Annotated in this window: 52 protein-coding genes, 1 tRNA gene, 1 riboswitch and 1 other annotated feature (1 of these 55 running past the window's edge); of the genes, 12 read left to right on the top strand and 41 right to left on the bottom strand. The window is 44.9% G+C overall.

Going from position 1 to position 56521, the window contains the following annotated elements; all coding sequences use genetic code 11:
• A partial coding sequence (locus BUA79_RS04040) for a helix-turn-helix domain-containing protein (RefSeq protein ID WP_143147868.1) occupies positions 1 to 262 on the bottom strand: 262 nt, incomplete at its 3' end.
• Positions 263 to 348: 86 nt separating this feature from the next.
• A complete protein-coding gene (locus BUA79_RS04035; protein WP_073993079.1) occupies positions 349 to 2049 on the bottom strand; it encodes an FAD-dependent oxidoreductase in 1701 nt (566 codons plus the stop codon).
• A 319-nt stretch (positions 2050 to 2368) separates the two neighbouring features.
• Here BUA79_RS04035 and BUA79_RS04030 point away from each other — a divergent pair, with 319 nt between their 5' ends.
• Entirely contained in the window at positions 2369 to 4483 is a 2115-nt protein-coding gene (locus BUA79_RS04030; protein WP_207647310.1) for a glutamine synthetase III family protein, read from the top strand.
• Positions 4484 to 4581: 98 nt separating this feature from the next.
• Positions 4582 to 4926, top strand: a complete 345-nt coding sequence (locus BUA79_RS04025) for a P-II family nitrogen regulator (protein ID WP_073993077.1) — start codon at positions 4582 to 4584, stop codon at positions 4924 to 4926.
• Positions 4927 to 5031: 105 nt separating this feature from the next.
• Here the strand turns inward: BUA79_RS04025 and BUA79_RS04020 are convergent, their stop codons facing one another.
• Positions 5032 to 5352, bottom strand: a complete 321-nt coding sequence (locus BUA79_RS04020; protein ID WP_073993076.1) for a rhodanese-like domain-containing protein — start codon at positions 5350 to 5352, stop codon at positions 5032 to 5034.
• Positions 5353 to 5539: 187 nt separating this feature from the next.
• On the opposite strand from BUA79_RS04020, the gene BUA79_RS04015 reads away from it, so the two are divergent.
• Positions 5540 to 5613: transfer RNA gene (locus BUA79_RS04015), tRNA-Pro, on the top strand.
• A 121-nt stretch (positions 5614 to 5734) separates the two neighbouring features.
• On the opposite strand, the gene BUA79_RS04010 is transcribed toward BUA79_RS04015, so the two are convergent.
• From BUA79_RS04010 to cbiQ, 22 genes are all read right to left on the bottom strand, one after another.
• On the bottom strand, positions 5735 to 5968 hold the full coding sequence (locus BUA79_RS04010) for a hypothetical protein (protein ID WP_073993075.1): 234 nt from the start codon (positions 5966 to 5968) through the stop codon (positions 5735 to 5737).
• A gap of 139 nt (positions 5969 to 6107) precedes the next feature.
• A complete protein-coding gene (locus BUA79_RS04005) occupies positions 6108 to 6770 on the bottom strand; it encodes an HAD family hydrolase (protein WP_073993074.1) in 663 nt (220 codons plus the stop codon).
• A 14-nt stretch (positions 6771 to 6784) separates the two neighbouring features.
• The gene (locus BUA79_RS04000; protein ID WP_073993073.1) at positions 6785 to 7288 is read right to left on the bottom strand and encodes a GreA/GreB family elongation factor; all 504 of its coding nucleotides are present in this window, start codon (positions 7286 to 7288) and stop codon (positions 6785 to 6787) included.
• A gap of 168 nt (positions 7289 to 7456) precedes the next feature.
• Positions 7457 to 8101: a precorrin-8X methylmutase gene (locus BUA79_RS03995; RefSeq protein ID WP_073993072.1), complete on the bottom strand. Its 645-nt coding sequence runs from the start codon at positions 8099 to 8101 to the stop codon at positions 7457 to 7459.
• A 1-nt stretch (position 8102) separates the two neighbouring features.
• Positions 8103 to 9617: a cobyric acid synthase gene (locus BUA79_RS03990; RefSeq protein WP_073993071.1), complete on the bottom strand. Its 1515-nt coding sequence runs from the start codon at positions 9615 to 9617 to the stop codon at positions 8103 to 8105.
• Positions 9618 to 9619: 2 nt separating this feature from the next.
• Positions 9620 to 10984, bottom strand: coding sequence for a cobyrinic acid a,c-diamide synthase CobB (locus BUA79_RS03985; RefSeq protein ID WP_094757290.1), 1365 nt, complete (start codon positions 10982 to 10984; stop codon positions 9620 to 9622).
• A complete protein-coding gene (gene cobK, locus BUA79_RS03980) occupies positions 10966 to 12972 on the bottom strand; it encodes a precorrin-6A reductase (protein ID WP_073993070.1) in 2007 nt (668 codons plus the stop codon). The genes BUA79_RS03985 and cobK overlap by 19 nt, the downstream gene beginning before the upstream one ends.
• The gene (gene cobJ, locus BUA79_RS03975) at positions 12965 to 13696 is read right to left on the bottom strand and encodes a precorrin-3B C(17)-methyltransferase (RefSeq protein WP_073993069.1); all 732 of its coding nucleotides are present in this window, start codon (positions 13694 to 13696) and stop codon (positions 12965 to 12967) included. The genes cobK and cobJ overlap by 8 nt, the downstream gene beginning before the upstream one ends.
• Positions 13689 to 14729: a cobalt-precorrin 5A hydrolase gene (locus BUA79_RS03970; RefSeq protein WP_073993068.1), complete on the bottom strand. Its 1041-nt coding sequence runs from the start codon at positions 14727 to 14729 to the stop codon at positions 13689 to 13691. Before BUA79_RS03970 ends, cobJ begins: the two co-directional genes overlap by 8 nt.
• A 9-nt stretch (positions 14730 to 14738) precedes the next feature.
• Complete coding sequence (gene cobM / locus BUA79_RS03965; protein ID WP_073993067.1) at positions 14739 to 15497, bottom strand: precorrin-4 C(11)-methyltransferase; 759 nt, start codon at positions 15495 to 15497, stop codon at positions 14739 to 14741.
• 5 nt (positions 15498 to 15502) lie between these two features.
• Positions 15503 to 16198, bottom strand: coding sequence for a precorrin-2 C(20)-methyltransferase (cobI, locus tag BUA79_RS03960; protein WP_073993066.1), 696 nt, complete (start codon positions 16196 to 16198; stop codon positions 15503 to 15505).
• Positions 16138 to 17349 carry a cobalt-precorrin-5B (C(1))-methyltransferase CbiD gene (cbiD, locus tag BUA79_RS03955; RefSeq protein WP_073993065.1) on the bottom strand — a complete coding sequence of 404 codons (1212 nt, stop codon included), beginning with the start codon at positions 17347 to 17349 and terminating at the stop codon, positions 16138 to 16140. Before cbiD ends, cobI begins: the two co-directional genes overlap by 61 nt.
• A gap of 39 nt (positions 17350 to 17388) precedes the next feature.
• Positions 17389 to 18684 (bottom strand): glutamate-1-semialdehyde 2,1-aminomutase, encoded by a 1296-nt coding sequence (gene hemL / locus BUA79_RS03950; RefSeq protein WP_073993064.1) that lies wholly within the window; start codon positions 18682 to 18684, stop codon positions 17389 to 17391.
• A complete protein-coding gene (gene hemB, locus BUA79_RS03945; RefSeq protein WP_073993063.1) occupies positions 18684 to 19661 on the bottom strand; it encodes a porphobilinogen synthase in 978 nt (325 codons plus the stop codon). The genes hemL and hemB overlap by 1 nt, the downstream gene beginning before the upstream one ends.
• Positions 19658 to 21184, bottom strand: coding sequence for a uroporphyrinogen-III C-methyltransferase (gene cobA / locus BUA79_RS03940; protein WP_073993062.1), 1527 nt, complete (start codon positions 21182 to 21184; stop codon positions 19658 to 19660). The genes hemB and cobA overlap by 4 nt, the downstream gene beginning before the upstream one ends.
• A 2-nt stretch (positions 21185 to 21186) precedes the next feature.
• Positions 21187 to 22068: a hydroxymethylbilane synthase gene (hemC, locus tag BUA79_RS03935; protein WP_073993061.1), complete on the bottom strand. Its 882-nt coding sequence runs from the start codon at positions 22066 to 22068 to the stop codon at positions 21187 to 21189.
• A complete protein-coding gene (locus tag BUA79_RS03930) occupies positions 22061 to 22540 on the bottom strand; it encodes a precorrin-2 dehydrogenase/sirohydrochlorin ferrochelatase family protein (RefSeq protein WP_073993060.1) in 480 nt (159 codons plus the stop codon). Before BUA79_RS03930 ends, hemC begins: the two co-directional genes overlap by 8 nt.
• Complete coding sequence (gene hemA, locus BUA79_RS03925) at positions 22537 to 23778, bottom strand: glutamyl-tRNA reductase (protein WP_073993059.1); 1242 nt, start codon at positions 23776 to 23778, stop codon at positions 22537 to 22539. Before hemA ends, BUA79_RS03930 begins: the two co-directional genes overlap by 4 nt.
• A gap of 30 nt (positions 23779 to 23808) precedes the next feature.
• The gene (locus BUA79_RS03920) at positions 23809 to 24126 is read right to left on the bottom strand and encodes an energy-coupling factor ABC transporter substrate-binding protein (protein WP_073993058.1); all 318 of its coding nucleotides are present in this window, start codon (positions 24124 to 24126) and stop codon (positions 23809 to 23811) included.
• Positions 24113 to 24877, bottom strand: a complete 765-nt coding sequence (locus BUA79_RS03915) for an energy-coupling factor ABC transporter permease (RefSeq protein WP_073993057.1) — start codon at positions 24875 to 24877, stop codon at positions 24113 to 24115. The genes BUA79_RS03920 and BUA79_RS03915 overlap by 14 nt, the downstream gene beginning before the upstream one ends.
• Positions 24858 to 25721, bottom strand: a complete 864-nt coding sequence (locus BUA79_RS03910) for an energy-coupling factor ABC transporter ATP-binding protein (protein WP_073993056.1) — start codon at positions 25719 to 25721, stop codon at positions 24858 to 24860. The genes BUA79_RS03915 and BUA79_RS03910 overlap by 20 nt, the downstream gene beginning before the upstream one ends.
• Before the next feature lie 11 nt (positions 25722 to 25732).
• Positions 25733 to 26563, bottom strand: coding sequence for a cobalt ECF transporter T component CbiQ (gene cbiQ / locus BUA79_RS03905; RefSeq protein WP_073993055.1), 831 nt, complete (start codon positions 26561 to 26563; stop codon positions 25733 to 25735).
• A 119-nt stretch (positions 26564 to 26682) separates the two neighbouring features.
• Positions 26683 to 26867, bottom strand: a riboswitch (cobalamin riboswitch).
• Between the two features lie 146 nt (positions 26868 to 27013).
• Here cbiQ and BUA79_RS03900 point away from each other — a divergent pair.
• Positions 27014 to 27808 (top strand): sirohydrochlorin cobaltochelatase, encoded by a 795-nt coding sequence (locus tag BUA79_RS03900; RefSeq protein ID WP_242941636.1) that lies wholly within the window; start codon positions 27014 to 27016, stop codon positions 27806 to 27808.
• Positions 27809 to 27896: 88 nt separating this feature from the next.
• On the opposite strand, the gene BUA79_RS03895 is transcribed toward BUA79_RS03900, so the two are convergent.
• Genes BUA79_RS03895 through BUA79_RS03880 form a run of 4 tightly spaced genes read right to left on the bottom strand, consistent with a single transcriptional unit; the run spans position 27897 to position 30557 of the window.
• The gene (locus tag BUA79_RS03895; RefSeq protein ID WP_073993054.1) at positions 27897 to 28085 is read right to left on the bottom strand and encodes a hypothetical protein; all 189 of its coding nucleotides are present in this window, start codon (positions 28083 to 28085) and stop codon (positions 27897 to 27899) included.
• Between the two features lie 33 nt (positions 28086 to 28118).
• Positions 28119 to 29372 (bottom strand): coproporphyrinogen-III oxidase family protein, encoded by a 1254-nt coding sequence (locus tag BUA79_RS03890; RefSeq protein ID WP_073993053.1) that lies wholly within the window; start codon positions 29370 to 29372, stop codon positions 28119 to 28121.
• A 13-nt stretch (positions 29373 to 29385) separates the two neighbouring features.
• On the bottom strand, positions 29386 to 30270 hold the full coding sequence (locus BUA79_RS03885) for a radical SAM protein (protein WP_330389177.1): 885 nt from the start codon (positions 30268 to 30270) through the stop codon (positions 29386 to 29388).
• A gap of 26 nt (positions 30271 to 30296) precedes the next feature.
• Positions 30297 to 30557, bottom strand: a complete 261-nt coding sequence (locus BUA79_RS03880) for an SHOCT domain-containing protein (protein ID WP_073993051.1) — start codon at positions 30555 to 30557, stop codon at positions 30297 to 30299.
• Between the two features lie 153 nt (positions 30558 to 30710).
• Here BUA79_RS03880 and BUA79_RS03875 point away from each other — a divergent pair, with 153 nt between their 5' ends.
• The gene (locus BUA79_RS03875; RefSeq protein ID WP_073993050.1) at positions 30711 to 31550 is read left to right on the top strand and encodes an SDR family NAD(P)-dependent oxidoreductase; all 840 of its coding nucleotides are present in this window, start codon (positions 30711 to 30713) and stop codon (positions 31548 to 31550) included.
• A gap of 42 nt (positions 31551 to 31592) precedes the next feature.
• On the opposite strand, the gene BUA79_RS03870 is transcribed toward BUA79_RS03875, so the two are convergent.
• The 4 genes from BUA79_RS03870 to BUA79_RS03855 form a co-directional block, all read right to left on the bottom strand.
• On the bottom strand, positions 31593 to 32990 hold the full coding sequence (locus BUA79_RS03870; RefSeq protein ID WP_073993049.1) for an LVIVD repeat-containing protein: 1398 nt from the start codon (positions 32988 to 32990) through the stop codon (positions 31593 to 31595).
• Between the two features lie 94 nt (positions 32991 to 33084).
• Positions 33085 to 33612: a chemotaxis protein CheW gene (locus BUA79_RS03865; protein ID WP_073993048.1), complete on the bottom strand. Its 528-nt coding sequence runs from the start codon at positions 33610 to 33612 to the stop codon at positions 33085 to 33087.
• Between the two features lie 76 nt (positions 33613 to 33688).
• Positions 33689 to 36157 (bottom strand): AAA family ATPase, encoded by a 2469-nt coding sequence (locus BUA79_RS03860; protein ID WP_073993047.1) that lies wholly within the window; start codon positions 36155 to 36157, stop codon positions 33689 to 33691.
• 138 nt (positions 36158 to 36295) lie between these two features.
• On the bottom strand, positions 36296 to 37708 hold the full coding sequence (locus BUA79_RS03855; RefSeq protein ID WP_242941635.1) for a uridine kinase family protein: 1413 nt from the start codon (positions 37706 to 37708) through the stop codon (positions 36296 to 36298).
• A gap of 107 nt (positions 37709 to 37815) precedes the next feature.
• Here BUA79_RS03855 and BUA79_RS03850 point away from each other — a divergent pair, with 107 nt between their 5' ends.
• Positions 37816 to 38331, top strand: a complete 516-nt coding sequence (locus BUA79_RS03850) for a shikimate kinase (protein WP_073993046.1) — start codon at positions 37816 to 37818, stop codon at positions 38329 to 38331.
• Here the strand turns inward: BUA79_RS03850 and BUA79_RS03845 are convergent.
• Positions 38328 to 40811 carry a Ryanodine receptor Ryr gene (locus BUA79_RS03845; RefSeq protein WP_242941634.1) on the bottom strand — a complete coding sequence of 828 codons (2484 nt, stop codon included), beginning with the start codon at positions 40809 to 40811 and terminating at the stop codon, positions 38328 to 38330. The two genes, BUA79_RS03850 and BUA79_RS03845, sit on opposite strands and share 4 nt — an antisense overlap.
• A gap of 256 nt (positions 40812 to 41067) precedes the next feature.
• Positions 41068 to 41343, top strand: a binding site (T-box leader).
• Positions 41344 to 41401: 58 nt separating this feature from the next.
• Here BUA79_RS03845 and BUA79_RS03840 point away from each other — a divergent pair.
• From BUA79_RS03840 to BUA79_RS03815, 6 genes are read left to right on the top strand one after another with little or no spacing between them, the layout of a single operon-like run.
• Positions 41402 to 42823 carry a shikimate kinase gene (locus tag BUA79_RS03840; RefSeq protein WP_073993045.1) on the top strand — a complete coding sequence of 474 codons (1422 nt, stop codon included), beginning with the start codon at positions 41402 to 41404 and terminating at the stop codon, positions 42821 to 42823.
• Positions 42824 to 42831: 8 nt separating this feature from the next.
• Complete coding sequence (gene aroF / locus BUA79_RS03835) at positions 42832 to 43851, top strand: 3-deoxy-7-phosphoheptulonate synthase (RefSeq protein WP_073993044.1); 1020 nt, start codon at positions 42832 to 42834, stop codon at positions 43849 to 43851.
• 34 nt (positions 43852 to 43885) lie between these two features.
• Positions 43886 to 46240, top strand: coding sequence for a 3-dehydroquinate synthase (aroB, locus tag BUA79_RS03830; protein ID WP_073993043.1), 2355 nt, complete (start codon positions 43886 to 43888; stop codon positions 46238 to 46240).
• Positions 46237 to 47352, top strand: a complete 1116-nt coding sequence (aroC, locus tag BUA79_RS03825) for a chorismate synthase (protein ID WP_073993042.1) — start codon at positions 46237 to 46239, stop codon at positions 47350 to 47352. The genes aroB and aroC overlap by 4 nt, the downstream gene beginning before the upstream one ends.
• Positions 47345 to 47854, top strand: a complete 510-nt coding sequence (gene aroQ, locus BUA79_RS03820) for a type II 3-dehydroquinate dehydratase (RefSeq protein WP_073993041.1) — start codon at positions 47345 to 47347, stop codon at positions 47852 to 47854. The genes aroC and aroQ overlap by 8 nt, the downstream gene beginning before the upstream one ends.
• Positions 47802 to 48977 carry a bifunctional chorismate mutase/prephenate dehydratase gene (locus BUA79_RS03815; RefSeq protein WP_073993040.1) on the top strand — a complete coding sequence of 392 codons (1176 nt, stop codon included), beginning with the start codon at positions 47802 to 47804 and terminating at the stop codon, positions 48975 to 48977. Before aroQ ends, BUA79_RS03815 begins: the two co-directional genes overlap by 53 nt.
• Positions 48978 to 49020: 43 nt before the next feature.
• Here the strand turns inward: BUA79_RS03815 and BUA79_RS03810 are convergent, their stop codons facing one another.
• The 7 genes from BUA79_RS03810 to BUA79_RS03780 all read right to left on the bottom strand — a co-directional run.
• A complete protein-coding gene (locus BUA79_RS03810; protein WP_094757292.1) occupies positions 49021 to 50082 on the bottom strand; it encodes a polysaccharide deacetylase family protein in 1062 nt (353 codons plus the stop codon).
• A 78-nt stretch (positions 50083 to 50160) separates the two neighbouring features.
• A complete protein-coding gene (locus BUA79_RS03805; RefSeq protein WP_073993038.1) occupies positions 50161 to 51615 on the bottom strand; it encodes a PucR family transcriptional regulator in 1455 nt (484 codons plus the stop codon).
• A 92-nt stretch (positions 51616 to 51707) separates the two neighbouring features.
• On the bottom strand, positions 51708 to 52064 hold the full coding sequence (locus BUA79_RS03800; protein WP_073993037.1) for a GIY-YIG nuclease family protein: 357 nt from the start codon (positions 52062 to 52064) through the stop codon (positions 51708 to 51710).
• A 17-nt stretch (positions 52065 to 52081) separates the two neighbouring features.
• Entirely contained in the window at positions 52082 to 52243 is a 162-nt protein-coding gene (locus BUA79_RS03795; RefSeq protein WP_073993036.1) for a FeoB-associated Cys-rich membrane protein, read from the bottom strand.
• Between the two features lie 22 nt (positions 52244 to 52265).
• Positions 52266 to 54272, bottom strand: coding sequence for a ferrous iron transport protein B (gene feoB, locus BUA79_RS03790; RefSeq protein WP_073993035.1), 2007 nt, complete (start codon positions 54270 to 54272; stop codon positions 52266 to 52268).
• A gap of 98 nt (positions 54273 to 54370) precedes the next feature.
• Positions 54371 to 54589: a FeoA family protein gene (locus tag BUA79_RS03785; RefSeq protein WP_073993034.1), complete on the bottom strand. Its 219-nt coding sequence runs from the start codon at positions 54587 to 54589 to the stop codon at positions 54371 to 54373.
• Between the two features lie 104 nt (positions 54590 to 54693).
• Positions 54694 to 56521, bottom strand: the 3' portion of a protein-coding gene (locus tag BUA79_RS03780) for a cation-translocating P-type ATPase (RefSeq protein ID WP_073993033.1). Its footprint extends 830 nt past the window's final position; the window shows 1828 of its 2658 coding nt (coding positions 831-2658); the start codon falls outside the window, past its right edge; its stop codon occupies positions 54694 to 54696.

The following is a 56521-nucleotide window of genomic DNA, read 5'->3' as shown; positions in this document are numbered from 1 at the left end:
CAGATAAAGCTAATTCCTGATATGAAATTTCTGTTGTTAGATATAACTCTACTACATGAAGCTTAAATTCAAAAGAGTAACTTTCATTTTTTCTAGAACGCATTAATCCTTCATCGCCAAAAGTCTGATAAGCCTTAATCCACTTTCGAACTTGTTCATTATTCTTAATATGATATTTTTCTGCTAGAAAACAGTAACCACCTTTGCCATTTTGATAATCTGTAACAATTTGCTTTTTAAATTCAAAACTATATTTTGCCATAAAAAAACTGACCTCCCATAAGTTAGATTTTTAGGTCTAACTTATGGGGGTCAGTTCATCTTCACGACGGCATCTTCTTTTTTCCTTTATCTGAAATTATAATCGGTGACGATACTTTCTCTTCCAAGTCTCACATCATTGAAATATTCAAAGAGAGACAGACCCAGGAAACTTCCCGTAATATTTACGATATTTTCAAACCCTAAATTCTGTAGAGCAAGGGTCGCATTGTAGCTTCTCTGTCCCGTTCTGCAATGCAGGTAAACCGTCCTGTCTTTCGGAATTTCGTCTGTTCTTCCCCTGAGCTCGCTAAGAGGTATATTTATGGCACCCTTTATATGGCCACGCGCAAATTCATAGGTTTCCCGTACGTCTATTATCAGGGTTCCATCCTCAACAAGTCCTCTGACTTTGTCAATATTTATCTGTTTGAACGCACCATTTAGAAGATTCGTTCCGACGTACCCTGCATAGTTCACAATATCTTTGGCCGTTGAAAACGGAGGTGCGTAACAGAGCTCCAGATCTTTCAGATCCTCTACTGTTCCCCCGGATTTTATAAGTGTCGCAATGATATCAATTCGTTTCGTCACGTCTCCTCTGCCTATGGCCTGGGCACCCAGTATTTTTCCAGTCGGGACCTCAAACAGCAGCTTGAAATGCATTGGTGCTGCGTCCGGCATAATACCGACCTTGTCTGAAAGTATTATTCTGACTATCTCATAGTTTATATTCATCTTCATAACCTTAATCATGGATTCGTTCAATCCGGTTGAAGCCCCATTGTAATCAAACACCTTGATTGAAGAAGATCCTATATATCCTTTATTTAGTGTTTCCTTATTATTAATATGATCAGCCACGGAACGGGCCTGTTTTAAAGCAGGACCGGCCAGCGACAGTTTTGTCATTGTATGCGTTAAGGCGTTGTATACCTCGATGGCATCGCCCACTGCGTAAATATCTGAATCGTTTGTCCTGTAGTTTTTATCCACCTTTATGGCTCCCGTTATACCAATTTCAAGTCCGGCTCCTTTTGCCAGACCCGTCTCTGGAGTCACTCCGATCGCCATCACAACTGCATTGGCATGAATCTTCCTGCCGGAAGACAATACGACCGTGTCCTTCTCAAACTGTACCACCGTGTCCTCTAAGATGAGCTCCACCCCATGATCCATAATGTCTTTGTGGAATATCTGAACCATGTCATAGTCGTATGGCCTTAACACCTGATCTGTACCTTCGATAAGCGTTACACTGTACCCGCCCTTCTTTAAATTCTCCGCAGCTTCCACTCCAATGAATCCACCTCCGATTACTGCAACATTTTTTTCGGGAAGCGCTTTAATAAAATGGTTTAACATATCGATGTCCACTACATTTCGTATCGTGAACATCTTTACATTTTCCACACCCGGTATCTTTGGTACGATTGGAGATGCACCCGGAGACAGAATCAGCTTATCATATGATTCCTTGTATTCCTCTCCGTTTTCCAGATTCTTTACAGTTACCCGTTTATTTTTTCTGTCGATTTCAGTCACTTCATTCTTCACTCTGGCTTCAATATTATATTGCCGCAAAAAAAGTTCGGGGTTCATCAGAACCAGATCCTCGGCCGTTTCGATTATCCCACTCAGATGATAAGGAAGGGAACAATTTGAAAAGGAGACGTGCGGTCCCTTCTCGAACATTATAATCTGGTCTTCCTCACTGTTTCTTCGTAACCTTGCCGCTGCCGACGCACCGCCTGCCACTCCGCCAACGATTAATATTTTCTGTCCCATAATTACCCTCCATAGTTTTTTTATTTTAATCCATGTGTTATGATTATAACAATTTTTCACTATGTATCTGTAACTTCATCACATCCAAAAACCGACCCGCTCTTTTGCGTCCTTTGCTTTCTGCCATATTCTTTATACCCAAACAGGAATCTGTCGATATCTGAATCGTAGCATTCACATTAATCTCTGTCAAGGCAAGGAGGGGGTATCAAATCAAAAAAACGCTTGACAAACATCCTATCTGATATTATTATCGAAGCAATAAAAGCAAAGGCGCTTGGATTTTTTTCGAGCGCTTTTTTTGTTTTTAAACATTCATATGAAAAGAGGAATCCATATGTGCAAAGATATTTCTAAAACTTTCGGTAGCATGGTCTTCAGTGACGTTGTTATGAAAGAAAAACTCCCAAAAGACATTTACAAATCGTTGCAGCAGACAATGAAGACAGGTTCTGATCTGGACATAAACGTAGCCAACATGGTGGCTATCGCAATGAAAGACTGGGCACTCGAAAAAGGTGCCACGCACTACACGCATTGGTTTCAGCCCTTAACCGGTATTACAGCAGAAAAACATGACAGCTTCATTTCCCCTCAGGGAGATGGACGCGTCATTATGGAATTTTCCGGAAAAGAATTGATTAAAGGTGAACCGGATGCCTCCAGCTTTCCTTCGGGCGGCCTGCGCGCCACCTTTGAGGCAAGAGGCTATACAGCATGGGACCCTACATCCTATGCATTTGTTAAGGAAGGGACGCTTTGCATCCCGACAGCATTCTGTTCCTATAACGGTGAAGCACTTGATAACAAAACACCTCTGCTCCACTCCATGGAAACCATCAACGACCAGGCGCTTCGTATTCTCCGTCTGTTCGGAAACACAACAGCTAACAGAGTTTTGAGCACCGTGGGTCCGGAGCAGGAATATTTCCTGATTGATAAAAAACTTTATGATCAGAGAAAAGATCTCATGTTCACGGGCAGAACCCTGTTCGGTGCAAAACCTCCTAAAGGCCAGGAGTTGGAAGACCATTACTTTGGCGCTCTTAAGACCAGAGTATCCGCTTTCATGAAAGAGCTTAATGAGGAATTATGGAAACTGGGCGTACTTGCGAAAACCGAGCATAACGAGGTAGCTCCTGCTCAGCACGAGCTGGCACCAATATTCACAACAACGAATATTGCTACAGATCATAATCAGCTTACTATGGAAATGATGAAAAAGGTGGCTGACCGCCATGGTCTGGCATGTCTTCTTCACGAAAAGCCTTTTGATGGGGTTAACGGTTCCGGCAAACATAATAACTGGTCCCTGAGCACAGACACTGGAATCAATCTTCTGGAGCCCGGTCTTTCCCCTCATGAAAATTCACAGTTCCTGCTTTTCTTCGCTGCCGTCATCAAAGCTATCGATGAATATCAGGATCTTATGAGAATTACCGTTGCATCTGCTGGAAACGACCACAGACTGGGAGCAAATGAAGCTCCTCCAGCCATTGTATCCATCTTCGTCGGCGATGATTTAGATTGCATTTTTAAATCCATTGACGAAGGCACCAAATACGATGGCATGAAACAGGGTACCATAGAGATTGGTGTTCATGTTCTCCCGAACTTTATCAAGGACACCACAGACAGAAACCGTACTTCACCCTTTGCCTTTACCGGAAACAAGTTTGAATTCCGTATGCCTGGTTCTTCCCAGTCTATATCCGGACCAAATGTGGTTATAAATGCTATCGTTGCGGAAGAATTAAAGAAATTCGCAGATATTCTGGAAAACGCGGAAGATTTTACTGCAGCAACCAATACTCTCATCTGCAAAACCCTGCAGGACCACAGGAGAATCGTATTCAACGGAGACGGTTACTCAGAAGAATGGCAGATAGAAGCGAAACGACGCGGACTCAGCAATCTCCGCTCCACAGTAGATGCACTTCCACATTTCATCGATGAGAAAAACATAAAATTGTTTACAGAGCATAATATATTCACTGAGTCTGAAATGCATTCCCGTTATGAAATCATGCTGGAATCCTACAGCAAGATTCTTAGAATTGAAGCATTGACAATGATTGAAATTGCAAAAAAAGAAATCATTCCGGCGGTAAGCAGATATGTTGCAAAATTATGTTCCACAGCTGTTTCCGTTAAAGATCTTGGTCTGGATTTACAATGTGCTGCAGAGGTATCATTTATCAACAAGCTTTCAAAGCTTAACGATGAGGCTTATGAGTATGTCAATGACCTGAAAGAGACCATCGACAAAACTGCACAATTCCATGACGATGCACTGGCTTTAGCAGTTTATTACAAGGAATCTGTAATTCCGGCCATGGACAGACTGCGGGCTGTTGCCGATCTCATGGAAGAAAATACATGTACCGAATATTGGCCGCATCCGACTTACGGCGATCTTCTTTTTAAAATTTAATCAACCAAAGACAATGGGGTCTGAAATGTAATTTACATTTTCAGACCCTTTTTATTTTATGGATTTAAATATTATATTGGAGAGAGGAATCGGAAAATATGTGGAAAATAGATGCCATTGTAAGAGAACAAAAATATGAGGAAATAAAAGATGTCCTGAGTGAAATTAATGTTCACGGAATCACCGTGTCACAAGTAATGGGATGTGGCATACAGAAGGGCTACGAAAGTATCGTTAGGGGCACAAAAGTGGATATCAACATGCTGCCCAAAATCAAATTCGAAATTGTCGTATCCAGCAAGGAATGGGCTGATAAAACAATGGATGCCATTTCCAGGATCGCATATACTGGAAATGGCGGGGATGGTAAAATATTCCTGTATGAGATTCAAGATGCCATGCGAATCAGCACTGGCCAGCGCGGGCCTGAAGCTATCTACTAAAAGCCTGACAAAGCTTTGTACATACAATATTCAGCAAAACAGCCGTCCGAAAATGAACGGCTGTTTTCTGTGTTTCCCGAAAAACCAATTGATATCAGCTCATCTTTACGATAGGTTGGTTCCCCTATAGGAACTCATGCCACCGGCTACATTCAGAACATTGAAGCCTTGGCTGGTGAGCTCTCTGCAGGCACTTCCGCTTCTCCCGCCTGATTGGCACATGATATAATACGTCTTGTCTTTCGAAAGATATTTCTCAGGAGCATTCAGCAAATTACCCATAGGAATATTTTTTGCCGTCTTTATGCTTCCGCTTTGGTATTCATATGACTCCCTTATGTCTATCAATTCTACTTTTCCTATAAGATTATCCATTTCATTTACGTGAATCGCTTTACCATTATCTCTTGTTAAAAAATCAAACATTTTACTTCCTCCTTGTTGGTTGGCTCAATTTAAAATCTATCTTTATTATAAAGATTCTATTTTATTTATCTGTGACTCTATCACAAATATATTGGTTGATAAATTGGTTGAAAGAAGGATATCATTTTGAAAAACAATGGCCGTAATCATTGACAAATCGACGTTCTGGATTTACAATAATGAGCATCGGGATATAGCACAGCTTGGTAGTGCGCTGCGTTCGGGACGCAGAGGCCGCAGGTTCGAATCCTGTTATCCCGACATTAAAAAAGCAGGTAAACTTTTACGTTTACCTGCTTTAAAATAATTACAATTTTATTTACTTGACGCTCAACATAACATTTGAAATAGAGCCGCTTATCATTTACCAATCAGATACTTCCTAAACGGAAAATGCTAACAGAATAACCTCTTTTCCGGTATTTTTCGACAAATCTTTCTCTAGCGAGGTAATTTTCTCAACCAAATTATTATCCTCATGCAAATCTGCAATTTTTGTTCCGCTATATGCAACTAAAGTAACTTCCTTGCCAATCTTTTCAGATAATTCCTTCTCTAAAACTGCGATAGTCTCAATTGCTGTTTTGTCCTTATTCAAATCTGCAAATTTATCCATACCAACACTTCCTTTCAAGTACTTTGTTAGTTTTTGCTCATGACAAGCGGCCCATGGCACTTTACACCAATCACTACCTTAAATATCCGACTTCTTTTAGTATAATTTACCACAAGAGGATTGTCAACAGACGAGTGGGCTATTGGATATTTCCAAACAGGAATTGATCCATGTCTTCGACAGAAGAAAAATAGAAATCGCTGTTCTTTTTCATATAATCATCTATTTCCGGCACACTGTGCGCCCAACCGGCGGCCGCGAAATCCACCCCGCAGTTTCTGGCCATTTCGTGCCCTGGCTTCAAATCATCTACCACCAGAAGTTCGGATTTTGACAGCCCGTAATTCTGCATAATTTCCTCCAAGGGATATACAGAAGGTTTTCTCTGATGGGGAAGCATCTCCCACCCAAATACCATGTCCGGATCGGGCAGTCCGTTTTCCTTATAATCCCTGAGAATGCTCGTTTTATAAGAGTGGGAGACGACACAGATTATTCCCCCTTTTCGCCGGAATTTCGCAATTATATCTTCCATGCCATCAAAAGTTTTCGGAACGTGACGTTCCACATAGTTTTGCCAGCAATCTTTTTCATAAATCATTTCTTCATCGGTAAAACCAAGTATATCCTTGCAAAGTCCCAAAATCCCCGGTTCAAAATTCTTCCTGTAAAATTCTTCAAGTCCCAGCGTCGTATCCGGTCTGATTTCTGATAAGACCTTCACAAACGAAGGGTAATGCACATGGGCGGTGCTGTTTACGACTGTATCATCGTGATCCAGCACCAGGCATTTATAACGCATAACTACCTCCTAAATTAAAACTTCCTGAGTTCATCTGATCCATCATCTTCCAGTTTTTCAATATTACGGATGATGACTTCATACTCATAGTTCTCGCTGATTCTGACAAGTACATTGTCCCCGACCTTATGGTGCAATAACGCTTTGCCCATGGGAGAATCAATACTTATCAATCCCTGGGTTGAATTTGATCTGACTGTGGTCACAATCTTGAATATGATCTCTTCATTATCCTCAGGAACAAATACCGTGACCAGATTATTCAGTCCAACTTCATCCGAAACGGAATCTTCCGAGATTATTATTGCCGTCCGTATCATTTTCTCCAGATACCTGATCCGGCTCTCATTCTGGTTTTTGTACTGCTTTGCAGCCTTGTACTCGAAATTTTCACTCAGGTCGCCATGTGCCCTGGCTTCCTGGACCTTTAAAAGTGCCTCTTTCCGGACCACCAGTATCCGGTGTCTGACTTCTTCTTTCATTCTGCGGATATCTTTTTCCGTCACTTTATCATGCATTCTGATTATCTCCATTTAAATTTCAATAGTATAAGAATATCACAGTACACTTTTTGTGTAAATGGAGCAATGGTTTTCAATCTGCGTATCGATTCCAACACCTGGGACTTCAACTTCTTGATGGTGTCCTCCGCAGTAAATTTTGTTTACAATATCTGTCGTATAAAACTATTCTGTCATGTATATCAGGGCATTGCAGATTGCTGCGGCGACGTTGCTTCCGCCTTTTCTTCCTTGCGCTACTATAAATGGGACACCGGCTTCCATAATGAGTTCTTTGGAAGACACGACATTTACGAAACCGACAGGTACCCCAATAATCAGTTTTGGATTAAGCTTTCCGTCTTTAATGAGCTCATAAAGCCGGATCAGGGCAGTTGGTGCATTCCCTATGGCAAAAATCAGATCTTTATCCAGTTCTGCTGCCTTATCCATGCATGCTTTTGCCCTTGTCGTGCCGTTTTCTTTTGCGATTTGAGCTACATCCTCATCAGACATGAAATTAAATACTTCACCGCCGAACTTTGCAAGCTTCTTTTTATTGATTCCCGCCTTTGCCATCTGCGTATCTGTCACAATGGAGGCACCGTTTCTGATTGCCTCCATTGCTGTCTCGACGGCATTATCCGAAAATTTGAGATTTTTAACATATTCGAAATCGGCAGTCGTATGGATGACCCGCTTAATAATGCTTTCTTTTTCCTTATCCAGTACTATGTCTCCCAGTTCTTCTGTTATGATTTCAAAGCTTTTCTTTTCGATTTCCTGTGGAAGGATATCCATTATTCTGCTGTATTCACTTTTATTTTCCATATTATACTCCTGCCTCCAGAATTTTATAGATTTCATCTATGTCCAGATATTGCCTAAGGGTATCCGCAAGTATGTCATACTGCTGTTCTTTGTAATTCTTATAATCGACCGTCCCGATGTTTTTCGCATCGATCCCTTTGTTTTTTGCCAGAGAAGTGATAATGGCTTTCGAGACTTCTTCCTTATCGAATACACCGTGAACATAGGTCCCATATACATTGTTCAGGAATGCTCCGTCCGTTTTATCTTCATTTTCAACCATATCATTGACAAAAGACATTGTCTGGACATCTTCATCTTCGGACACTCTGCTTCGTCCCATGTGGATTTCATATCCTTCCAACTCAAGTCCGGACAGATTGCTCAGGACTCCTTCGACCTTGCCAAACCTGCCCTTGATCCTGGTTCTTACTTTTCCGCCCTCAAACACTGTCGTTAGCGGGAGCAGTCCCATTCCTCTGATGAATCCACCTTCCTCCACGGTATCGGGATCCTCTATGCTTTCTCCCAGCATCTGGAACCCTCCGCATATGCCGAAAATCACCTTACCAGAGCGGGCTTCCTTTAAAACGGCTGCCTCGAGTCCGTTCTGACGCATCCAGAGCAGGTCTTTCATGGTGTTTTTTGTTCCCGGGATTATGATCATGTCCGGATTTTTCAAGTCGCTGACTTTATCAACATATCGAAGCGATACTCCGCTGATGCTTTCGAACACATAAAAATCCGTAAAATTCGATATCCTCGGAATCCGAATCACTGCTATATCTATCAGGTCCGGTCCGGTGCAATTTGAAAACCTTTCCGAGAGGCTGTCCTCATCCTCTATATCAATCTTCATAAATGGAGCAACACCTACACAGGATATGCCAACCTTGTTTTCCAGCATTTCCACGCCCGGATCAAGTATCGTCTTGTCTCCCCTGAATTTATTGACAATAAATCCCTTGATCATGTTCTGTTCTTCTTCTTCCAAGAGCATCACGGTTCCATAAATCTGCGCAAAAACTCCTCCACGGTCAATATCGCCTACCAGAAGGACCGGAGCTTTTGCTCTCTTTGCCATACCCATGTTCACGATATCATCAGCCTTCAGGTTTATTTCCGCAGGGCTTCCCGCCCCTTCAATTACGATAATATCGTTGTCCTCTGCCAGAGTGTTATATGCTTCCATTACCTTGCCAAAGAGACTGCTTTTATACGCAAAATAATCTCTGGCACTCATATTTCCAATGACTTCTCCGTTTACAATAACCTGGGAACCTGTATCGTTTGTCGGTTTCAAAAGTATCGGATTCATAAGGACTGAAGGTTTTACACCTGCAGCCTCCGCCTGCATTACCTGGGCGCGGCCCATTTCAAGGCCTTCTTCGGTAATATAGGAATTCAGTGCCATGTTCTGTGATTTGAACGGAACTGTTTTATAGCCATCCTGCATGAATATCCGGCAAAGTCCCGCCGTAATCAGACTTTTTCCAGCATTTGACATCGTTCCCTGAACCATAATCGATTTCGCCATATTTACTGCCTTTCTTTTTGCTCTGCAACTTTTTCAAGAAAATTATAAGGAACATTGATATTCGAATAATAGTACAGATGCGGAAAGCCTGCTGCCATGTTTGTGCTTCCATGTATGCATTCCCATCTTTTTTTGCCATTTGGCTTTTCTGCCAGGAAAGAGGTACCGCAATTTGTGCTGTCAAAATAATGAAACTCATGGCCCTTGATTGCATCTCCTTTGTTCCCAAGAAACTGGTTTTCCAATGCTGTGAGCTTAATATAGCCAAACCTGCCCAGCTTCGAGGTTTTGTATGCTTTTCCTTTTATCACACCGGCCATTTTATGTACATTTCCCTCCATGTCTTCCATGGCTTCGTGGAGATACATAAAGCCCCCGCATTCAGCCATACACGGCAATCCGCCATCTGTGGCAGCTTTGATGCTGTCCAGCATACTGCTGTTTTCACTTAAGATTTTTGCATGAACCTCCGGGTAACCGCCTCCCAGCATCAGGGCATCTGCTTCGTCCGGAACTTTTTTATCCCGCATTGGTGAAAAGTAGATGATCTTTGCACCCATTTTTTGCAGCAGCTTTAGATTATCCTCATAATAAAAGCAGAACGCTTCATCCCTGGCTACTGCAATCACCGGTTCTCCTGACACATGGGGAATCCTTACATCCTCATATTCTATCACAGGAGCATCGGCTGCCATTGCTATGATTCCATCAATATCCAGGGCTTCTTCCATGATTGCCGCAAGTTTTCCCAGCTTTTCGTCCAGCCCGTCTATTTCATCCGGAGTAACTAGTCCGAGATGCCGGCTTTCAATTATCAGCTCGGGGACCGAAGGCAGATATCCCATCACCTTCACTCCAGTTCGATCTTCAATAATCTGTTTCATCTCGTTGTACAGAGATTTGGGCATCCGGTTTAATATGACCCCTTTTATCCCGCTGTCTTCAAAGAAGTTTACGAACCCTTCGATTTCGGCCACAACGGAAAGGCTCATTCCTTTGCAGTCCACAACAAGGATAACCGGCGTCCTGGTCAGTTTTGCCAGAGCATAAGAAGATCCGTTTGCGGAAGATGCCTCCATCCCATCATAGTACCCCATAACACCTTCTATAACGGAGATATCTGCTTCCCGTGCACTTTCACACAACAGATATTTTGTAATATTATCATCCGTAAAAAAAGTGTCCAGGTTCTTCGATTTTGCGCCTATGATTCTGGAATGGAACATAGGATCGATATAATCCGGTCCGCATTTAAAAGATGCTGTTTTCATTTTCCTTGTTATAAGTGTTTTCAGCAATCCGCATGTAACGAGCGTCTTCCCGCTTCCACTGGAAGATGCACTGATCATTATTCTTGGAATCCGCAAGATGTACCTCCCTGTCCGGCTCCGGTAAATGATATGATACTGACCGGATTGACTCCTTCCATCATATGATAATTTCCAATTTTTTTTGCCCTTGATACATTGACCTGAACAATATTCAGGTCTTTCAAAGGAATTTCTCCGATAATCCCCACAATCTCGCCCATTGTTTCCAGGGTGGAAGCATTGATGACAATGCGTATCTGAGGATTTTTCTCCAGCAGGTTTTTCAGAATTTCTTTCATATTGCCGGAACTTCCTCCAATGAAAGCATGGGTCGGGGCAGGGAGATCCGCAAGGCCGTCCGGAGCCAGAGCCTGAATGATTCTGAGATTTCCAGTTCTGAATTTTATCCGGTTTAATTCAATCAATTGGACTGCTTCTTCATTCTTCTCTATCGCATATACCATTCCGTCCGGAGACTGCAGAGACATTTCAATCGAAACCGATCCGGTGCCGGCACCAATATCATAGATGATCGAATTCTTTTTCAGACGAAGCTTTGACAGAGATACAGATCGTACCTCCTCCTTCGTCATCGGTACTCTGGCCCGAAGAAATTCTTCATCCGGGATGCCGTGGGTTACGATATTATGTAACACATTCTCATTTACGATGAGGACTGCACTCAGGGATGCAAAATTCTTTCCCAGGATTTCTTCCGGTTTTCCCGAGGTAATCTTCTCATCCGGATAGGACAGACTTTCGCCTACGTGGATTGTGACATCTTTCAGGTTGAAATATATCAGTTCTCTGCATAAACCATCCACTGTTTTGTTTCCGCCCAGCAGAGCAAAAACTTTTCTGTACTTCGTAATCCTGTCCAGGATATTTTCCTCTCTTCCATGGATACTGGCCAGATATGCGTCTTCCCAGGATTCTCCCAGTTTTGAGCACAGATAGGATACAGTGGGTATTCCGCACAGGATTTCAGGTTTGTATTCATCCAGAACATTCAGAAGACGTTTTGCTCCACTGTAAAAGCCTGCATCGCCCGAAAGTGCAACTACGATATTCCGGTATTCCGGGTGTTCTTCGATATATTTTTTGATTTCGCTGTCCTTGTAAGAATTGTAGACCGCCTTGCCTGCAAACCCTGCCGCATCGGTAAGACGTTTTGCTCCTATAATCAGATCGGCTGAATCCAGTGCCTGGCATGTCTCAACGGTCATGTTGCCGCGGCTTCCCATCCCAATTCCGGACAAAATGATTTTTCTGGATGCAACAGTCTCAGGAAAGAACCTGGTTCTTAATAAAAGGATGCAGTCAGACAATGACATGCCGGATTCAACTGCCGGCCTTCCGATTACGAGCACCGAAGCACCAGCTTTATGGGCAGCCTCTAATTTTTCGGCAAATCCTCCACTTCCGCCAGATTCTTTTGTCACAAGATATTTCGCATCGACATGCCTTAGCATGGAATAATTCAGCTCCAGTGAAAATGGACCCTGCATGCAGATCAGATTTCTTCCTTCAAACCCAAGCCTGCTGCATTCCTGTGCCACGTCACCGGTTGAAAGAACCCTTGCGAAAACACGGTCCCTGTAGTTGTCGATGGCTGTATATTTCGAAAGCTCCTTGCTCCCTGTTGCTACAAGTATATTGCCCTCCGTTTTCTTAAGATACTCCACCGCCCCGTCAATATCGGAAAAACTCAGATAAGATGCATCCGGGTTCTCGCTGGAATTCCTGACCAGTCTGATATATTCCGCCCCTGCGAGGATACAGGCATTTTTTATATTTTCCGTCACTATGGCCGCATGCGGATGGGTGGCATCGATGACGAGAGGTCTTTCCAGTTCACAGATCAGCTCCTTCATTTGAGCCACGTCCAGACGTCCTATAGATACAGACACATTTTCGCTGGCTGGAAGAAGGGTGCCTGCGTAATCCGTAGCCACACACGTATGTACTTTCACTTTATTCTCACTTAGATATTCTGCAATCTTTCTGCCCTCGGCTGTCCCGCCAAATAACAGCACATCACTCATATTTATATCCCCTTGGAGTCACCATCTTATTGCCAATAACCTTTGTCTGGGAATTCCCGACAAAAACCGTAGTGAACATATCCACTCGTGTATCCTTTAATTCTTCCAGCGTCATAATACTATACTGTTCTTCATCTCTGCCGATATTTTTTGCAATTCCGCAGACCGTATCCTTTGCAGCATGCTTAAGAATCAGACTGCACGCCTTTTCAAGGTAATCATTCCTCTTAATGCTGGAGGGGTTGTAGAAACAGAGCACAAAGTCCGCCTCAGCCGCACTTTCGATTCGTTTTTCGATTTTTTCCCATGGTGTCAGAAGGTCGCTTAGGCTGATTACCGCAAAATCATGTATCAGGGGAGCTCCAAGAATCCCGGCTCCGCTGATGACGGCAGATACACCAGAAATATTCTCTACCGTGACTCCCGGATATCTTTCACCTATTTCAAGCATCAGACCTGTCATTCCGTAAACACCCGCATCACCACTGCAGATCATGGCAACCGTCTTTCCTTTTGACGCCTCTTCAAAGGCCATTTCACATCTTTGGACCTCTTTGCGCATAGGCGTGGTAAGAAAATCCTTGGATGGAAAATGTTCCTTCACCAGATCCACGTATACCGTGTATCCAACAATCACATCGCAGTCTTCAAGGGCTTTTCCAGCCTTGAAAGTCATCTGTTCAAATTCACCGGGGCCTATCCCCACTACATATATTTTACTCAAATCTGACACTTCTCTTTCCAACGGCTGCCGCAAGTGTGACGCCGTTAATAATAGTTTTTCTAACCATCAGGGTACAGTTGCCGCCTGCCAGTACAGCTGCCCTTTCACAGACGCCGGAAACGCCGGTTACTGATTCGACAAATTCCGATTCACTGAAAGCGCCCCGGACACTGCCCAGTTCTTCTGCCGAGTGGAAGCTGAGGGGTATCTTATATTTGTGGGCAAAATCCAAAATGCCTTTTTCATCTTTTTTCAAATCAATGCTGGCGATTCTTTCTACAGCGTGCATTGGAATTCCCTGAGAATCCAGAAAACTCAGCAGAGCCTTTTCGATATCCGAAGGGTCCTTGTCTTTTCTGCACCCGATGCCGATCGTCACGATCTTCGGAGTCAGTTGCAAGGTCTTTTCAGACAGCACGGGCAATTCGTTCAGGGCAATCCGGATTCCATATTCCGTATGTTCAGACATATTCAGTTCCGGTGGAATCCTGCCTTCGACCGGGAGTTCACTGGCAAAGCCAACAACTTCCCCGTTCAGTATCGCCGCTGATATTTCTTTGGCACACATCATATCTGAGATGTGGAGTCTGTTCTTTGCCGCAAACACATCCACCGCAAATTTACCGTTCAAGTCCGTTGCAGTTGTGATTACGGGTATTGCACCCAATACAGATGCCGTTTCCATGGCAAGTTCGTTGGCACCGCCGATATGTCCGGACAATATGGGTATGACATAGTTTCCCTTTTCATCGATAACCAGAACGGCCGGATCTTTCGATTTGTTGACCAGATAGGGTGCAATGCTTCGGACGGCGATGGCGCAGGCACCAATAAATATAATCGCATCCTGGGATTCAAACATTTCCCCTGTCCATTCGGTTACGCTTTCTATTACGGGTATTATGCCAGGTTCGCAGCTGTTTTTCCCTTTGCTGTAGGAAACTATCTGTTTTCCTTCCGCAGTCATCCGGTCCCGGATTTTTTTATTAAGTCTGGCAGCTGTTTTCGTGAAACTGATTATGCTGATCTTCATCTAATGCTCCTATAGGGACGCTCTCCTGAATTCGGTTTCAAATCCGGGGTTGTATAGTTCCGACCTGTCGTAGCTTGCGTGGGTGACAACATCTCCCACAATGATCAGGGCTGTCTTTGTAATATTGTTGGCCTTGGCCGTTTCCGCCAGTGTTCCTATGGTGCAGATGAATTTCTTCTCATCATCCCAAGTGGCTTTATAGACGATGGCAGCCGGGGTATCCATTTCATATCCTCCGCTGACCAGTCTCCTGGCGAGCTCATCCAGCATTCCGGTACTCAGGAATATGACCATCGTGGCGTGGTGGGCGGCAAAAGATTCAATGCTCTCTTTCGACGGGACCGGAGTCCTTCCTTCCATCCTCGTTATGATGACGCTCTGGGAAACAGAGGGGAGAGTATATTCAAGATTCAGGCTCGAAGCGGCCCCGCAGAAAGAACTGACTCCCGGACAGGTATCATACATTATTCCCTTCTTATCCAGAATATCGATCTGTTCCCTCGTCGCTCCATATATACTGGAGTCGCCGGTATGAAGCCTAACTGTTGTCCTTCCTTCTTTCTCGGCCTTCTCCATTACATCTGTCACTTCCTCCAGTGTCATGTATGCACTGTTATGGACCTCGCATCCTTCTTTCCTGTAATCCAGAAGTTCCGGATTCACGAGGGATCCGGCGTAAATTATCACATCGGCCGCTTCAAGCATATTCTTTCCTCGAATCGTTATCAGATCTGCCGCTCCGCTGCCTGCTCCCACGAAATGTATCATTTTATCTACCCTAACCTTTCTGCTTCTTTTATTATTATTAAAGAATAATAGCCCGCTCTTTCATCTATTTCCTCTGGACTTAAGTAGACCTTCTCGTTTTCCATTCCGCAGTTTTCGACCATAGCTATTTTCCCGTTCGTTTCTTTAAGCATCTGTTTTATCTGAGGCATTTTGCTGCCTGCCTTCATCAGTACTCTTGTTCCGGGAAGACGCAGGGCGTCTTCGATACCATAAGAGGAGGGCACCACATGGAGCATCTGCTCTTTTTCCACCAGTCCTTCATTCAACCTGGCCGAAGCGGCGCAGAATGATGTGATTCCGCTGATGATCTCCGTATTGTATCCATCTTTCTCCACCAATTTGTGGACATAGATATATGTGGAGTAGATTGTCGGGTCTCCAAGTGTCAGGAAGGCCACGGTCTTATCCTCATCCAGGTATTCCTCCACTTCATTGGCGGCATTGCGGTGGTTTGCCTCCAGGACCTTACTGTCTTTGGTCATAGGCATGGAGACCGCAGCTATCTTTCTCAAATGAGGATCCCTTATGTGATCCTTGACTATTTTGTATGCCAGGCTCTCTTCCACTTCTTCCCCTGGTACCATTATGACATCTGCTTCATTTATTAATCTGAGTGCCTTTAAGGTGAGCAGTTCCGGGTCTCCTGGCCCAACTCCGACACCGTACAATTTTCCAGCCATCCGTTTTTCTCCTTTATTTTTTCGAGTAGTCCCTCTACGTTTTCCGTGCAGCCGAGTTTTCCATATTCATTTGAAAACAGGATGACTGCGGTTTCAAGCCTGCCACAGGATCTTTTATCCAGGTAAAACCTGATTTTGTCTAATATTATTTTCACTGCCGGTTCCAACAGTCCACTTTCATCCAGTACCGACACCGCATCTTCCGTATTGATGCATTCCAGTATCCTTGCTGCTGTCTCTACATCGGCGCCGGCTCGCAGCGCGTTTGCGGCCATCAGCTCCATCCTGGAGTCTGCGAAGGCCGAATGGGTATTCATGATTCCCCCCGACAGCTTGATGAATTTTCCGATATGGCTGACAAACAGGATTCCCCGGATTCCAAGCTCCAGAGCAATATCGACAGTCTCCCCGACGTAATTGCTGCACTTGAGCATGAAATCGTCCGGCAGGTTCAGGTTGTCAATGGAAAAATATGTTCCATAATTTCCAGGAGTTACTATCAGGTAATCACTGTCGTTACTCTCCTTCTTGACCCTCATTTCCACCCGAATGCTGTCAATCAGGGCGGCCTCGCTCATGGGCATTACGATTCCACTGGTTCCCAGCACAGATATCCCCCCGATGATCCCAAGCATGGGATTAAAGGTTTTTTTCGCAACCGCTTCTCCCTCGGGTACAAAGACTTCAATATCCAATCCGCCATTATAGTCAAAGTCCTCACAGACCTTTTTGACATTCTCCCGAATCATCTTCCTGGGAACCTTGTTAATGGCCGCGCTTCCAATCTCCTGCTCCAGCCCCTTTTTTGTAACCCTTCCGACACCGATTCCGCCATCAATCCTGATTTCATCGTATGCGTTTTTTTTGACACGGGTGTAGATAAGTATCCCGTGCGTGGCGTCCGGATCATCCCCTCCGTTCTTTCTGACGGCACATATGACTTCATCTTTCTCTATCCTGATTTCCACTATTTCCAGATGCAGGAGGATTCCCTTCGGTGTCATGAGGTCAATTCTTTCCTGTGGGATTCCGGTAAACAGCATGAGTGCGCCCGCTTTTGCCGAGGCAGCCGCACAGCTTCCCGTGGTATAGCCGAAATACAGCTTTTTATTGTTTTTCAGAATATATTTATCTTCAAGGCCGGTTTTCATTTTTGAGAATTTCCTTTGTCCATTTTTTGTTGACGGTTTTTATTTCAAAGAATGAATGAATTTTTCAAACGCATTGAGGGTGTCCCTTATAATGCTGTCATCATGGGCGTAAGAAACGAACATCGCCTCAAACTGGGACGGTGCCAGGCATATCCCCTGGCTGAGCATAAATCGAAAAAATTGCGCATACATCTTTGTATCTGACTTCGATGCACTGCCATACTCCGTAACATCTGTGTCCGTAAAAAATACATTTCCCAACGAGCCGATATAATTGACTCTGTACGGAAGACCTGCTTCACGGATAATCTGCTTCATTCCTTCAAATAGGGTTTCAGCATTATGATTGATTCCCGCATAATATTCTGGGTGGTTCTTAAGAATGGACAGCAGTGTGTACCCTGCATTCATGGCAATCGGATTCCCGCTGAGAGTTCCCGCCTGGTATACGGGCCCGGAGGGTGATATGCACTCCATAATTTCCCTGCTGCCTCCATATGCACCTACCGGCATGCCTGCCCCGATTATTTTTCCGAAAGTAATCAGGTCTGGTCTGATGCCGAAGTATTCACCTGCTCCGCCGGCTGACAGTCTGAATCCGGTTATTACCTCATCAAAAATCAGAACGGCACCATTGCTGTCACAGAGGGATCGTAATCTCTCGAGAAATCCTTTGCCCGGGAGTACAACACCCATGTTGGCTGCAACTGGTTCAACGATTACCGCCGCAATCTCATCTCCGGACGTTTGAAATATCTTTTCAATGCCTTCCAGGTCATTATAGGCCGCCAGCAGCGTGTCCTGCGTGCATCCCTGAGGCACGCCTGCACTTGTCGGTATTCCCGAGGTCATAAGGCCGGATCCCGCCTTCACAAGCATGGAGTCCGTGTGCCCGTGGTAACAGCCCTCGAATTTCAGTATCTTGTTTCTTCCTGTAAAGCCGCGAGCAGCCCGGATTGCGCTCATGACTGCCTCCGTACCAGAATTTACCATTCTTACCATCTGCACAGACGGAACCATTTCACAGATCAGTTTGGCCATTTTGACTTCAATTTCTGTCGCATAACCGAAACTCAATCCATTTTTTGCTGCCTCAACTACTGCATCATATACTTCACTGTTATTGTGTCCAAGTATCATTGGACCCCATGAACATACATAATCAATGTACCGGTTTCCGTCCGCATCGATAATATGGGGACCTTCGGATTTCTTTATGAACAGCGGCGACATGCCGACTGAACTGAAGGCCCGGACCGGACTGTTAACTCCTCCGGGTATGTATGAAACCGCTTCCCCAAACAGCCTTTCTGAGTTTGCATGTCTGTTTTCCATCACCCGATTCTCCCTTCATCAATAAATCTGGCAAGTTCCTTCGCATAGTACGTTATGTACATATCACTTCCTGCCCGGAATGCGCTGACCGCCATTTCGCAGACAATGCTGTCTTCGTCGATGAAGCCGGCATTTGCAGCAGATTTCACCATGGCGTATTCCCCACTCACACTGTATGTGGCAAGTGGAACATTGGAGATTTTTGAGATTTCACTTACAAGATCCAGGTAGGACATCGCAGGCTTTACCATGATGATATCTGCGCCTTCTTCGATATCAAGGAGAGCCTCTTTCAACCCTTCCTTCCTGTTATGATAATCCATCTGGTAGGATTTCCGGTCTCCAAATGCCGGGCTGGATCCTGCCGCCTCCCGAAAAGGTCCGTAAAACGAAGAGGCATATTTCACGGAATAGGACATAATCGGGATGTCAGAATAATCATTCTCATCCAGAACTGCTCTTATTTTCGCGACACGGCCGTCCATCATGTCCGAGGGTGCAACCATGTCCGCACCTGCCTGGGCGTGGGATAATGCAATCCGGGCAAGATATTCCAGGGTCTCGTCATTATCCACATAGTCCCCATTTAGAATCCCGCAATGACCATGGGATGTGTATTCACACATACAGACGTCGGTAATCAGAAAAAGGTCAGGATATTTTTCTTTTATCTCGATCAGGCCTTTCTGCACGATACCGTCCGAAGCGTAGCCGCCGGTACCGTATTCATCCTTTTCTGAAGGGATTCCAAACAGGAGCAGATTATGTACCCCCGCATTCAGGCACTCCTCACATATTTCAGACAGCCTGTCAACGCTGTATCTGTACTGTCCCTGCATGGACTGTATCTCTTCTTTGATTCCTTCCCCTTCAACGATAAATATCGGATAAATCAGTGCCGATTTGCTTATTCTGGTTTCCCTGACCAGATTCCGTATGTGTTCATTTCTTCTTAATCTTCTCGGTCTTTTTATCATTTCTCATTCCCCTGCCTTTGCTTTTCATGCAGCTCTTCCACCAGTCGGACCAGGCTGTCCAATGTTGCCTTTTCAGCCATCTGCGTCTTCATGCCGTGGCCATCCGCCTCTTTCTTTGTCTGCGCTCCAATACATACGGCATTTACCAGTCCGTAATCCAGTCCTTCCGTTACGCTTACGAATCCCCTGACCGTGGATGCGCTTGTGAAAAGTGCATAATCTATATTGCGATTCTGGAATTCTTCTTTTTCATTGATGATCCGGCTTCCTTCATATACGGTCCTGTACGTCGGGATATCATCAATCACTACATTTTTTCTTTTCTTTATCTCTTCAACCAGCAGAATGTTTCCGATATCTGCTCTCGGGATCAGCATCCGGTCACCTTCAAAGCAGATGGCTCCCAACTCTTTCCCCAGGTTTTCCGCATCATAGCGGGAAGGGACAAGATCGGCATATAATCCTCTGCCTTCGATCATCTTCAGCGTACCCTCACCGATTACGGCTATTTTCAGACCTGCAAGGCTTCGGATGTCTGCCTTCATAGATTTCATTTCCTCAAAGAAGATGTTCACCCCGCTCGGACTGGTAAAAACGATCCATTGATATGAAGCCAGATTAGAAATGGACTGTTTTAGAGCAAGGTTTTCCTTTATGGGTTCAATTCTGATTGCCGGAAGCTCAATCACCTCTGCTCCTTTGATCCGCAGTTTTTCAGAAAGTCCTGAAATCAGCTCTTTGGGCCTGGTAACAGCGATTCTGCACCCTGCCAGCGGAAGCTTTTCGTACCAGGAAAATCCCTTGGAAAGGCTGCATACTTTTCCTACGACGATGATGGCCGGGGTGGATATATTGTTTAATCGAACCGTTTCCTCGATTGTGGACAAATCAGATATTACCTTCCGCTGCTTTGCTGTTGTTCCTCTTTCCAATACGGCAACCGGCATATTTTTGTCCATCCCTGCGTCTGAAAGACCTTTGCATATGCTGCCCAGCTCTGAAAGTCCCATCAGAAAAACGAGCGTGCCTTTTGTTTTTACAAGAGCCGAAAAATCGATATCATATTCTTCATCTTTCTTTTTGTGTCCGGTTATTATATGAACGGAAGATGTAAAATCCCTGTGCGTCACCGGAATTCCATTATAGGCAGGCACGGAAATCGCGGATGTTATCCCGGGTACAATTTCATAGGGAATCCCTTCTTTTACAAGAAGCTCGATTTCTTCCCCGCCTCTTCCAAACAGAAAGGGATCTCCTCCTTTAAGCCTTACGACCCGGTTGCCATTCTTTGCCTCTTCCAGAAGCAATTTATTGATCCCTTCCTGGGACATCATATGGTTTCCTGACGTCTTTCCGACATCGATGCATCTTGCCTTGTCAGGAATGAGCGATAATATTCCCATCCCGACGAGCCTGTCATAAACCACAACATCCGCCTCTTCAATCACTTTCATGCCTTTAATTGTCAGTAATCCAACATCTCCTGGGCCTGCGCCTACAAGCCAGACTTTTCCATTTCCCATTTTCATTCCTTCCCTGCCAGCTTTAACCTGTTGGCCAGTCTAATCCCCAATTCTTCCGCCTCAAAAACATTTCCTGTAATGGTGCCGGTTCTACTTTCAACCATGTCTTCACCGTAATATAGTCCCTTTAACGTGATGGAGCCATCGCTTACTGTAGCAAACGCCGCAATCGGGGATGAGCACCCACCGTCCAGTGTTCTGACAAAGCTTCTTTCACATATTGCCGCATAACGGGAGTCCGAATCGTCTGCCTCTTTGATCAGCTCTATATCAAAATCTCTTCTGCCCTGAATGGCAAGAATTCCCTGACCGGCTGAAGGAATCATTTCTTCCGTTGTGAAATATCTGCTGATTCTGTTTTCAAGGCCCATGCGTTTCAGACCTGCCGCCGCAAGGATTATTCCTCCATACTCGCCCTGATCCAATTTTTTGATCCTTGTGAGTATGTTGCCACGCAGCTCCTTAAACTCAGCCTCTGGGAAAATCTTCTTTATCTGCAGCATCCTTCTTTTGCTCGAACACCCCAGTGGTTTTTCCAGATCCAGTTCCTGGCAGCCTTCCGGGAGAATGAGCACATCCCTTGGATCTTCCCTCTTTGAGTATGCAATTATTGGAAGCTCATCCGGAACTTCCATAGGCATATCCTTGAGGCTGTGTACGGAAATATCTGTCTTCTTCTGTGACAATGCCATGTCCAGCTCTTTGACAAAAAGACCTTTTCCGCCAATTTTGTCAAGGCTCCTGTCGAGAATAATATCTCCCGTCGTTTTCATGGGGCAGATTTCAACTTCGACATCATGGTGATCCATGATTATCCGGGCCACCATATTCGTCTGGACAACTGCCAGTTTACTTTCCCTTGTTCCGATTATTATTTTATTCATCTGTTTTTTCCTTTAATAGTTTTCTCAGCAGATCGGCTTTTTCTCTAACTTCACTATGATTGGTTCCATTACCGCACACACCAATGGTGATTTCATCCTGAAGGAGAACGGCTGGAAAGAAAAAATCGCACAATTCCTGGTTACTGGCAACATTTACAATAATGTTTTTCCGTTTGCATTCACTCCAGACTGATTCATTGACCCGGCTGTCATCGGTTATGGCCAGGACCATGACTGCATCGTCATCCAGCTCACCCTCGCGATACGCCCTTTTTTCAAGGTGGATCATTCCAGCCTCATGCATTTGGCTGATATCGCTGCTGCATTCTTTTGCGATTACTTTTATGCAGGCTTCAAAGGAAAGCAGCGTCCTGATTCTTCTTTCTGCAATTTTTCCTCCTCCGATTACGATGACCTTTCTGTCCGCCAAATCTATGAATAGCGGAAAACGTCTCTTCTTTTCATTTTTCATATTTCATATTCCGGCTGATAGATTTTTTTGATTGCCTCAACACATTCACAAAACATTTCCGGCTTTACGCTCTCCATTAATCCGAACATCAATCTGTTCACGGCTTTATCAGCCGCATCCTCAATGCTTTTTTCGAGATGCATTTTGTCATTCCCGCTGATATCGATATTGCGTATCTTTTTTTCCAGTCTTAAATTGACATCAATCGCGGCATTTTTACATATGTGACGCACCTCGGGGATGATGTCCTTGCATCTGTACCAGTTGACAAATTCCTGTATTCTCAGGCTGAGTATATTTTCAATTTCCATAATCTGCTTCCTGAACTCTTCCGATCCCATTTCCACCTGAAAGCTGTCAATATCATAGAGTTTTATATTTCTTATCCCTGCAATCAGAGGATCAATGTCTCTGGGCACTGCCAGATCAATAAAGACTCTGTTGTCATGAAATTCAATGTTTTCCAACTGCTCATACTTCAGGGTCACGTTTGGGCTTGACGTGGCGCTCAGGACGATGTCATACCCTGCTATATTCAGGAGACGATCTGCATAATCGATCCGTTTGCACCCATCCGGTATCTCAACAACCCCGCTTTTATACTGTCTGACGGTCATCGTAACGGAAGCGCCCTCTTCTTTAAGGGATGTTGCAGCCAGTTTTCCAACCTCTCCGTTCCCTATAACTAGGCATTTCTTATCTTTCAATTCCAGACCGCTGTTCTTCATTTCTTCAATCACCCGGCTTACGATCGACGAATTTGCCTTGGAGAGATGTATTTCTGTCTTGACCTTCTTAGCCGCTGTTACTGCCATTCTGAAAAGCACTTCCAAAACATTATCTGTACAGAAGTGCTCACGTGAAAAGGCGATTGCATCCTTTACCTGGGTAAGTATCTGATCCTCTCCAATGATTTTCGACTTCATTCCGCCAGCCAGATAGAAAAGGTGCCTCACTGCTTCATAACCATCACGCTCCACAAAAAACGACCTGTAATCACTGCTGTTCAAATTGGATATCTCGCAAAACATCTCATAAACAGAGCTTTGAAGCTTTTTGTCAGAGCTTATCCATATTTCCATACGGTTGCATGTGGATATAACCACACATCCCGTAATGCCTTCCACTCCGGAGAATTCCTTTATGATTTTTTCCTTCATTCTTGTTGTCTGTGCAAATAATTCCCGATATTCTATGGTAGCCCTGCTGTGGTCTATCCCAATCATTCTGATGCTCATGGTTTTATATTTCCTTTCTCTGACGGAAAACTAACTTTCTTTTTGCTCTTTTGCTCTGCTTCTTTCATAAAACCGTCCCAGGAAGAAGAAGATTATCCCTGTTCCGATTCCGGTCTGTATGCAGAAAAACAGGGTTTCAACTTCACTCGGAAGTTCTTTGCCGGTTACGGTTTCCATGACGGGTGTGAACCAGGGTTTGTAATCCGAACCGGTGATTTCCGAAACAACCTGGCTGCCCGCATCGTCTGACCCGCCGAACTTCGCATTTTTCAACAGGAATATGGGTATCAGGGCAATCAGGATGATTATAATGGACAGAATAATCACTGTCTTTTTATTCTTTGACATTGATTTTCACCCCCACATCAAATCCAAGATAAGACAATTCATTTTTTGCATATGTTTCCAGGGCTATCATGGTTATGACAGTGAGGAGTCCTTCAATTACCGCAAGGGGTATCTGGGTTGGCGCGAATACTGCCAGAAACTTCAGAAAGGAAGCAGATACACCTCCTGTTTCAGAAGGAAAGGCGATGGCCAGCTGCATGCTGGTTACACAGTATGTGAACAGATCTCCGACCAACGCCGCCAGAAAATAGCAGACTTTCTTATTGACCTTTAATTTACGGCAGATCCGGTAAACCGCATAGGCCGCAAATGGCCCGGCTATTGCCATTGAAAAGGTATTGGCTCCCAGAGTGGTTATTCCCCCATGGGCGAGCAGTATGGCCTGGAACAGCAGAACGATAATTCCAAGAATTCCTACTGTACTCGGTCCAAACAGCAAAGCCCCCAGCCCGCTTCCGGTCATATGGGAACAGCTTCCCGTAACAGATGGGATTTTCAGGGAAGACAGCAGAAACATATAGGCGCCGGCCATTGCCAGGATGGTCAGCGTTTTCCTCTGTCGCTGCAGCGTTTTTTTCAATGAGAAATAGCCGGCTGCCAGAAACGGAATGCACAGGATTCCCCATGCAACCACATAGCGTGGGGGCAGATATCCCTCCATGATATGCATGGCGCTTACAGCCGGGGTAATCCCTGCAGATAGGGCCAGTATTGACAGCAGAATGATGATTTTAATCTGTCTGCTTTTCATGTTTTTCCTCCGTTCCTCTGTTCGACAGCAGTTTCTTCAAATCCCTGACATTCTTGGGATATATATCGTCTTGTTCAAGTATCCGGTTCTCAACAAGAGATTCATAGATTTCAAGCAGTGCAGGCTGTTTTAAGTTTGCCTGCCGGAGAATCTCCCTATTCTGGAATATTTCAATGGGAGCTCCGTCAGCGATTATCCGGCCATTTGCAAATACAATCAGCCTCTCCGCCCATCTGTATGCAAAATCGATATCATGTGTTGATATAAGAAGTGTTTTCTGTTCTGATTCGAGCTTTTCCAGTATTTCTTCCAGCATATCTGCATTATAAGGATCCAGGGAGGCCAAAGGTTCATCGAATATGATGATTTCCGGTTTCATGGCAATAATATCTGCTATGGTTACCCTTTTCTTTTCGCCACCGCTCAGGTAATGCGGCGGTCTTGCCTTGAAACTACTAAGATTCATATAGGACAGGGCTTCATCGACACGATCCATCACCTCATCCTTATGAAGTTTGAGATTCATCGGCCCAAATCCAACTTCAGCCAATACGGTCGAAGCAATAATCTGGTTGTCTGCATCCTGGAAAACAATTCCTATATTTTTTCGGAGCTCCTTGATGTTCTTTTTGTTTATCTCCTGACCATTGTATATAATTTCCCCTCTTTGGGGGGACAATACTCCATTTGTAGTAAGAAAAAAAGTGGATTTCCCTGCTCCGTTCGAACCGATTACTGCAATTTTCTCCCCTTTATAAATATCCAGGCTAACCTGTTTCAGGGCCATTTCCCCGTTCCCATAAGAATACTCCATATCCCTGATTCTTAAAATTGGTTCTATCATCTTTATTCCTTTCATTTTGTGGCAAACCAGATTATAAGAAGAAAAGCCACAAACACAGATGCACCGGCAATATGGACTCCTTCTGTCTTTTTGTTTTCCTGCAGAAACGAATATTCCCCATCGTAACACCTGGCTTCCATGGCATTGTAATATGTTTCCGCTTTCTTCAGGGACACAACCAGAATATTTCCGGCAATGCTGCCAAACGAATAGCACGCTGTCCTGAAATCACAATAACCAAGCCTGGCATGTGCGGATTTCTTCATTTTATTGTTAAGTTCCAGCAGAATAAAGATATAGCGGTATATCATGTTCATCATTTCAATCACTATCACCGGCACATGCATCTTCTTCAACACGGAGATGATCTCTGACGAGGATGTTGTCAGTGTCATCATCTGCAGAGCGCTGACCGCCGCATAGGAACGGATAAACAGCCGGAACATCTCCAGCAGACTTCTTTTGGATGTAATCAGATAGAAATACCCCAGATCCATATTGATTTCTCCTGCCGGATGTCTTGAAAAATCAAATCCGACTGCCAATGTTGCCAAAAGCAGGAAGGTAAAAGGGATGCTCATAACCGAAATATACTCACGCATGTTCAGGCCGCTTTTAACAACAATCAGGTATGTCATGGCCATGATTACAAACAATGAAACAAATAAATTATTCAGTACAAGACACATGATAATGGTCACAAGTGCCAGGAACACCTTATAGGTTGGATTCCAGTGATTCATTTTTGATTTATAGGCAAAACAATCGATTGAAAAATGTTCATCATGGGTATGTCCGAACATGTTATTGCTGCCTCTAATGCCATCTTTTACAATCTTCATCCATTCAGCTCCTCATATTTCGTATCAAAAAAAGCAGCGGCTTGTAAAAACAAGCTGCTGCTACCGTATTTTGCAGTTCCGGCACTTACGTCCGATTTTCAGACCCGTTTCCTGCGGGACTAAAAAAACATACTCAAGCAGGTCTCCTGACTTACGCGTCATCATTGTTTTCGCCTTCCCAAATCAGATCTCAGTGGCATTTGAAAACAACTCTTCGATTACAGTGGCGGGTCCGTGTGGGATTTTCACCCAGCTTCCCTATTCTCCCCGCCGGTGGCAGGGCACTCGAATATTTTCAATATAAAATTCTTTTGTCATTATATCCAATTTAACAAAAACTTACAAGCCTATTTTGTCGAACTGGCACATATTTTTTATTTTATTATATTGACATTTCATTTTTCACTGTGATAGCATTTATGACATTACATAGTAAATGAGAGGATGAATATGAAAAATACAATGTCAAAAAATGCAATCTTAATCGTCAGCTTCGGAACAAGCTTTAACGAAACACGGGAGAAGAATATTGATTCCATTGAAAAAGAAATTATGGACCTTTATCCTGGGTATTCCATTTATTCTGCTTGGACAAGCAAGATGATAATCAAAAAGGTCATGCAGCGGGATGGCCGGATAATCAACACCGTGTCGGAAGCTATGGAACAGATAGTCCGGGATGGCATAGAGGAGCTTACTGTTCAGCCCACCCATATCATTAACGGCCTGGAAAATGATTTTATGATTGCCGACGTTATGGAGCATAGTAAAAGCCTTCGGAAGATTTCCATTGGCGCTCCTTTATTGAATAATATCGAAGATGCCCGGGTCATTATAGAGGTTCTGACAGAGGAGTATTCCATGAGCGATAAAAGAAAGGCACTGGTGCTGATGGGCCATGGAAGTTCCCATCATTCAAATTTTGCCTATGCCGCTCTTGATTATTCCTTTAAGGAATCTGGTCATGAAAACGTCTTTGTTGGAACCATTGAAGCCTATCCCGGCATAGACGTCATCTTAAGGTCTGTCAATGCGTATAATCCCTCCGAAATCATCCTGATTCCTTTTATGCTGGTTGCCGGCGACCACGCCGCAAACGACATGGCCGGGGATGAGGAAGATTCATGGAAGTACATCTTCGAAAGTGCAGGCTACCCGGTCAAATGCTTCATCAAGGGCCTGGGTGAATACACAAAGATCCGTGACCTGTATTTCAAGCATCTGGAGGCGGCTCTTATCTCCTAAAGGAAAAGGGATGCCACCCGGTGAGAATGGATCCCTCTCACCGGGTGGCATCCCTGCCTTATCCATTGCAGCCTGCAGCAATGAATCCTTATCCTTCAAATTCTTCGTAATCTGTATGTATATAGTTATCGGCGAGCCATGCAATATATTCGTCCCGGTTGTAGAAGCCCTCTTCCTTCCAGTTATCTGCCAGTTGGCTGTAGTTTGTTTCGCGCTGGATATTCAGTTCCTCTTCAGTAAGTATCGTACCGTCATTAACATTCCTGAATTTTTTCATTTTCAATCCACCTCCAATTAATGTTTTTGCTGATTATTTCAAAATGATTTTGTCCGGAAAAGCCTGCAGTCTGGAAACATTCCACATTTTGTCTATATAGGCCGTTGTATAAACCTGCTCAATGTGATGATACAAAAGTATCGCCTTATCCGTCAGCTCGTAACTGTCTCCTTTTTTTCTAAGATAACCTAATCTCCTTGCGATGAAAATTTCCATGCCATACATCTTTTCCAGCTCCGTGCCTATTATTTTTTTGAATCCCTCCTTGTTTATTCTCATGGAATATGCGCCCCAGAAAAGGTAATAACTCGCTCTCTGCCTTTTTGTAAAAGAAAGCGTCAGGGATGTAGGCAGGCGGTCGGCTTCCACTCTTGATATGTATTCTTCGATTGAAAAGGTGTTGATTTTAAAAGTTGTCCTTAGAAGTGTTGTTGCAGATACTCCAAATCCCAAAAACGTGTCTCTTGTCACGGAGGAATATTTTTTTGTCCCCTGCTGTGCAAACGTCCAGACCGAGGTTCTTTCCAGATTGATAGAATGGCAGTATTGAGCAAGATTTTCGAGCATTCTCTTCTTGATTTTTTCCGGCATAGGCTTATATTTATTGTCTGCAAATGTGAAATCGATAAAAGGGTATGTGGATACCTGCGTAGCGCCATTGCTGAACGCAGCATTTATGTCGTCTGCCAGGATTTTGTCTGTCTGCCCCGGAATCGCAAAAATCAAATCCACATCTATTACTTCAAACCCATAACTTTTCACCAACTGCAGCTTTTCTATGAATCGGCTTCCGGTACGTCCCAGCTTGTTCAGGCATTCCTCGTGGAAAGACTGGATCCCCAGACTTACCATAGTCACCCCTGCCGATTGCAGCTTGCGAAGGGTTTCCTCCGTGATATCGCTTGGATGCAGCTCAACCCCTATTCCCTCCTGTATAACGAAAAATTCCTCCAGCTTTGCAATAATGTCTTTTAAATCATCGATCATCAGCGCCGGAGTTCCGCCTCCAAAATACAAACTTATGACATTTTTTTTATCCCTCAGGAAACGGCACGCCAGATCAATTTCCTTGAGCAGGGCCCTTTTATATCTGTCCGCCTTCTCTTTGTTGTAGACTTCTTTGCAATATGGACAAAAACTGCACAGTGATCTGCAGAAAGGGATATGTACATATAACCCAAGACTCTCCAGTTTTTCAAATTCCAGTTTGTTTGCATGCTTTCCCCTGAAAACAAACGGTTTGAAAGACCGGGTCAGAACGAATCTGAACAATGATGTGAGCAGCACCCGTCCACCTCCCCTAGAAATATTTTGAATATGTTTTAAACATATCCGCAGTCACTTTGATATTCCCGCTAAAAACCAGCGAGAATTCCGTTGCGAAAAAGAAGCCGCATTCTTTACAAAGCCCTTCGATATCTTTACACCGTCCGCATGTCCATCTGCTGCCGTTTTCCACCACAATGCACTGATAGCAGGGAAGTTTTGCACTGTTGTTCATTACGTAAGGCAGTGCGCTTTTCAGGTTTAATATCGGATAACCCCCTCTAATCAGCCGGGCGATGCGATCACAGCAGTCCTTCTTCTCCTTCCTGCTCAGCCCGAGGTATTCCGTCCCAGGGTAAGGGGTGTGAAAGTTGAAGGAGATGCATTTCACGTTTCTTATCTTCTTCGCAGTCTCGCAGACGGCCTCCACATCCTCCTGGTTGATATGATTGATTGCCATATAGAGACAGACGTTATCGGCTGCGGCCTCTTCTATATTCTTTATAATGCAATCATACGTATCGCCGCGGATCATATTATGTCTGTCCCTGCTGCCATCCAGGCTGACCATGATCAGGTCTGCTTCCGGCAGATCCAGCGGAAAGGTACCGTTGGTGACAACATTTACCACCAAAAATCCCATTTTCTTTGCTTCGATCACCAGTTCTCTCAGGGTGATTCCGTCGTCAGTCCATAGAAATGGCTCTCCGCCGTAAAAAAGCAGAAACCGTATTCCATCTGCGTACATTCCCTCCATGTCAGCCCGAATCCGAGTGTAGGGATACAGCTCAGACGTAATATTGTTCACAGCACAATGCAAGCAGGATAAATTGCACCTATCGGTCAGTATTATGGAGCCTATAACCGGAACTTTTCTGTGAAACAAAACCGTGGTAATTCCAAAATAGGATAATCTCATCCATTCCCTTTTTTTCATGCCGGATGCTATCCCAGTTTGGATTTCTTTTTTGCAAATTCCCTGCCGCTTATCTCTCCGCTTGCATACCTTTTCCTGAGTATTTCCGTGGCATCGTCTTCGAATATGTCCCGGCTGTGGGCTGCAGCCACATACTTGTGAAAGAGCCTTGCCGCTACAACCAGCGCTATCGCCCAGAAAAAAAGATACATCGCCATAGATACCAATCCCAGATACCAGGATTGTTTTTCTTTCATCAGTTCACTATTTGGTCCGTAAAATGGATGCATATTTTTCCTCCTTTTTCGTCCAGTTTTCTTCCTTTATTATAGCATGCCAATATCCAATATGCCATGTAAATGTGTTGTTGTAATTAACGGCCGATAGGTATATAAATAAGTTATAGGACGATACGGAAAAGCAAAGCATTGGAGGGATGAATAATGAGGAAAGAAAAGAGAAACGGTTTAATCGTCATTACAGGCTGTGATACGGGAATTGGAAAAAGCCTTGCACGGATATTGCACAAACGGGGATACACGGTTGTCCTGTCCTACATGTCGAAACCTCCGTTTGGGGCAGCCCCGGGTATCTACCAACGAAAAATGGATCTGAGGATTCCAAATGATATCGACCTTTTCTGTGCCTTTGTTAAAGAGCAATGCTCAAGTGGAATGCGTCTGGAAGCACTTGTCAGCAACGCAGGTGTCGCACTTATAGGCCCAGTCGAGAATCTGCCAATTGCCGCCTACAGGGAAAATTTTGAAATCAATTTTTTTGGTGCGGTGAAAATCATCCAGTCTCTGATTCCTGATCTGATCAAAAACAAAGGAAAAATCATTATTAACGGTTCAAATGCCGGCAGAATTGCTATGCCGTTCCTTTCCCCTTATGTATCCACAAAATATGCCATTGAAGGGTTTTCTGATTCCCTGCGCAGGGAAATGAACCCCTTTGGGGTTAAAACTGTTTTGCTGGAGCCAGCTTCCGTTGCGACTCCCATCTGGAATAATCTGAGAAAGCAGGACCTCTCCTTTATTGACAAAAAATATCTTCCCTGCATCCAGTACGGCCTGGAAAGATTTATATCAGGCGGCAATCAGGGACTCGGCAGCGAAGCTGCCGGAAGAATAATCGCTGATATTCTAGAAACGAGAAACCCGAAAGCACGTTATATCATTTCCAAGAATAAATTGAATACCATTCTGCTGCAATCAGTCCCTTCAATAATCTTAGATAAGGCCGTAAAGAAAATCTTCAAAATGGATTACGGCAATAAATAAAATAAGAGCCCGCAGGATATGTACTCTTGCGGGCTCTGGCTATTATTCTGATTTTTCTTTCATTTTCAAAATGTAGAATCCATCATCGATGGCGTCTATGATGATATTCCCCCTGTCATCAACTATACAGTCTTCTGTTGTGGCATTTCTTGGTCCGGGGAATCCCGGGAAGAAAGACTCTTCTGGTGATTTATTTGGATTCGGAGGAATAAAGTATGCGATTTCCTTGATATAATAAGGATCCGATACATCATATACCCTTAGACCGGCGTGGAAATAGCAGCAGTATACCCTGTCACCGCGTTGTTCGAGCCACGGTTTGCCTGACATAGGCTCATGCAGGTTATGTGGTCCGAACGGTCCCTGGCATCCCAGATTCATCTCATTGAAGTTCTTATAAGGGAAATCCTTTGGTACTTCCGGATATGGGAACTCAGCAATCAGTGTCGGATCACCTGGGTCACTGACATCAATCATGTGGATATTATTGAGGGCCTGTGCCTTTCCTTTCAAAGCTTCTTTTGTAAAGAACTGGAAGCGTTCGCCCTCGTTGGTCACGACAACGAGGTCTCTTCCCGGCAGCGGCAGGGCCGTGTGAGTTCTTGCTCCTGCATTGTGGCTGGAAAAAGCGGGCATCAGTTTCAATTGGCCAAGACATTTTGGACGAGTTATGTCTGCAACATCCAGGACCACCAGCCCAGCACCGCTGTATCCGCAGTACGCCTTGTCTCCCACAACAAATGGAGGTCCGTGGAGCCATCCTTTATCCATGAATTCCGGCACATGCGGAGCTGCGGGATCAAAGGTGCGTCCGGGATAACCGTCTGCGTACTGTTCCGGAAGCCACCAACGTCCGACTTCAACGGGATTCGCAGGGTCTATGATATCGATTATCCTATAAATCAGTCCTTCAAATCCTACGCAATCCGCGGACAGATGCACATAACGGCCTCCGTTGTACATAAATCGGTGCACACCCATGACATGAGATAACCCGCAATCCCAATAGCCTAAAAACTTAGGATTTTCAGGATCTTCCTTTAGACTGTATATCCGGATGCCCGCTTCTGACTTAATCTGCGCAAGCTTAGTCTGGTCCACCAGGGCTCCAGGTCCGCTTCCGCTGCTCATTGCCACTATCATCAGGTCATCGGCAATCTGCATTTTAGGGGATGTTGTGGTTGGATATTCCTTTGGATCCACCAGCTCCATGTGTTTAATAAAAACAGGATTGTATGGATCGGTCACGTCATTGATCAAAACTCCCTGTCGTTTTCCACCGAAGCTGCATCCATATAAATAATACTTTCCTTGTGGGGTTTTATAAAGCGCCATCTGGAACATGCTGCTTTTACCGTCAAGACTGCTGAAAGAACAGACTTCCAAATTCCTGATAAATCCGTTGTTTCCAGGGCCCTTTGCATATAAGGTATCAGACATAATATACCCTCCTTCAATAAATATTTGGTTCATTATATCATACATTTTCGACTTAATCCACAGGATTATATATAATATATTATGTCAATTCCCTTTAATCGGCATCTGCCTGTATTTCAGCAAACTCCGTCAGTCCTTCCAACTCATCCTTTGAAAGAAGTTTTCTGCAGTCCACAATCATTTTTATTTCACTGCCTGTTTTAGCCACCTTTTTTATATATCTGTTTTCAAAGGATTCACTCACACGAGCCAGCTCCACGACGCTTTCCTCCGGAATCGTCAGAACTTCCGTCACGCTGTCAACCACCAGCCCCATCAATATCCCATCCAGATTAAATACGATGATGCACGTCCTGTCCGTATATTCACGGGGTTCTTTCTTAAATCGCAGTCTGGCGTCCATTATCGGGATTATCCTGCCCCTGAGATTAAGGATTCCCTTGAAATATTCAGGCAGTTCGGGCATTTCCGTGATGTTCTGTCTCCCAATTATTTCGGTCACATATCGGATTTCTATGGCATAATTTTCCTTCCCAAGAAAAAATGTAAGATACCGGTCCTTCAGGGTGTCTTCCGCCTCATCCGCTTCCATTGCAATATTCCGGTCTGATAAATCAATCATGTTTCTCCTCTTTTCCATATATTTCAAAAGTTGCTTTTTTATATATATCGACACAACTTTCGGAAACATAAATCTATTAAAGAGTAGTTTTCACAGTCGGAATTTCCAGGAACTTGCTGTAATCCTGAGATTTCTTGTTTGCCAGATAAAAAACGGAATCCTGTGGATAGTTGCCATCTTCCCCCGTCTCCCCCGCTGGGACTCCGGTCAGCAGCTCGATTCCTTCCTCCACCCGGTCGATGGCATAGATGTGGAACTTTCCATTTCTGACTGCTTCCACGACTTCCTCTTTCAGCATGAGGTTATCCACATTACGGGACGGGATCATAACTGCCTGCTCTCCGGTCAGACCCTTTGCGTTGCAAATATCAAAAAAGCCTTCTATTTTTTCATTCACCCCGCCTATTGGCTGTATGTCTCCCATTTGGTCAACAGACCCGGTTACCGCAAAGCTTTGTTTGATTCCCACTCCTGAAAGACTGGACAAGATGGCATAAAGCTCGGCGCTGGAAGCACTGTCTCCCTCTACGCCTTCGTAAACCTGCTCAAATGTAACCTGCGCAGTAAAACTCAATGGCTTTATCTGGGCAAGCTTGGCACACAGGTAGCCTGTCAGCGTCAATACTCCCTTGGAATGAATATTTCCACTCATGTCCGTTTCCCGTTCAACATGAGTCACGCCTCCTCTTCCTACATGGGTTATGGCAGTTATTCGTGCGGGTACACCAAAGGAATATTCTGAAGCCTGCATGACAAACAGTCCGTTGATCTGTCCAACAGCGGTTCCTTCTGTATCAATAATGAGATTTTTATTCAATATTTCTTCCTGAATCTTGTTTTCCAGTTTGCTGAAACGGTATTTCCGTTCCCGCAAGGCGTCTTTTACGTAAGATACACTGACGCTTTCTGCTCCATCCATTTTGGCAAGGGCAACCGACTCATGGATCAGCTCTCTGATTTCATCAAATCTGGTGGAAAGCTTCGTCTGATCTTCTACCATTCTGGATCCATACTCAATGATTTCTGCCATTCCCGTTCTGTCAAAATGCATCAGGCTGTTCTCCTTACAGACAGAATCGACAAATGATACATATTTCCCAAGGTTTTCCCTATTACGCGGAATCTCATAATCAAAATCCACCTTGACTTTAAACAGTTTCTGGAAATCCTCATCTGACGAGAATATCATGTAAAACAGGGGGCTCCCCACCAGAATAACCTTAACATCCATCGGAATCGGCTCCGGCTTTAATGTTATGGTTGGAACCGTCCGATACTGCTCCCCAATGTTTTCAACCACCGCTCTTTTATATTTCAGAGCCTTTTTCAGCGCATCCCATACGAACGGATCCGTCAAAAGATCTTTTGCCTGCAGTATAAGATACCCGCCATTTGCCATTTGGACAGAACCCGGTTTTATCATCGTAAAATCTGTTGTTGTTGCCCAAATCTGGCTTTTATATTCGATTTTACCAAAAAGGTTATAGTAATAGGGGTTGGATTCCGCTATCACAGGCGCGCCTTTCTGGTTTTCATTGTTGATGAAAAGATTTACTTTATACCTTGTGAAGATTCCTCCCTGATCAGGGTTCAGCGCTGACGCAATATCCACCGTTGGGTCTTCCTCCTCATCCTGTTCCCCTTTAGGTCGAAGATTCGATACCGGGGCCGGCCCGGTATCCGGACCGGAAAAGGCGGCATTATTATCCGAGATGTCTCCATGCACACTATCCAGATACTGAATGATTAATGGGAACTTTTCATACTTCTCTTTCAGGGAAACCACAAAAGGCTGCGCTGTAAGAAAAGCCGTTTCCCTGTCCAATTTTATGATCTGCTCCGTAACTTCCTTTTCAGAATTCTGAGCATCCCTCATGACCTTGTCCAGATTCTTCCACAGCCTCTGGCGCCTTTCATTGATTTCCTGCCTTTCTTCCATGGGCAGTTTATAATATTCCTCAGGGGTAAAAGGCGTCCCGTCGTGAAGAGGTATAAAGACGAATTTCATGGAAGCTGAATTGACGGCAAACCCCTCTTCCAATGCCCGGGTTTTGATTATCTGATACAATTCTTCCATCTTGGTCTGAAATGTTTCATAAATTTTCGCTTTTTTCAACTCGTATTCGCTGCTGTCATACGCTTTTCGGACGGCATTCCTGATTTCATGGACAACCGTTTCCATGTCCTTCTGGAATTCACGCCCACGTCCCGCAGGGAGAGATACGGCAATAGGTCTGTCCATATTGGTAAAATTGTGAATATAGCACCAATCATCCGGAACTGGACGGGACGCGGCTACCCGGGTGACGACCTCTTTGGCATACTGGTATTTACCGGTTCCAACCGGTCCCACAACAAAAATGTTGTATCCGTCCATAGTCATGTTCAATCCGAACTGCATGGACTTTATAACCCTATCCTGGCCTACAATGGCATCCAGTTGGGGCACCTCCTGTGATTTTCCAAAAAAGTCCAGCTCATCCTCACATTCACATTTTCTCCTTAAATTTTCCAGTGGCACTTCAAATTGTTTTTTATCTCTCATTCGTAACCCACCTTTACCTGATATTTTGCTTCCGCGGTTAAACTTCCAGCTTCATGTCATTTCCGAGTGAATTCTATTAACGCTTCCGTGTCCACAACCCGAAATGCATATCCCATGTGCTTTCCTGCTCTATTGCTCTCATTTGCCAAAATATATGCTGTCTCCGATAAATTCCCTGATGATGGAATTGAAGGGAACTTTCACATCCTCCATTGGTTTGAAAAATGTCAGAAGATTCAACAGTCTCTCTTTTGTTTCATAATAGATGCTGTCATCCTTGATTTTTGCAAGGCATTTTTCTGCATGGGGACGCAGAACATTGAGTTCATACAACAGGCTCGAATTAAACATAACATCTGCTTCCTCCTGAAATGCAAATATGTATCTGTATTCCCCCTTCCGTACATTGGCCCAGTGTTTCAGTGTCTCTTCCGGTTCCAGTCCCCTTGTTCTGTCGTCTCTGACCATTCTTCTTATCAGTCTGATTTCCGTTGTCGGTATTCGGCTGATCAAATCGATATTCACACCGCCCAGTGCACTGACATATATCTTAAAGACGGAACTCCGGTTAATGTCCCCCAAGAGATCTGGATTCAATGCATGGATGCCTTCAATCAGGAGAATTTCCTGTTGCCCGACTTTCAGGGTTTTCGTTTCTTTTTTTCTTGTGCCGGTACTAAAATCAAATAAGGGGCTTTCCACCTGCTCGCCATTTGCCAGCTTAGCAATATGCTCATGCAGCAGTTCAAGATCGAGAGCCTCAAGACATTCGAAGTCAAAGTTCCCTTCCTCATCCAACGGGGTTTTCACCCGGTCAACATAATAATCATCCAGGGACAGATCAACCGGTTTCAGCCCGTTTACCTTGAGCTGTGTAGACAGGCGCTGGGCAAAAGAGGTCTTGCCGGAGGAGGAAGGACCGGAAACCAGCAGAACCCTCAATGACCTCCTTTCATGCAGAATCTTATCCGCGATATCGGATATCTCTTTCTCATGAAGAGCCTCGGAAATACGGAGAACCTCCTGGCTATGTCCCGCATCTATAAAATAATTTATATCCGAAATGACTTCGATATCTATGTTGTCCAGCCAGTGCTGATATTTCTGGAAGGTTTGGGAAAGAAGATATGGAGAAACATGTGCCTTTCCGCTTCTGGTCTCCGGGTCTTCGAAATCTACTATGAAGCCATAGGAAAAAGGGATAATATTGAAGGGTTCTATTTCTGAAGTACTTGTATATGCCGGATAGATGGCCTGGACAATTATGTCTCCTACCTGATAATAAAAATAACCATTCTTTTTCTCAATAAATTCAATCGGATTGTCCTTGGATGCCCACTCGTGAAGTTTCTCCGAAATCAGTCTGACTTCCCGTACAGAAAGAACAGATCCATACAGATTACAGAATACTCCTTCCAGTATCGAATAGGATGTTTTCAACTTTTCTTCCGGGAATAAGTCATGGATTACTTTTAACAGACCCAGCCTTACGGTCTGTCTTCCTTTTCGAAGGTGTGTTTCCCGGCTGGTTTCGTCTTTCATCATTGTCATTCTTATGCCTCCATTTCCGCGATCTTATTGTCCGGTACAGGTGTCTTTTCTTGACAAGGTATTCATAAAAATATATATTACACATAAACTACTAATTGAGAAGGATGATGAAGATGAATAATATTGTGCTGATAGGAATGCCGGGAGTCGGAAAAAGCACGGTCGGCGTAATTCTGGCAAAAGTGCTTGGATTCCGTTTTATCGATGCAGACCTCTTGATCCAGGAAGAATACGACCGACTTCTTTGTGAAATAATAGAGCAGGACGGGGTCGATGCATTCATACAAATCGAGAATCAGGTCAACAGCAGCATTCAGGCTGAAAAATCTGTAATTGCCACCGGCGGAAGCGTGGTTTACGGCAAGGAGGCCATGGAACATCTGAAAAGCATCGGTACCGTTGTATATCTGAAGCTGGATTATGAGCCATTAAGCAACAGGCTGAAAAACATTGAAAACCGTGGCGTGGTAATCAGGAACGGGTCCAGCCTGCACGATCTTTTTGTGGAAAGAACACCTCTCTATGAAAAGTATGCAGACATAATAATCGATACAGACGACTGCGATATCGAGGGAACCGTCCATAAAATCGCGGCCGCCATACAGCAGGAGCGCAACGGTTAATCTTCAATCTTCAGCCTCTCGACCTTGAAATGGGACATTGCCAGTACATCTGCCCACAATCGGACCATCTGGTTTATCTGCTGCTTCAAATCCTGGTCCGTATGCTCCCAGACCACCATTTCCATATTCTTATCCAGGACTGGACCTGTCCCGTTTTCACGGCTTCTTATCATCCGGCGTTTGTACTCAAAAAGAGTCAGCTGTTCAATTTCATTTTCCGAGAATTCCATGTTCTCAGGTATGCAATCCACGTAAATCACATCACACTGGATATGCAAAAGGGCATCCGGAATGCATTTCACCTGAGACCGGAAAAATTCCTTGTGCTCTTCCCCCAGATTTTTCCAATCCGTAAGTATATCATCCCCTGGAACAGGCCAGTTCTCCTCCTGCTGATTGTATTTGAAACGCAGGGCAGACGCCAGTTCATCCACTTTTTCCCCGAAGATTGCGTCATGCATCATATAACGCAGGAACTGTTCTTCATCTACATGAAGACTTAGCTGTTCCTTCGGAGGGAGCAGGGACTGATCCCATCTTTTTGCACGATTGACCATACTCATCTCGATTATGGCTTCCATCGATCTTGTCTCATGTTTGAATCTTGGAATCTTAAGCATAGCGCGTATAACGCCATTGTCTATCTGTGCTTCTCCCTTTTCATTTATCATCTGCGGCAGCTTCCTGTCGACCAGAGCACGTAAAAGCATGGCCCTTCGGATAATATACAGCTGATCGTCCACAGAAGTCCTGTTAGGTCCCAATATGTTTACATACCCCCTTAAGCGGCTGACAAAATCGGGGCCCTTGGCGGCTTTGAATTTTTTGGCAAAATGGCTGATTTCCATTTCGTCTTCCAAATCATCCCCACAGAATTCCCGGAAAGTGCTGCTCGTTCCGCCTGCAAATACGAAAATTGCCTTTCCAATGGGATGTATCGTCTGCTCTTCCCGGTAAACTCCATCCTGCATCGGTGCCAGAAAATATTTGAGCCATCCCAGGTTGCCCTCAAAATCCGAATCGAATTCATCAAAAATTATAAACGGTATCTTCCCCAAGAGGCTGTAATCGCTGATTTTATGAAAAGCCCTGATCAATTCTTCCGGAGAGTGAAATTGGGATAAGTTATATACAAGTCTTTGTATCTGGCTAGGTGCGATGCTGGCGGCAATTTCGGTTACACCAAAGGACTTGCCAGAGCCCGGAGTGCCAAATACGGCGATGGACAGGGGTCTCGTTACATTAACGGCATTGATGTATTCGGATAACAGGTTCTTTATACTCCGGTAACTTTCAATCTCTGTCCTGTCTACAGCTTTCAGATTCCCAAACCTGGCAGTCGGAATATATTTCAAGGCCTTCTCTTCGCCGTTCTTAACCAGATCAAATGCAATATCTGCCAGATTTGCGGTGTTTTTCTCTTTTAGGATATACCACCTGTTCTGAGCCTTGCTGTCACCGATAACAGGAATCCGGACAGACTGGACGTCTTCCATTAAATCAGAATCATCCGGATTTTCACGAAAAATGGATGGATTTGGGAAAATCAGATTATTCAGATCATTTCCAAAACCGGCATTAAAATATTTTCTGGCAGCTGCCATTCCGACCCGGATACCCTTTGAAATCAGCTCCGGCAGGTCTCCTTTATCATATCCCTCAGACACAGTACCCGTGAGAGCCGCAACAAAGCAGGAGGTCAGTCCATACATATATCCCAGATCTTCCCGGATAAAATCTCCTTCAAATTCATAAGGAAGGAAATATAAAAATGCTTCTGCCTCTCCCTCATTTTTATAATAAATAACTCCCTCCAGACCAAATGGAACCACCAGATGCCTGCAGTCCGCCAGGAAGGACAGATTGGGATTATTATTAAGCTGCCAGACAAAATCCAGGGCTGTTTTTTCCCAGGAAATGCTTTTGCTGATATTCACGCCTTTTGCACGTAAATCGTCGGCATTTATAATGACGACAGTTCTTTCAATATGGAACCTGTCGAGATGCTGCCATAAAAGATTTGTCCCGATTGGATTATTCATTTTATATAGGACAACGGGCTTGGACTCCGTAGTTTTTATTGCAAGCGGCCAGAAATCCTGGGCATTATTAAAACCATTATTCTCATCGTCGATCACTACAATTTCTGCGTCCCGTACGTCATTTTCCAAGGAAAGCAGCTCAGGTTTTCCGGTATGGGTACCCTTGAAGCCAAGAAATCTTCCCACTCTGTATACCCTTCCCGAATTCTTATCGGATATCCTGAACAGCTCCAGTTCTGTAAAAGAACTCAGATACCTGTCCCCATAATAATCCGGAGACAAATTCGGAGAAATCACATCCATGTTGGCGGACTGTGTTATCATTCTGGCCAACAGCAGAGATTCTCCCGGGTTTCCCAAGGTGCTGACATTCGTATGTCCCTGCCAGTTATGTCCGGCTGTGTTTTTCGGATTGGAGGTCCATAGCAGATTATTCATACATATATCCCCAGTTACAACTATTCTCATCCCATTCTTATTCAATTAAGTCCACCATCCTTTTGTTGATAATTTCAAGTCATTCTTAGGGGCTTTTTCACTTCGCAAATGCTTCCACTCATGTTTCACAGCCTCTTTTCAAGCAAAAGACACCTCATCCCTTATCCTGATTTTATCATATCAGGACTCATTATCATACATTTAAAAGAAATTTACTTGACAAAAATGTTTCAGATGGTATTATGTTTTTAATACACAAATGGCTATGACGAAGATAAGTAACAGGGAACCCCTCGACAGGGATGCGAACCGTGTTCATCACGATTGAGAGTTTGCAAGAGAACGGTCCTCGTGAAATTCCCTTCTGAGCTGAATGGCTGAAGATTATACAGTAGGCTGTTACGTTGGCTTCACGTTACAGAAGCAGGGTATATGGATGAAAATCCCGTGCCTGGTGAGTGTGCCTTCCAATGATTTCATTATCCATGGAGGCAAAAAAGGGTGGTACCGCGGAGAACTCTTCGTCCCTGTTGTTTATTCAGGACGGGTGTTTTTTTTTATACAAAAAATTAATTAATATGGAGGCTCACATGAAAAACAGACAGCATGACATCGAAAATTTCGGCCTTCTGGGCCACCCTTTGGGACATAGTCTTTCCCCCTACATACACCAGCAGATAATGGAAGCCGCGAAGATCAGAGGCGAATATGAATTGTTGGATATCCCTCCCGACCGACTGGAAAATGAAATTGAATCCCTGACTGGAGACCTGGATGGTTTCAACGTAACCATTCCTTATAAAGAGAAAATTATTCCTTTTCTGTCAGGCATTTCCAATGAAGCCCGGATCTTCGGAGCAGTCAATACAGTCTATCACAATACCGGATACAACACGGACAGCCTGGGCTTCGCATCCATGAAAATCCCGGCGCAGGATTGCAATATCCTCATTCTCGGCACCGGGGGTGCAAGCCGCTCCATTTCCCATGTTCTAGCCGGCCAGAATCCGTCTTCCATAACTTTCATGGCTAGAAATCCGCAGAGGGGACTGGATCTGGTCACAGAAATACAGGAATTGTATCCACATTCAGCTGTGCAGCTGGTTACGCTTGAGCAGTTGGAACTGTTGGTTAACAAGGGGATGCATTTTCAGCTTCTGATCAACACAACCCCCGTTGGAATGTGGCCGCATGCAGGAAGACTCCCACTTCCCCATGACTTGTATTACAATATGCTTAAGTCCGGAGAAGTGCGGCATGTATTTGATGCAATATACAACCCGACTGCGACACGATTTGTACTGATGGCACGTTCCTTTGGAATATGGGCATATGGAGGGTTGGGGATGTTGTTTGAACAGGCACTGGCTGCGCAGAAAATCTGGCATCCGGACACTCCTGATGTTTGGGAAGCACCCGCTACCAAATTGAGGCTGGAGAATATCCGCATATCATTGTCACACTTCCTATTAAAGCAAAACCCGCTCAAAATCGTACTGACTGGTTTTATGGGTGCCGGCAAAACGACCACGGCGGAACGGCTGTCCTTGCTCTTAGAGGGTGAATTGGATGTTTTGGATTTAGACCTGGTAATTACAGAAAAAGAAGACCGCACCATTTCTGAAATTTTTTCAGAATCCGGCGAAGCATATTTCAGGAACCTGGAAAAGGAATTCCTTTCCACACTTCTTGACCAGCCAAAATCCATGATTATTTCTGCAGGCGGAGGTACAATCCTGCAGGATAACATTGTTGAACTGATCCATGAAAAAGGCGGTTTGATTGTTTTGTTGGATGTAGAAGAAGAAACCGTCCTGAGCAGGATAGCTTCCACGTCCAGCCGCCCGCTGCTGGCGGTTTCCGATGTGGAAAACACTCAGGACAAAGTACACAGACTTTTAAATGAGAGAAATCCAGCTTACCATATGGCCGCCGATTTAGTAATAGATGCAAATCAGGATGTTGAACTAAGAGCGAAGGCTTTGCTACAGGCCTTTGAACTGGAAAGATAGGTGTAATTATGATAATAGTAATGAAAAAAGATGCAACTAAGGAAAACGTGGAGCAGATCTGTTCCTGGCTGGAAAGCCACAAAGTCAAGGCCAGTCCGATTTATGGAAAAGAGCAGACCGTTATTGGACTCGTTGGTGATACTTCAGATATCGACGTCGACCAGGTAGCCATGCAGCAGCATGTGGATAAGGTAATGAAAGTTCAGGAGCCTTATAAGAAAACAAACCGAAAATTTCATCCAGATAACTCGATTATCGATGTTGGAGGTGTGAAGTTCGGCGAAAGCCACATTCCTGTTATTGCCGGGCCATGTTCCGTTGAATCAGAGGAACAAATCATAGAAATTGCCAGGTCGGTAAAGGCATCAGGAGCCTCCCTGATGAGAGGCGGCGCTTTCAAGCCCCGTACTTCTCCCTATAGTTTCCAGGGGCTTAAGGCTGGCGCATTGATTTATCTGGGCAAGGCCAGGGAGGCTACCGGACTTCCGGTTGTATCCGAAATCACCAACATTTCCCAGATTGAAATGATGGAAGAATATGTGGATCTCATCCAGGTCGGCGCGCGCAACATGCAGAACTTTGAACTCATGAAGGCATTAGGACATGTGCGCAAACCAATACTGCTCAAAAGAGGTTTTTCCAACACCATCGAAGAGCTCCTCATGTCGGCTGAATATATCATGAGTGGCGGCAATGAAGACATTATCCTTTGTGAAAGGGGTATCCGCACTTTTGAAACCAGCACCCGGAACACATTGGACATTTCGGCCATTCCTGTCCTGAAGAAACTCACCCACCTCCCAGTTATTGTCGACCCGAGCCACGCCGGCGGAAGGAACGATCTTGTTGAACCGCTGGCCATGGCCTCCATTGCGGCAGGTGCGGACGGTCTGATCATTGAAGTCCATAATGATCCTGCCCATGCATTATCCGATGGCCCCCAATCACTGACGCCCGAACAGTTTTCTGATGTTATGAAAAAACTGGATCACCTTGCCAGAGCTGTCGGACGTTCCATCATTAAATAATACACCACTGCATCCACATCCAGGAGGAGAAAATATGCCCATTATTCAGGTTAAAACCAAAAATCACCCCTATGAAATCCTGATTCAGGAGGGATCCTTTAAGGATGCAGGAGAGCTCATCTCTGCCAAGGTTTCTCCTTGCCGTGTCCTGATCATATCAGATTCAAACGTTGCTCCGCTCTATGCCGAAGATTTAAAGAAAAGCCTGAAAGCCTTCGGGTTCACGCCTTCCATATGGCATTTTGACGCCGGAGAACAAAGCAAAACAATCAATACCCTGACAAGAATTTATGAAGCTTGTTATGAATCCGGTCTAACAAGAAAGGACTGCATCGTTGCCTTGGGCGGCGGTGTAGTCGGTGATGTGGCCGGGTTTGCGGCGGCGACCTATCAGCGCGGCATCCCCTACATCCAGATACCAACCACCCTTCTTGCCCAGGTGGACTCATCCGTTGGCGGAAAAACTGCAATAGATCTTCCTTTCGGAAAAAACATGGCCGGTGCTTTCAATCAGCCCGCCTTCGTACTTATCGACCCGGAACTCTTAAACACCCTGAACCCGAAAATCATCTCGGATGGAATGGCTGAGGTCATCAAATACGGCTGCATTCGGGACAGTGCCCTGTTTGAAATTTTGGAAACCTCGGCAGGTATTATTCCTTCCGCCCAGGTCATCGCAAGATGTGTTCAGATTAAAGCGGACATCGTTTCCGCGGATGAATTTGATTTCGGAGAAAGAATGCTGCTCAACTTCGGCCACACTTTTGGTCATGCCATTGAAAAAGCATCCGGATATTCCCTGTATACCCACGGGGAGGCTGTATCCATAGGCATGTCTGCCGCCGTTAAGGTAGGAATGGCCTTTGGCGTCACTTCCCCCGAAATACTTCCCAGGCTCACCTATCTGCTGCAGGCCTGGAAGCTTCCTGTTTTGACTTCTCTGTCCACAGAGGCGGTTCTGACAGCTCTGAAGGCGGACAAAAAACAGCTGGGTGACCATTTGAATTTCATTCTGTTAAAAGACTTGGGAGCCGCACATATACATCCCGTTCCCATCTCCGACTTACGGAGGGCCGCACTGGACAGTCTGGACCAGCTTGTCCTTGGCGTGCCCAAAAAATCATTTCTTCCGGACAATCTGATTATTCATCCTGGCAAAATCCAGGGAAGCGTAAGGATTCCAGCCTCTAAAAGCCTCGCACATCGCGCCTTCATCTGTGCAGCCCTGACAGGAAAAACCCATTGGGAACTTCTTGTATCCGGGGTATATGCTCCCTTCTCTGATGACATCAAGGCAACCCTTCGGTGTCTTCATCAGATTACGGAAGCCTGGGCCGAAAAGAAAAAAGGCCATTTCGTACCCGAACTGATTCTGGACTGTTCACAATCCGGAACGACACTGAGGCTGCTGATTCCTATCGTAGCAGCACTGGGTCTGGAGGCTTGCTTCACAGGACAGGGACGTCTTCCGAAACGTCCGATTCACGCCTATCAGGAAGCCTTTACTGCAAACGGTGTGATAATGGACTTCCCGGAAAACGGAGACTCCCTACCTCTGCGCATAAGAGGACGACTGACCGCCGGAAAATTCGAACTTCCCGGCAATATCAGCTCTCAATATATCAGCGGTCTGCTGCTGGCCCTTCCTCTCCTGGAATCCGATTCAACTATTACCCTCACATCCGGTCTGGAGTCGGAATCCTATGTCAATATGACCCTTTCCGTGATGTCGTATTTCGGGGTGCCGGTAACCAGGAACACTCTGAATTCCGGATATCACCGCTATTTTGTCCATCCCCATTCCTTTACGGAGACATCCCGGCCGTATGCCGTTGAAGGAGATGCTTCCCAGGCTGCCTTCTGGCATCTTGCCTCCTACCTCGGGCAGGAAATCACCATTGAAAATCCGGCTTTGAGCCAGCTTCAGGGGGACGCATCCATGCAGGCCGTCCTCAATCAATTTTCATCCAATCATGCGGAAATCGATATGAAAGATATCCCCGACCTCTTCCCCGCCCTTGCCCTGGCTGCTGCGGCCTCCGGGAAAGATAAGCGTATATATTTCAAAAATGTCAACCGTCTCCGAATCAAGGAAAGTGACCGCATTGAAAGCACGCTGGCCATGCTGGCCGGATTCGGCGTAGAAAATGTTCGTGTTCTGGATAATGAAATTATAATAAATGGAGTTTCCAGTCTCAAATGCGGTGACATCTCCTCCTTCAGCGATCACCGGATTGCCATGACCGCAGCGATTGCCGCATTGAAGGCAGAAGGCGATACCATTATCCGGGATTCCTCCTGTGTAGCTAAATCATATCCGGATTTTTTCAGTGAATTGAAACGTTTAGGAGCAGAAATCGAAACATTGACGGAAGGAGGCAACACATGAGTTCATTTTGGGGCAATCAGCTTCACATAAGTATTTTTGGAGAATCACACGGGAAGGGCATCGGAGTCGTTGTAGACAGCCCCCCACCCGGGATAAAGCTTGATATCGACGCCATCAGGGCTTTCATGCTGCGAAGGGCACCAGGACGCACCCCCTGGTCCACTCCTCGAAAAGAGGAGGACACTCCGGAAATTCTTTCCGGGTTTTATCACGAATGCACCACCGGAACTCCACTGACCGCTGTCATCAGAAATTCCGATACGCATTCTTCGGATTACGGGAATTTAGTCCAGGTACCCCGTCCCGGCCACGGGGACCTGACCGGAAGCATACGTTATAAAGGTTTTAATGATATCCGGGGCGGCGGTCATTTTTCCGGGCGTCTGACGGCTCCCCTGTGCTTTGCCGGGGCGGTCAGCCTTCAGATACTTGAAAAACAGGGAATTCAAATATATGCAAGGATAAAAGAAATCGCCGGTATTGAAGATGTTCCTCTGGACCCGGCCAGGCCTCCGATGCAGGAGCTGTCTCAGCTCAGGCTCAAATCCTTTCCCACTCTGGATGATTCGGCCGGAAGCTCTATGATAGATGCTGTTGAAAAGGCACGGATGGAACTGGATTCCGTTGGAGGAATTGTGGAGTGCTTTATTACAGGACTTCCAGCCGGCATCGGCGATCCCATGTTTGGGGGGCTGGAGCCCAGGCTTGCTTCCATGCTGTATGCCATTCCTGCCGTAAAGGCCTTATCCTTTGGATCCGGATTCGATATCTGCCGCCGCCGCGGATCCGAAAATAATGATTCCCCTTTTTATTCGGACGAAGGCGGCCAGCGCCATATAACATATAAGACAAACCATTCCGGAGGTGTGGATGGCGGTATTTCCAACGGCATGCCTGTTGTATTTCAGCTTGGTATCAAGCCAACCCCTTCCATCAGTCTGGAGCAGGACAGCATCCGCCTTTCCGATAAAACCGATGCTAAACTGGTAATTAAAGGGCGACACGATCCCTGCATCGTTCCCCGTGCTGTTCCTGTTGCGGAAGCGGCAGCGGCAATCGTTATCCTGGACAGCCTCATGGGTTCCGGATGGTTTGGAGGCAGAAATGCATAAAAAAATCCTTTTAATCAACGGTCCAAACCTCAATATGCTTGGAAAGAGGGAAAAAGAACATTACGGACACTTCACCCTGGAAGATGCTATCGGAGAAGCCAGACGGACAGCAGGACTTTATGGGTTTACAGTGGAGGATTTCCAGTCAAATCACGAGGGAAGCCTCATTGATAAAATCCATTCCTCCCTGGGTGCTTTTGACGGGCTTATTATCAACGCAGGGGCCTTCACCCATTACAGTTATGCTCTATTGGATGCACTGAAACTCTGTTCCTTTCCCTGTGTGGAACTTCATATCTCAGATATCCATGTCCGGGAAGAATTCCGCAAAATTTCCGTCATTCGGCCTGCCTGCAGCGGGCAGATTTCCGGACTGGGCATTAAGAGCTATCATTATGCCATCATCCAGTGCATCGGGCTTATCGACGGAAGCTTGCAGGAGGTGCGGGATGGGCGTACCGATGGAATATATCATGAAAAGGAGAAAAACCATGAATCCTGAATTGAACAATATCAGAGAATCCCTGAATGAAATTGATGACGAAATGCTTTCCCTGCTAAAAAAACGCCAGAAACTGTCTGAATCGATTTACAGGGCAAAAAAAGGAACTCTTGCACCTATATACATGCTTCAACAGGAAAATCAGAAAATAGCCGCTCTCGATGATATAGATGACGATATCCGCAATGTAGGAAAGCCATTTTTGAAAACCGTTATGAGGCTGTCCCGGGAGAAGCAGTATCATATGGCAAGAAAAGATGATCCGTATTGGAAGCTTGGCCTTCAGATTTTACAATCACAAAAGGAAAGGCCATCCATATTGACTATTGCGACCCAGGGAAACACTGGATCTTATTCATATAAAGCCGCCAAAAATCTGCATCCCGATTCTGCTATTATTACATTTCCCACCTTTGAATCCGCGTGTACCCAGGTTATAGAAGGAAATGTGGATGCTGCCGTACTTCCTTTGGAAAACAGCACTGCTGGAACTGTGGATGAAGTATATGGGTTATTGGATAGCAACAAGCTGTACATCACCGAGACTACCGGCATAGAAATCAGGCACCACCTGATGGGAGTAAAGGGCAGCAGCCTGGAATCCATAGAAACGGTCATTTCCCACCCGCAGGCACTTGCTCAATGTTCTTCCTTTATCCAAAGTATGGGATGGAAAACCGAAATCTCAGGCAACACTGCTTTTGCCGCAAAAGAGGTGCAAAAAAGGAACAGCCTCTTAATGGCTGCCATTGGTTCTGAGGAAGCGGCGAGAAATAACGGCCTGGAGCTTATCATGTCCGAAATCAGCAACGTGGTTCATAACCAGACGCGTTTCGTACTGCTCAGTGCCCTGCCCTACATCGCAGAGGATGCCAATACATGCTCCCTTGTCATCCGTCTTGCACATGAACCGGGAAGTCTCTCCGCACTTCTCTCTCTATTCAGTGACAGAGATATAAGTCTGAGCAGGATTTTGAGCCGCCCCGTACCAAAAAAGCCATGGGAATATACATTTCATATTGACTGCAACATGTCTCCAACCGACGAATCCGCGCTGGATCTTCTGTACCAGTTGGAACAGGAAACGCTCTATATGCATATAATTGGATGGTATAAGGAATAAAAAAAGCGACAGATACGATGAAATTTGTATCTGTCGCTTTTGATTATCTCAGATTATTGAATTCTATCAGCTCTTCTACGCTTATTCCGTACCTCCGGGAAATGGCATAAAGTGTATCCCCTTTGACAACCGTGTACAGAACATAACCGTCTGCTCCGGATGACGCCGGAAGCATATCATTCACCGTCACCAGGCTGTAACCGGCATTCTTCAGTCCCGTGATAATTTCCGGCAATGCTTCCACTGTGTGGTAGCCTCCAACATGCATCAGCACAATTCCATTGTCCGTCGCATTGGAGAGCACCCTGTTGATCAGGTAGGCTTCCGTAATTGCCACTCCGTTTAATTCTTCTGCCCAATCATGACTGTCAACAGTCCACATAACTGTATAATCATATCCTTCTGCCCCCAGGATCGGCAGCATCCTGGCATCATATTCCCCAAACGGGGGACGGAACAGGTGTGGACGTATACCGGTAGTACTTAGGATAATATCGGTTGACTGGACCATTTCATTCAGGATCTGCACATCCGTCATAGCCGTCATATGGCTGTGTGTCAGGGAATGATTCTCTATCTCATGTCCCCTGCCGGCAATCTCCTTGGCCAGCTGCGGATGATCGCTCACCCAATATCCCCTCAGGAAAAATGTGGATTTGACATCATATGCATCCAATACATTTAAAAGAGGTTCCGTCTGGTCATAAAGCCACCCGGCATCAAATGTCAATGCAATCTGTTTTCCGTCTGCTGCTATCACTCCTCCGCTCACTACCTGGGATGAAGTTACTGCACCACCCGAAGCCGGAATCTTAAGCACCTGTCCGACATAAATAATCGGGGTCAGGGAACCTGTTGTCGGAGACTGGGTTGTCGGAGGCTGGGTCGTTGAAGGCTGGGTCGTTGTCTCAGCACTTGTTTCCGTGGTGATTTCAGTCGAAGATTCAACTGTGGCTTCTGTTGTGGTGTCTCCTGTTGTTTCCGTTGGGATTCCGGTTGTTGTACCGTCTTTTCCGCCACTCGGCCTACAGGATGAAGCGGTTACTAGAAGCAGCATAAGCAGCATTGTGAATAGAATTTTTCTGATTCTGGAATTCCCCTTCATCTTCACACCACCCTCTCCTTACCCTGAAAATTTCCAGAGGCTGTAGCACGGTCATACATACTTTAAGTCCGGACTTTTTCAGTCGCCTTCTTTTTGAGCCAGGAATGATATCAGCAGATGTGCCTTTGTTGCCGGATCCTTGAAATCAATACCGGTAATCTCCTGAATCTTCTTGATCCGATAAATCAGTGAATTGCGGTGCAGGTTTAAATCCGTCGCCGTCTTTATCTGATTGCAGTCATTGCTGATATAATTGCTTAAGGTGTGATACAAATCCGCATTGTTGCTGCAGTCAAACAATATCAGCTGTTTCAATGCCGGGTGTGTGATAATGTCCATATTGTTTTCTTTTTCCAGCAGCTGAACAATATAGTGAAGGACATAATCTTTACAGTAGTTGACGTCTTCTACTTTCTGTTTTCCATATTTTAACGCTATCTGCGTCTGCTGAAAGCTCTGCCGTAAAAATTTAAAGTCTGTAAACTGAAAGCTTACGCCGCATCTGAATTTCCCCTTAACCATCCATGGCTTCAATATCCTGAAAAATTCTTCATCATGAATAATTTTCAGATTGTTGATAATAAGAATCTTATCCTGGTAAGCCATTACATAGCAGTTTTCCATGGAACTGGATATGAACGAAATCATAGTTTCTGTCAGACTGAAGGATGAATTCGAGGATGACAAGGCAATGACAGCCTTTGGTTCGTCCGAATGCCAGCCAATAATTTCAAAATACCTGTTGATTTCACCGATCAGACTCTCTTCTCCATCCAGATACCGACGTATTGTATTGGAAAAGTCCTGCAAATCCATGCTCTCTTCATTCTTCTGGATCCAGGATTCTATAAAACGTCCAAAGTATCCGCTCAGCTGTCTTGTGAATTCAGGAATCTTATCTCCGCCGGTTATGACCATCAGCCATCCATAATGTCGTCCCCTGAGGTACAGGTTCATGAAAATAAACGGATTCTCCTCTTCCTTTACCTGAATCAGGAAAGAATCCCTGCTTCCATGCATTCTTTGAACCTGTTTCCTGCTATCTATAATCCAGTTCATCGGAAGGGATTTTTCATTTACCATGTAACTGATGCCTTCATCATTCAGCCCGTCTGTCTCTTCCGGCACTATGGCCGTAACCCTGTAATTGGTATCCAGTACGGCAATCGTGCTTTTGAGTAGAAGCTGGTTTCTGGAAATAATACCAGCAAGACTGCACCCTTTGTTGATCAGTTCGACCTGGGACTCATACCAGTCACTGTAAAATTCAAAGGCAGATAAAACCGAGTTGAACACCTCATCGATATCGGTACTTTGCAGGAGCATCAGGTCAACACCGTTTACTACGATGATTTCATTTTTTTTGTTTGAAAAGAAATCTTTGGCACGTCCCAGATAAACATACTTGTTTTCAATGACACAGTCCTGCGAAAAAATACGAACGTCTTTTAAGCACAGGTCGCCTTTCTTAATATCTATGTCAGGCTTGTATTTTTTCAGCCAGTCAGCCAGAATCCACATACTGATTTTCATATGACACCTCTTGCATTCCGTTTTATTTATATGCTAATTATTATAGTATAACATGCACAAAATGTCAAAAAATATCACAGAACCAGCATTTGTTACTTTTGCACATTTTGACATTGTTGCAGACAGTATTCCAACGTAATTCCGGGGCAGTTGAAGTAGTTGGCGCAATCAAGCTTTTGACCAAAATATTTTTCGAATCGATCCGGATTCATAATCAGTTCAATTTTTTTCAATCTTGTCAGCTTTTTTATCTGGGTTTCCAGTTTCGCAGCATCCGATATGCTTTTTGACTCCCATAGTATTTCCAGGCTTTTTATTCCCTTTGCTCTTGTATATTTTGCACATTTTTTCGATTTCGTCCAGTGTTCTTCCATCCTGTTATATATGTCTTTTGCTATACCTGTATAATAAGTGTCATCCCTGCATTTTATGATATATGTATACGCCATAATTCCTCCGCATTAACTTACTCTTTCTTCTCGTCCTTATTGCAGGTGGGGAAAGAGGAACATCCGGTACAGCCGCTGCAGCCGCAACCGCCTTCCCCTTTTTTACGCCTCTTAAAATAACGCCAGAATGCAAGGGCAATAATCAATACTACTATCCCTGCCACAATATAATCTATCATAGTTCTTCCTTTCTATACTACTTCAAAATATCAGGTTGCCGACGACATTTATTATCAGTGCGACAATGTAGGCTGTGATCATTTGAAAGGCTATTGCCCTCAGCGTCCACTTCCAGGAACCCATCTCTTTTCTAAGTGCTCCCACCGCTGCAAAACAAGGCATGCACAACAGGTTGAACGCCATGTAGGCATATGCTGAAACCATTGTAAATACGCTTTTCATCTCTTGCTGTGAACCCAGCAGCTGTCCAAGGGTTGCCACGATATTTTCCTTTGCAATCCACCCGGTGATTATGCCTACGGCTGCCCTCCAGTCTCCAAATCCCAGCGGAATGAAGACTATTCTGATGACATTCCCGATGGACGCCAGGAAACTGTCTTCCATGTCACACATACCTGAGAAGTTGAAATTAGCCAGGATCCAGATAAATACTGTAGAAACAAAAATCACAGTTCCAGCTTTTATCGCAAAATCTTTTATCTTATCCCAGGCATGGATGCCTATGCTCTTCAGAGTCGGCAGTCTGTACTGGGGCATCTCCATAATAAAATTGGATTCTCCTGTTTTGAAGAAGAATTTATCCAAAATGGTGGCACTTATAACCGCAACTATAAGTCCAAGGATGTACATGCTGAAAACTATCAATGTCTTATTATACCCTTCAAACAGCATGGCTGCAAACATTGCATACACAGGCAGTTTCGCACCGCAAGACATAAATGGAATTATCATCATGGTTATTCTGCGGTCTCTCTCACTTTCCAGCGTCCTCGTAGCCATGATTGCCGGCACCGAACACCCAAATCCCATCAACAGGGGAATAAAGGATCTGCCGGAAAGACCGAGCTTTCTGAATATCCGATCCATTACAAACGCAACTCTGGACATATATCCACTGTCTTCCAGAAATGACAACAGTACAAACAAGACCAGAACCAGGGGCAGAAATCCTGCCACAGCACCGATACCCGCCATTATACCGTCAATCACCAGGGAAAACACCCAGGCAGAAGCTCCTGCAGCTCCAAGTCCCGAAGATATTAAGGCCGTTAGGGACGTCCAGGCAGTTTCCACCAGCCCCGACATCCAGATTCCCGGACTTGGAAGTCCGTGAATAAACAGAAAGTTTTCACTGAAAGTAATGGCAAAAAGCAGGTACATAATTACCGCAAAAACCGGCAGAGCCAGATATTTGTTTGTCAGCACCTTATCTATTCTCTGGGACCTGGTTTCAGCATGCTCTTCTCTTTTTTTTGTGACTGCACTTGCAGCCAAATACCCGATATATTTGTAATGCAGGTCCGCCAGTCTGGCTTCCATATCTGTCCCGACTTTATTTTCAGTTTCTTCTATAATATTTTTCGCCTGAACGATCTGCTCCCTCGACAGTTCTCCGAGGGCCTCCTTATCACCTTCCAGGACCTTCAGGACCTTCCACAGCCGGCTCTCATCATCCTGCAGGCCAAGCACCTGGGTCAATCTGTCCGCTGCCTCTTTGATTGTTTCATCCAGTACCGGCAAATCGGCCACTTTTTTTTGTTCCCCGGCAATTTTCAGGGCTTCTTTCATCAGTTCATCCACGCCCTCGTAGCTGCGTGCCACAATAGGCAGGAAACGGATTCCAGTTTCTTCATACAACCGGGCAAAATCTATCCTGTCCCCATTTGCCCTGACCTCATCCATCATATTTACGGCTACCAGCATCGGTATTTTGGTTTCCGCAATCTGTAACGTCAGATAAAGATTTCTTTCAATATTTGATCCGTCTATAATATTAATTACTGCATCCGGCTTTTCTTTAAGCAAATAATCTCTTGCAATTATTTCTTCCGCCGAATAGGGTGAAAGGGAATAGGTGCCGGGAAGATCCAGTATGAGTACATTTTCATCCTTTTTGTATTTCCCCTCTTTTTTATCAACAGTAACACCCGGCCAGTTGCCTACGTGCTGTTTTGAACCGGTCAATTCATTGAACAGCGTTGTCTTTCCACTGTTCGGATTTCCAGCTAATGCAATTGTTATGGCCATTATTTCCTCCTGTAAGCATAATTTTCGGATAAAGAAACAGACTGGGCCGGCATACGCCGGGTCCCAGTCTGTTATTACTTATACTTTACAAAGCATCTCTATACAATTAGAATATTTTCCGCTTCCTGTTTTCTAAGGCTTAACCCGTACCCGCGTATGTTGATCTCAATGGGATCTCCCAAAGGCGCCATCTTTATGACTTTCACGGATGTTCCCGGCGTCAGGCCCATATCCATGATTCTTCTTCGAAAAGGTCCCTGATGGCCGATATAGGAAATAATGCCTTTTTCTCCAGGCTTTAAATCTTTTAATGTCATATATTTCCCTCCATATTTCAAGCTATCAGTTTTGGTATTGATAATGATTATCATTACCTTAATATCATAATACCCGATATCCGGAGGTTTGTCAATATGATTTATTATTTACTTCTCATTCTTCTTATGAGTTTTGCAATTTCGTTAAGAATCAGAGGAACCAGGGAAAGGCCGATAACCAGCGCCCAGTCCGCCACACTCAGTGCATGCACCTCAAACACAGCTGCCAGAGCCGGTACAGAAATGATTATCAGCTGAATCAGTATGCCTGCAACAATGGACAGCGCCAGCCACTTGTTGGTGAACAGCCCTACCTGGAAGATACTTCTCTTTTCGCTTCTCAGGTTCAGAGCATGGAATAACTGGGAAACACTCAGCACAACGAATGCCATGGTCTGGGCGTGCCTCAGCACATCCTCCGTCATGTTTCCTTCATGCAGAACTGAAAGGTTCCACACACCGGTGTATTCCATGCCGCCAATACAGAACGCCGCCAGTGTGATAAATCCTATAACTACACCATTTATCACAAGGAATGCACCTCTGCCGCTGAAAAGGCTTTCCTTTGAACTTCTCGGCTTCTCTTTCATGATGGTCGGGTCGCTTGGGTCCGCGCCTAAAGAAAGAGCGGGGAAGCTGTCTGTAATCAGGTTCACCCACAGAAGGTGAATAGACTGCAGCGGAGTTGCCCATCCAAGCAGTACCGCAAAGAAAAGGGATACGATCTCACCAATGTTACAGGAAAGAAGGAACATAACCGATTTTTTGATATTGGCATAAATATTACGCCCTTCTTCGACGGCCGCCACAATTGTGGAGAAATTGTCATCTGTCAGGATAAGGTCGGAAGCACCCTTTGCCACATCGGTTCCCGTTATGCCCATGGCAACGCCAATATCTGCCGCTTTCAGAGAAGGAGCATCATTTACTCCGTCACCGGTCATGGATACGATGTTTCCGCCGCCTTTGTATGCAGTAACGATTCTAACCTTATGTTCAGGAGAAACCCTTGCAAATACACGGATATCTTTAACTTTTTCTACAAGCTCTTCATCGGAATATTTATCGAGTTCCATACCAGCCATCGTCTGTTCGGGCCTGTCCGCAATTCCAAGCTCCTTAGCGATGGCAAAGGCTGTTTTCTGATGGTCTCCGGTTATCATGACCGTAATAATGCCGGAATTCCTGCATGTGGAAATAGAATCCCTTACTTCAAGCCTTGGTGGATCGATCATTGCAACCAGACCGAGGAAAATCAAGTCGGATTCCATCTGTTCCATATCCAGGTCTGTCTCCATGGTTTCCTTGCACGCTGCTCCAAGGACACGGAGCGCATCATCGGACATTTTTCCGGCCGCATCATTGAAATCCTTGCGGATTTCGTCGGTCATAGGAACCACTTCCCCATTGATAAGAGCCTTTACGGATTTATGAAGCAGATTATCCGTTGCTCCTTTGGTCATTACATAGTATTTATCCCCATAACGGTTGATTGTGGACATGAGCTTTCTGTCGGAATCGAAAGGAGCCTCATGTATCCTCTGGTGTTCAGCAGTCAGTGCTTCTTTTCTGATATCATAGTGATTGCCGATATTGATCAATGCTATTTCTGTCGGATCTCCGGTACTTCCTTCCTTATTGGAAGTCGCATCGCTGCACAGTACCAGATTTTCTATCAGAAGACGCTGGGTCATTTCATTGATGTCCATTTCCTCTGCGGCGACAACCTTTTTATTTACATAGAATTTACGAACCGTCATTTTATTCTGGGTCAACGTACCGGTCTTATCGGAGCATATGACCGTTACGGCGCCGAGTGTCTCAACAGACGGAAGCTTGCGCACGATTGCATTTTTCTTGACCATTTTCTGCACACCGATTGCAAGAACGATGGATACGATGGCGGGCATTCCTTCCGGAATGGCAGCCACT

This window comes from Parasporobacterium paucivorans DSM 15970, from assembly GCF_900141895.1.
Taxonomy (GTDB): domain Bacteria; phylum Bacillota; class Clostridia; order Lachnospirales; family Lachnospiraceae; genus Parasporobacterium; species Parasporobacterium paucivorans.
The sequence above is the reverse complement of the archived record's forward strand: the minus strand, read 5'-3'. Positions and strand labels throughout refer to the sequence as shown.

Excerpts from the sequence above, each read along its gene's own strand:
- BUA79_RS04035 (WP_073993079.1), bottom strand. The coding sequence starts at position 2,049 with ATGGGACAGAAAATATTAATCGTTGGCGGAGTGGCAGGCGGTGCGTCG.
- BUA79_RS04030 (WP_207647310.1), top strand. The coding sequence starts at position 2,369 with ATGAAAAGAGGAATCCATATGTGCAAAGATATTTCTAAAACTTTCGGT.
- BUA79_RS04025 (WP_073993077.1), top strand. The coding sequence starts at position 4,582 with ATGTGGAAAATAGATGCCATTGTAAGAGAACAAAAATATGAGGAAATA.
- BUA79_RS04020 (WP_073993076.1), bottom strand. The coding sequence starts at position 5,352 with ATGTTTGATTTTTTAACAAGAGATAATGGTAAAGCGATTCACGTAAAT.
- BUA79_RS04010 (WP_073993075.1), bottom strand. The coding sequence starts at position 5,968 with ATGGATAAATTTGCAGATTTGAATAAGGACAAAACAGCAATTGAGACT.
- BUA79_RS04005 (WP_073993074.1), bottom strand. The coding sequence starts at position 6,770 with ATGCGTTATAAATGCCTGGTGCTGGATCACGATGATACAGTCGTAAAC.
- BUA79_RS04000 (WP_073993073.1), bottom strand. The coding sequence starts at position 7,288 with ATGCATGATAAAGTGACGGAAAAAGATATCCGCAGAATGAAAGAAGAA.
- BUA79_RS03995 (WP_073993072.1), bottom strand. The coding sequence starts at position 8,101 with ATGGAAAATAAAAGTGAATACAGCAGAATAATGGATATCCTTCCACAG.
- BUA79_RS03990 (WP_073993071.1), bottom strand. The coding sequence starts at position 9,617 with ATGGCGAAATCGATTATGGTTCAGGGAACGATGTCAAATGCTGGAAAA.
- cobK (WP_073993070.1), bottom strand. The coding sequence starts at position 12,972 with ATGAGTGATGTGCTGTTATTTGGCGGGACAGCCGAGGGCAGAAAGATT.
- BUA79_RS03970 (WP_073993068.1), bottom strand. The coding sequence starts at position 14,729 with ATGAAGATCAGCATAATCAGTTTCACGAAAACAGCTGCCAGACTTAAT.
- cobM (WP_073993067.1), bottom strand. The coding sequence starts at position 15,497 with ATGATACATTTCGTGGGAGCAGGCAGCGGAGCGGCAGATCTGATAACG.
- cobI (WP_073993066.1), bottom strand. The coding sequence starts at position 16,198 with ATGGCTGGAAAATTGTACGGTGTCGGAGTTGGGCCAGGAGACCCGGAA.
- cbiD (WP_073993065.1), bottom strand. The coding sequence starts at position 17,349 with ATGAAAACCGGCCTTGAAGATAAATATATTCTGAAAAACAATAAAAAG.
- hemL (WP_073993064.1), bottom strand. The coding sequence starts at position 18,684 with ATGGAAAACAGACATGCAAACTCAGAAAGGCTGTTTGGGGAAGCGGTT.
- hemB (WP_073993063.1), bottom strand. The coding sequence starts at position 19,661 with ATGATAAAAAGACCGAGAAGATTAAGAAGAAATGAACACATACGGAAT.
- cobA (WP_073993062.1), bottom strand. The coding sequence starts at position 21,184 with ATGGGAAATGGAAAAGTCTGGCTTGTAGGCGCAGGCCCAGGAGATGTT.
- hemC (WP_073993061.1), bottom strand. The coding sequence starts at position 22,068 with ATGAATAAAATAATAATCGGAACAAGGGAAAGTAAACTGGCAGTTGTC.
- BUA79_RS03930 (WP_073993060.1), bottom strand. The coding sequence starts at position 22,540 with ATGAAAAATGAAAAGAAGAGACGTTTTCCGCTATTCATAGATTTGGCG.
- hemA (WP_073993059.1), bottom strand. The coding sequence starts at position 23,778 with ATGAGCATCAGAATGATTGGGATAGACCACAGCAGGGCTACCATAGAA.
- BUA79_RS03920 (WP_073993058.1), bottom strand. The coding sequence starts at position 24,126 with ATGTCAAAGAATAAAAAGACAGTGATTATTCTGTCCATTATAATCATC.
- BUA79_RS03915 (WP_073993057.1), bottom strand. The coding sequence starts at position 24,877 with ATGAAAAGCAGACAGATTAAAATCATCATTCTGCTGTCAATACTGGCC.
- BUA79_RS03910 (WP_073993056.1), bottom strand. The coding sequence starts at position 25,721 with ATGATAGAACCAATTTTAAGAATCAGGGATATGGAGTATTCTTATGGG.
- cbiQ (WP_073993055.1), bottom strand. The coding sequence starts at position 26,563 with ATGAAGATTGTAAAAGATGGCATTAGAGGCAGCAATAACATGTTCGGA.
- BUA79_RS03900 (WP_242941636.1), top strand. The coding sequence starts at position 27,014 with ATGAAAAATACAATGTCAAAAAATGCAATCTTAATCGTCAGCTTCGGA.
- BUA79_RS03895 (WP_073993054.1), bottom strand. The coding sequence starts at position 28,085 with ATGAAAAAATTCAGGAATGTTAATGACGGTACGATACTTACTGAAGAG.
- BUA79_RS03885 (WP_330389177.1), bottom strand. The coding sequence starts at position 30,270 with ATGAGATTATCCTATTTTGGAATTACCACGGTTTTGTTTCACAGAAAA.
- BUA79_RS03880 (WP_073993051.1), bottom strand. The coding sequence starts at position 30,557 with ATGCATCCATTTTACGGACCAAATAGTGAACTGATGAAAGAAAAACAA.
- BUA79_RS03875 (WP_073993050.1), top strand. The coding sequence starts at position 30,711 with ATGAGGAAAGAAAAGAGAAACGGTTTAATCGTCATTACAGGCTGTGAT.
- BUA79_RS03870 (WP_073993049.1), bottom strand. The coding sequence starts at position 32,990 with ATGTCTGATACCTTATATGCAAAGGGCCCTGGAAACAACGGATTTATC.
- BUA79_RS03865 (WP_073993048.1), bottom strand. The coding sequence starts at position 33,612 with ATGATTGATTTATCAGACCGGAATATTGCAATGGAAGCGGATGAGGCG.
- BUA79_RS03860 (WP_073993047.1), bottom strand. The coding sequence starts at position 36,157 with ATGAGAGATAAAAAACAATTTGAAGTGCCACTGGAAAATTTAAGGAGA.
- BUA79_RS03855 (WP_242941635.1), bottom strand. The coding sequence starts at position 37,708 with ATGACAATGATGAAAGACGAAACCAGCCGGGAAACACACCTTCGAAAA.
- BUA79_RS03850 (WP_073993046.1), top strand. The coding sequence starts at position 37,816 with ATGAAGATGAATAATATTGTGCTGATAGGAATGCCGGGAGTCGGAAAA.
- BUA79_RS03845 (WP_242941634.1), bottom strand. The coding sequence starts at position 40,811 with ATGAATAATCTGCTATGGACCTCCAATCCGAAAAACACAGCCGGACAT.
- BUA79_RS03840 (WP_073993045.1), top strand. The coding sequence starts at position 41,402 with ATGAAAAACAGACAGCATGACATCGAAAATTTCGGCCTTCTGGGCCAC.
- aroF (WP_073993044.1), top strand. The coding sequence starts at position 42,832 with ATGATAATAGTAATGAAAAAAGATGCAACTAAGGAAAACGTGGAGCAG.
- aroB (WP_073993043.1), top strand. The coding sequence starts at position 43,886 with ATGCCCATTATTCAGGTTAAAACCAAAAATCACCCCTATGAAATCCTG.
- aroC (WP_073993042.1), top strand. The coding sequence starts at position 46,237 with ATGAGTTCATTTTGGGGCAATCAGCTTCACATAAGTATTTTTGGAGAA.
- aroQ (WP_073993041.1), top strand. The coding sequence starts at position 47,345 with ATGCATAAAAAAATCCTTTTAATCAACGGTCCAAACCTCAATATGCTT.
- BUA79_RS03815 (WP_073993040.1), top strand. The coding sequence starts at position 47,802 with ATGGGCGTACCGATGGAATATATCATGAAAAGGAGAAAAACCATGAAT.
- BUA79_RS03810 (WP_094757292.1), bottom strand. The coding sequence starts at position 50,082 with ATGAAGGGGAATTCCAGAATCAGAAAAATTCTATTCACAATGCTGCTT.
- BUA79_RS03805 (WP_073993038.1), bottom strand. The coding sequence starts at position 51,615 with ATGAAAATCAGTATGTGGATTCTGGCTGACTGGCTGAAAAAATACAAG.
- BUA79_RS03800 (WP_073993037.1), bottom strand. The coding sequence starts at position 52,064 with ATGGCGTATACATATATCATAAAATGCAGGGATGACACTTATTATACA.
- BUA79_RS03795 (WP_073993036.1), bottom strand. The coding sequence starts at position 52,243 with ATGATAGATTATATTGTGGCAGGGATAGTAGTATTGATTATTGCCCTT.
- feoB (WP_073993035.1), bottom strand. The coding sequence starts at position 54,272 with ATGGCCATAACAATTGCATTAGCTGGAAATCCGAACAGTGGAAAGACA.
- BUA79_RS03785 (WP_073993034.1), bottom strand. The coding sequence starts at position 54,589 with ATGACATTAAAAGATTTAAAGCCTGGAGAAAAAGGCATTATTTCCTAT.